We start from the raw sequence: 52,234 nt of genomic DNA on the forward strand, positions 1-52,234 counted from the left end.
CGGGCCGATAGAGGACTTTCACCACCAAGTCGCGATTCAGCCACCATAGCTGAATCGATGGCGCTTACACGCCACGCGCCCTGCCGGGCGCACCAAAAAGAGAGCGGGGTGACCATTCTGGCTCACCCCGCTGCGTTCTCTGCCCTTTTTTGACTACTTTTTGCAGATCAGCTCAAGAATCCGGTTACTGCGCTCCAGAAAAGTCTCCATCCGCTCTTTGCTGAACTCCTGATGGCTGAGCATGGAGAGATCGTAGACCTGGCCAACGAGGAGTTCGGCATCGTCACTGCGTCCTTCTTCCTCGAAACGCGCCAGAGAGCGGACGATCGGGCTGGCGACATTGACCAGCAACGTATGATCGCCGATCCCCTCTTCGCTCTCGCTCTTGCCGCGCCCCATCGAGCGCATCATTTCACGGAACCGCCGCATCTGTTCCGAAATCAGGACCATGCCGGGGAGACTGCTATCCTTGAGACTCTCCACCCGCACTGTCAAGCCCTCGACCGCCAGACGCTTCTCAAAGACCTCACGCACCTTCTGCTCCAGGGTCTTCTGATCGGCCCCTTCCACTAGGTCCGCACTTTTGTCGCTATCGATGAGACTGGAACTGATATCGGCATCGACGCGCTGAAATTTGACCGAACTCTCCTTCATCTCCAGAAATTGAATAAAGTGACTGTCGATCGTCGAATCGAGAAAGACGACTTCGATCCCCTGCCCCTGCAAAAGTTTGATATACGCGGCTTGTGCCGTGGCATCGCTGGCGTAGTAGACCTGATCCTTGTGGGTGGCTTCGGCCCGGCCCAGATACTCGGGGAGGGTGGTGTAGGCGCTGGCATCGCTGCTGCGGAAGATGACGTCATTCTTGACCTTATCGTAGAACTTGTCGTCGCGCATCATGCCGTATTTGACAAAGGTGTGAATATCGCCCCAGATCCGCCCATACTCTTCACGATCATTCTTGGCAAGATCGCTGATCCGCGCCGCCACTCGTCCGGCGAGGACTTCACGGATCTTCCGTACCTGCGGATCGTTCTGCAAGTAACTGCGCGATACATTGAGCGGCAGGTCCGGCGCATCGAGGCAGCCCTGTAATGGCAGGAGGAATTCGGGGATGAGTTCCGGGCAGTTGTCAGAGACAAAGACCTGGTTACAGAAGAGCTTGATGTGGCTGCGGCTGACGTCGAACTCGTTGCTGAGTTTGGGGAAGTAGACGATCCCCTTGAGGTTGAAGGGGAAGTCAACGTTGAGGTGGATCCAGAAAAGGGGATCATCACTAAAGGGGTAAAGCTGGTGATAGAACGCTTTGTACTCCTCGTCGGTAATCTCCTTGGCGCTGCGCGTCCAGAGGGGGTTGCGCTCGTTGATCGTCTCGCCGTCGATGCGAATGGCAACCGGCAGGAAGTTACAGAAGCGTTTGACCAGCTCGCGCAGCCGCGTCGGTTCGAGAAACTCTTTTTCGCTGTCCTCTAAATGGAGGATGATCTCGGCGCCGCGGTCGCTTTTGTCGATTTCATCAAGCTCATAACCGGTCGAGCCGTCACAACGCCAATGGACGCCGACAGCGTCTTTCTGCCAGGACAGGGAGCGGATCTCCACCTCTTTGGCGACCATAAAGGCGGAGTAGAAACCGAGGCCGAAGTGGCCGATGAGCTGATTGCTGTCTTTGAGGGCTTCAAATTTGTGGATGAACTCTTCAGCCGAGGAGAAGGCGATCTGGTTGATATAGCGCCGCACTTCATCGGCGGTGAGACCGAGGCCATTATCGCGGATGGTCAGGGTGCCGGCTTCCTTGTCGACGATGAGATCGACATGAAAATCCTCCGCTAACCCGAGCCCTTCAACGAGATTGATATGTTGCAGTTTACTGATCGCATCGACGCCATTGGCGATCAGTTCACGCAGGAAGATCTCCTTTTCGCTGTAGAGCCATTTCTTGATGATCGGAAAGATATTTTCAGTGTGGATCGAAATGGAACCTTTTTCTGTGGCCATGACCGGTTATTCTCCTTCTTTCTAGTAGATGAATCGAAGTGGCAAGGTAATCATGCGCCGCGCCATTGTCAAGGGGGAGACTAACGTGCGCTGTCTCATTCAGCGTCCACCGGATAACGGTCTGATCAAATCAGTGCTTCAGGATCGCCTATAGGGTTGAAAATTGCTTTGCAAACCTTTGGCCGCAGAATTCCTGTACGGCTTTCACCCCCGCATGGAGCTTCCCGGCATCATTCGCCGCCCATTCGTCGATCGGGAAATACTCACCCTCGAAAGGTTTAAATGAACAGCCAGCCTCCCAAACAGCCGTGCGCAGCGCAATGGCCCCCTTCTCGGCCAAAACCTGACCAAGAGGGAGAACCTTAGCGATGGCGCCACTCTGTAGCTTCTGCTTGTGAAGATTCGGCGGCAGACGCTGGTAAACCATTTGCCAACTGGCGTAGAAGAACAGAACTGGAGTGTCGCGGCCATGGGAGAGCGACCGCCATTCCGCAGGATCGACAATCCGGGTGGCGCCATCCGCCAGCCGGGGGGAATAGTCTAGAAACTCCTCGATGATGCCGCGGGTTGCGGTGGCCGGGAACTGTTCGACCAGCGGCGCCGAGATGTACTCACTGAACAGGACCTTTAACTGGTCATCCGGCCGGAGATTGCCGGGGCCATAGAGAATCAGCCGTTCCGACTGATTCAAATAGGAGACAAGGACCTGCTCGCGCACATGGCCGTCGCCAATGAGTGACGAACACCCCGTCGTACTGACAATCAGCAGCAAACACACTATGGCCCTGCACCACATACACTGCCTCCATCAAGTCCGCATTTGTAAAGTCTTGCCTGCCCCCGCCAACCGTTGCCCCATCTCAAAGGCACGTCGACATTCCAAAGGCAATACATCCTTACGGCGACTGGCTTTATGAATGGGGTCGAAGCTTTCGATCACCACCTTTGAATAATCGTCCACCTGACAGGTGTCAAAAGCGCAGAGCGACTCGGCAGAGCCAAGGAGCAGTTGCATATAGCGCTCATTGGTACTGAAGATCTGTTCGTATCCGTATTCCTTGCTCCGTTCTTCCGGGACATTCATGGTGTAGATAAAACCGGTCTTGATTTTTTTAGGGAACAACGTTCCGTATGGCACTGTATATGTGAGGTAGGGAAAGAGCAGGCGTTCGATAAAACTACGGGTTTCGCCGGTCACGGTACCGAAGTAGATCGGCGAACCGATGACAAGGGCGTCGGCCGCAGCTATCTTTTCCAGCACGGGTGCCAGGTCATCGTTCAGGACGCATTTCCCGTAACTTTTACCGCCGCGTGTTTTGCAAGCGAAGCAGCTTATACAACCCTTAAAGTCCAGATCGTAAAGATGAAACAGTTCCGTTGTCGCCCCGAGCGATGTGGCTCCTTCCAGTGCCTTAGCCACGAGTGTCGCTGTGTTCCATTGCTTTCGTGGACTGCCGTTGATGCCGATGACCTTCATCTGTCTTTCTCCTTTTGTCGTGGTTAGTTTTCGTTTATCTACCAGCAATCTACAACTGTTTGTCAATCAACTTGAACCAGAACTGCATAAGGTGGTCCCGTTTGACACCATCAATCTCACGCCAGGTGAAGCTGGTTTTTACCCCCGTGAGCTGAGCAAAATCGGTACGAGCAAGAAATTTTGTGATGGCGATGTAGTCACGCGGGCGCAAGGGGTGATCATCGGGGCGTTCAACCGTGGCGCAGGTAAGGGTGCGGTAACGGTCGAGAGAACATATGTGGCTTTCCAGTCGGTCAAGCAGCTTCCGACCCAGTCCACAATTGCGGTAGGCCGGACGAAAGAGCAGTTCCCCGACGTAATAGACCTCATCGAGCGGAAATGTTGTCCCGGCAAAAGCGTCAATCATCTGGAGGTTTTCATGGATAAGAGGCATGCCTGCAACCGCTCCGATAACCGCATCTCCATCATAGGCGAGAATGACGCAGGCATCGGGCGCCGCGGCATAGGTGCCCAAGTATTCAAGCTCATCTTCCCTCCTACCTTGATACAGATAAGGATACTCCCGGAAAATTTCGAGCCGGAGCGTCGCCACATCGTCCCGTCCATCTGCAATCGCAGCCCCGGTCAGCACTTGCTCGGTCATTTTCTTATTGCGGTTCATGTCGAGCCTCTCTATGACGCAGCAGACATCTGACGGAGTATCGCAATGTCCCGTAACCGACCTGAAACGCAGCGGTCGCGGCATCAATATTTCGACAAGATCGGTCTACCGGTCGTTGACGTTTCGGGAGTATACATTATTATCATCAATGAGGCCCCAGACAGGAGGAAAGATACCATGCTCAAAGCCAAAGCTTACGCCGCTGCCGGCGCTACTGCTCCCCTCGCCGCCACCATTATCCCACGACGTGATACCACCGAAGACGACGTGCAGATCGAAATCCTTTTCTGCGGCGTTTGTCACTCCGACCTGCACACGGTGCGCGACGAGTGGCACAGCGTCATGCCGACGACCTACCCCTGCGTGCCGGGGCACGAGATCGTCGGCCGCGTCACTGGCATCGGTAGCGCCGTGACCAGGGCCAAGACCGGCGATCTCGTCGGGGTCGGCTGTCTGGTCGACTCCGACCACGACTGCCCGAGCTGCAACCACCACGTCGAACAGTTCTGCCCCTCTGCCACCTTCACCTACAACTCGCCGGACAAACACGGCACCGCCCCGGTCACCTATGGCGGCTACTCCGAGAGGATCGTCGTCGACGAGCGCTTCGTCCTCATCGTCCCGACCAATCTCTCTCTCGCCGGGGTTGCGCCCTTGCTCTGCGCCGGGATCACCACCTGGTCGCCGATGAAGCGCTGGGGGGATCTGAAGGGGAAGAAGGTCGGGGTAGCCGGCCTCGGCGGTCTCGGTCACATGGGGGTCAAGTTCGCCAAGGCCCTCGGCGCGCAGGTCGTCGTCTTCACCACTTCGCCGGGGAAAAGGGAAGATGCCCTGCGCCTCGGCGCTCATGACGTCATCATTTCGAAGAATCAGGAAGAGATGAAGGCGCAGGCCGGCTCCTTCGACTTCATCCTCGATACCATCGCCGCCGACCACGACATCAACGCCTACCTCGGGATGCTCGGCCTTGACGGCGAACTGACCCTGGTCGGCGCGCCGGAGACCCCGCTGCAGGTCTCCGCCTTTGCTCTCCTCTTTGGCCGCAAGCATCTCTCCGGCTCCCTGATCGGCGGGATCAAGGAGACACAGGAGATGCTAGACTTTTGCGGGGCGCACAACATCACCGCCGACGTCGAGATTATCCCAATCCAGAAGGTCAACGAAGCCTACGAGCGGCTGATCAAATCGGATGTGAAGTACCGGTTTTCCATTGATATGGCTTCTCTCAAATCCGAGTAAACCTGACTGGTTCATCACGAAAAAACCGCCCGAACGGCAACAGTCGTCGGGCGGTCCTGATTTCCTGAACTCGTTGACTTACTTCTCGCGTTTCTCCAGAAACATGCTGATCAAATCGATGGGCACCGGGAAGATCGTTGTCGAGTTCTTCTCGGCGGAAATTTCGGTCAAGGTCTGCAGATAGCGCAGTTGCAGGGAGATCGGCTCAACCGCCAGGATCCGGGCAGCTTCGGCGAGCTTGACCGAGGCCTGCAACTCTCCTTCCGCGTGGATAACCTTAGCACGCCGCTCCCGCTCTGCCTCGGCCTGCTTGGCAATGGCCCGCTGCATCTCCTGCGGCAGGTCGATATTCTTCACCTCGACATTGGCAACCTTCACCCCCCACGGCCCGGTATGGCGGTCAAGGATTTCCTGCAGCTGCTGATTAATCTTCTCGCGGTTCGACAGGAGCTCGTCAAGATCGACCTGGCCGAGGACGCTGCGCAGGGTCGTTTGCGAAAGCTGGCTGGTGGCGTAGAGGTAATCTTCCACTTCGATAATCGCTTTATCCGGCGCGATGACCCTGAAGTAGATAACCGCCGAGACCTTCACCGTGACGTTGTCATGGGTAATGACATCCTGCGGCGGCACCTCGAAAGCAACGGTGCGCAGACTGACCCGCACCAGGCGGTCGACGCCGGGGATGATGAAGAAGAGCCCCGGCCCCCGCACCCCGATCATCCGCCCGAGGCGGAAGAGGACGCCGCGCTCATATTCGGGGAGGATGCGCACCGCGCTGGCAACAAACATGATAAAAAGGACAACCGGAAAGATGAGCGGGATATAGTTGATCAGCTCGAACATGATAAGCCTCCATTGCTTAAGTGAACCTGAAAACGGCAGTTGGCCGCAGATAAGTTCGGATAAAATCTGATAATCAAGAAGGTTATTGTGTCTTGCGCACCTTGAGCTGCATCCCTTCCACCACCTCGACTACCACTTTGTCACCGGCGGCAATCGGCGTGTCACTGCGCGCCTCCCAGTATTCGCCGTGGATAAATACCTTCCCCTCCGGATCGATAGAACTCTGCGCCGTCCCCTCTTCGCCGATCAGCCCTTCCCGGCCGGTTGTCTGCGGTCGGCGCTGGGCGGTCAGAGCCTTCCTGACGATCAGGACAAAGAACCCGGCCGCGACCAGCACCGTCATCAGGATCACATTCCAGGAAAGGCGCAGCCAGGGCTCTGGCGAATCGAAGAGGAGCAGGGATCCAAACACCATGGCGATCAAACCGCCGACGGTCAGCATGCCGTAAGAGACGACGTTAATCTCGGCAATAAGGAGAACCAGAGCAAGGAGAATGAGCAATACTCCGGCATAATTGACCGGCAGAGTCTGAAAAGCGAAGAGGGCGAGGAGGAGGGAGATAGTGCCGATCACCCCCGGCAGGATGACGCCGGGATTAGAGAGTTCGAAGAAGATCCCAAGCATGCCGAGCATCATCAACACATAAGCCACGTTCGGGTTGCTGATCGCATTGCGAATCCGCTCCACTTTCGTCATCTCCGCCGCAGTCACTTGCGCACCCTGCAGTTGCAGAACGAGTTCACGCCCCCCCTTGAACAGCGTCCGTCCCTCCAATTGCTGCAGGAGATCAGCTTGATCCCGCGCGACCAGATCGATCACCTTCCCTTCCAGGGCCTTATCCGCGCTGAGGGAGAGGCTGTCTCGCACCATCTTCCCCGCCAAGGTTGCATCCCGGCCGCGCTGACGGGCAATCGACTCGACATAAGCCTCGGCGTCGTTGACCAGCTTCGCCTCCATGGTCGGGTCGGCCTTTTCGCCAAGGGTCACGGGATGAGCCGCGCCGATGTTGGTTCCAGGAGCCATGGCACAAACATCCGCGGCCAGGCAGATGATCGCCCCGGCCGAAGCGGCGCGGGCGCCGGAGGGGGCGACATAAACGACCACCACCGCCGGACTGGCGAAGATCTCCTTGACGATCTCACGCATCGCCGTGTCGAGACCGCCGGGGGTGTCGATTTCAACAAGGACAAGGGGTTCTGCCTGCCGGGCCGCTTCATCGAGGTTGCGCTGAAGAAAACGGGCGGTCACCGGCGTAATCGGATCCTGAATGGAGACCACCCGAATCGTCGCCGGCTCGCCAAATGCGAGGATGCTCCAGAAAAGCAGGAAGAGAATAGTAACAAGACGTAGACGCATTACAATTTTGACCTTTCTTATTGAAGACAAGATCAAGCTTACCGTTTTTCTGCGATGTGGCAATAAGCTAACCGCGATCCTATCGGGATTCGGTCAGCGCTCAATTACCAGCGCAGGAACCAGAAGAGCCGGTGTTCGGTCTCTTCCCCGGTGGTACGGGTGGCGTAGATTCCACCCAGCCAGGCGGTGTACTGTTCACTGGCATCAGCCTGCGTCTCGCGATAATAGAAAGGGTTAAGTTCGAAGAGTGACGTTTCCGCATCCTGTCGGGCGCGGATAAATCGCCACAAAAATCCGGTCTCACTCTTTTGCGGGCTGCTGTCACGATACAGAACTTTCCAGAGGAGCGCATGGCGGGTGCGTTCCTCTTCACGTTTGTAGCTGTAGAGCGGCCATAGAACCCAGCTCCGGACGCTCTCCGGCGTCGTTGTCCGGGTGAAGCTATAGAGCGGGAAGAGGTGCTGGTGACGGGAATTCGGACGCTGCGACAGGTTGAGCAGACTCCAATCGGGATGGCCGAGATGAAGGAGGGCAAAGGTACTTGCGTCCGGGCTGCGCTCCTGCCAGTGGAGCAAGGAAAGATCGCGGGTCGATTCCTTCTTGCGCTGATGGTACCAAAGGGGAAAAAGGCCGAAGCTGCTGCAATCTATGTCTGACGATCCGAAAGCGAGGAAGGCCTGCCAGCTGCGGCGCTCCCCTTCGCTGGCGCGGCCATAGCGCAAAAAGGGCCAAAGGACCGCATCTTCACGGAAGTCACCGTCGAGCTTGCGACCGTAGAAGGGCCAGAGGTGGAACAGTGACTTGCCGGGCTCTTCCTGATGCAGATAAGGCGGGATGAGCGCCAGACTAAAGCTCCGCTCCGGACTTTCATCGTGCCACCAGAAAGGAAGCACCCGGCTGTGACTCGTCTCGCCCCGCTGGCTGCGGCTGATCAACGGCCAAAGGATGTCGAGCTGCTTGCGCAGCTGCGGTGGATCCTCGGTGGCAATAGCGACCGGCCCGAGGAAGAAGCGCTTGCGATAACCGTCGGGCTGGCGCAGGGAGAAGGAGAGGGGCGTGACGTGGTACTCACTCTGCGGGTTGCGCCAGTGGCCGTACAAAGGGAGAAGGAGAGTGTAGTCCCGCTCCGGCGTATGGCCCGACCACCACAGCAGTCCGGCCATATTGTTGCTGGTGTCGGCGGTCCGCTGCGAACGAAAGAGCGGCAGAACCCAGGTATCGCGCGCATCCGGGAGGGTTTCGTGGTGCACCAGCGGCCAGAGGAAGAAGCGGCTGTCATAACCCCGCTGTGGATCCTGCATGTGGGCATAAAGGGGGAAGAGGTAGTAGCGCTGCGTCTCGCTGCCCCGTTCATAACTGCCAAAGAGCGGAAACCAGTAACGCAGGGTGCTGTCGAAGTTGAAGTTATTGTGGCGGAAATAGACAGGGAAAACGACGCGGGTGGCTGAAGTCTCACTGCGGTGATCGCCGTAAAAAGGCAGGAATAACTGCAAGCGGTTCTCCTCGCCAGTGCGCCAGTCGAGATAAAAGGGGAGCAGAATCTTGAAAGCGCTCTCGTCCGTGCTCGCTGCATACCAAAGGGGCACAACCACGCTCCCCTCCCCGCGATTGTTCTCCCAACCGAAATAAAGGGGCACCAGCAAACTAAAACGCGCTTCCGGCGAGCGGTAGCGCCACCACAGCGGAATCAGCAGGTCATGGCGCGTCGCCCCCTTCTCTTGCCAGGCATACAGAAGGAAATAACCGCTCCGTTTTTCCGGCGATTGCTGCCGCCACCAAAGCGGCAGAATGGCACGAGTATGGCTCTCGCCGTGGTCACGCCACAGATAAGGAAACAGAAACCCTTCCGAAAACTGCGGCGTTTCGTGCCGCCACCAAAGGGGGATAAAGCGACTGCTCCGCTCTTCTCCCTGGTGGCGGATTTCCCCGAGTGGCCAAAGGTAGCGCAGGGTCCAGTCGTCCGTCGCCGGGTGGCGGGTGAGGCTGAAGAATGGGTAAAGAGTCGAGATTGTGCGCGCGCCATCCGCGGCTTCGGACTGACCGTAGAGGGGCCAGAGGTGGAACCATTGCTTCTTCCCTTCGCGTCCCTGCCAGTAAACCGGAAAGAGGTGGCGACGGAAATCCTCTCCCCGGTGTTCAACGTGTGCCAGATCAAAGAACAGCGACCATTCTCTGGAATCGCGGTCAGCATCGGTCTCCAGATTAAAGAGCCACGGCCGCACCGCGTAGCGCTCGTAGCTGCCGGCTTCACGGTGGTGGAGGATGCCAAAAGCGAGGTTGGTAGTAGACCCTGTAGCATCAGCGCTGTGGGTGGCGAGCGGCCAGGCAGTGACCGATGGGTAGGTATGATCGGTGGCCGCCAATGCAGAGAAGACCGGCAAGGACGACCAGAGCAGGAGAAGCAACAGAATGATGGGCAGGCGGATTCGGCGCATGGAAATTCCTCCTGATAGCAGGATCTTTCGGCTTGTTCGATTTACATTGAATAAGGCCGGCAAGTGTCCGACATTTTAATAAAAATATAGCCTGCCAGACTTTACTGTCAAGAAAACGATTGTACAGAGCTTGTCCACCAAGCACCGTTAACAGGCGGACGGTAATTTCTTGCCTTCACCGGAACGGCTGAGTATTAATGTGTGGTGCTTGTTGGTAAGAAAGCGATTGTCGTATTGTTGGCCATAACGCGAATCTACTTAACTGAGGCAGACTGAATTTTACCGGAGTTTATTGATGATCCCCCGCTATGTTGAACCCCTCTTCCGCCCGCCGAGCGAGGCGCGCAGCCTGATCTTCCAGATCACCATCGGCTGCTCGCAGAACAACTGCACCTTCTGCGGTATGTACAAAGGGAAACACTTCCAGATCCGTCCGGTGGCGGAGATCATCGCAGAGATCCAGGGGATTCCCGAGATCTACCGGCCGCGCATCGACCGGGTCTTCCTCGCCGATGGCGACGCGATTGTCTACCCCTTTGCCGGACTGGTGGAGATTCTTGACAGCCTGGCGGCCACCTTCCCCAACCTGACCCGCGTCGGCGCTTACGCCTCTCCCGCCAGCCTGACGACCAAGAGCCCGGAAGAGTTGGCGATTTTGCGGGGAAAGCGCCTGCGCATCCTCTATTTTGGCCTCGAATCCGGGGAGGACGCCACCCTCCTCTCGATCAACAAGGGCTTCACTGCCGAGGCTATGGCGCAGCAGGCCCTGAAGGCGCGGGCGGCGGGGATAAAACTTTCGGTGACGGCGATCCTCGGCCTTGCCGGCCTCCAGCGCAGCCTCAGCCATGCCCGCGCCACCGCCGCCTGGGTGAACCAGGTTAATCCCGAATACTTCTCGCTCCTCACCCTCTTTCACCGCCACAACGACGACTTTGTCCGCACCCTGGAGCAATGCACCCGGCGCGAACTCTTGATCGAAGCGCGGGAACTTCTCACCCATCTCCACCCGACTCGCACCATCCTCCGCTCCAACCATGTCTCCAACTTCCTCAACCTCGCCGGCAGCTATCCCAAGGATCGCGAGCGCTTGATCGCGGATGTCGATGCGGCGATGGACGCGGCGCAGTTGCGCCCCGGCTTCCTCGACAGCGTGCCGGCTTATGCGGAAGAGTATTATTGAGAATGTATGCCAGCGCCCGGCTTCCTCTTCCCCGCAGGGAGAGAATATGCTAATCTTCCCGCGCGGATGATCTTATCCCTGTAGCCGGCCCATAGATCTGACATGGAGAAACAACCTTGAATATCAAAAAGTTCTTCGACGCAATCGGCCTGAACGGCACCCAATGGCAATGGCGCCTGATGCTTTGGGAAAAGAAGATCAAGCAATCGTTCCGCACCCCGACCCAGGCCGGCGGCCTCCCTTTTTATAAAGTGCTGATCGCTCTCAACCTCCTCAGCTTTTCCATTATGCTGCTGCAAGGGGGAATTGCAGGGCGCAACGTCTTTGCGATCCTCATCAATCCTGACACCAATCTCCTGATCTATTCCGGGGCGCAGTTCTGGCCCTTCGGTGATTGGTGGCGCACCCTGACCTATGCCTTCATGCATGGCGGAATCCTGCATCTTGTCTTCAATATGATCGTGCTTTACCAGATCGGACCACTGATCGAGACTGAAATCGGTCGTTCGCGCTTCTTGATTCTTTATACCCTCACCGCCCTCACCGCCACCTTTGCCGACCTCCTCTGGCACCCGAATGTGCCGGTCGTCGGCGCCTCGGGGGCGCTCTTCGGATTGATCGGCTTTGCCATTGCCTGGTACCACCGCCTCGGTGGTTTTCAGGCCCTGGAACTGCGTAACTTCATGCTCAAGTGGGCAGCGTTCGCCTTCGTCTTCGGCCTCCTTGTCGGTGCCGACAACGCTGCTCACCTCGGCGGGGGCCTCGGCGGCCTCGCTATCGGCTTCATCCTGCCGAACAACTCCTGGACCCGGCGCAAGACCGACAAACTCTGCACGGTTCTCGCCTGGGGCTGCGCCCTCCTCATCGCTGCCGCCTTTGCTGGACTGGCACTCAGTTGGCTGCGGTAAAGCGACCACCCCCAGCCCCTCCTTAACAAAGGAGGGGAGCTTAAAGCTTATAGTCCCCCTCCTTATTCAAGGAGGGGTTAGGGGTGGTAAATTTCAGATTGAAAGGTTTATATGGCCAAAGAAAAATTTCCCGTCACCGCTGCGATCCGGGCGCTGCGTGAAGGGAAGATCCCCTTCACCGAGCATCTCTACCCTTACGAAGAGAAGGGCGGCACCGCGACCTCTGCCCGTGAACTCGGTGTTGACGAGCACTGCGTAATAAAAACTCTGATCATGGAAGATGACAAAAAAGAGCCATTGATCATCCTTATGCACGGCGATTGTCAGGTCTCGACCAAGGAACTCGCACGCCAGATCGGCGCCCGCAGCGTCATCCCCTCTTCCCCGGAAGCGGCCAACCGCCACACTGGCTACCTGGTCGGCGGCACCTCCCCCTTCGGGACGAGACGACCTCTGTCGGTCTATGTCGAAGCCTCGATTCTCGAACTTGAGCGAATCTACATTAATGGCGGCAAGCGCGGCTTTCTCGTCGCCCTGGCACCACAGGATCTGGTCAATCTGCTCAAGCCGACGCCGGTGACGGTGGCGATTGACGGATAAAGAAAAAGAGGGCACCCACGAGGGGCGCCCCTACCATTCGTCAACTTGATTATCGTGAAGGAAGTGACGATGCCCCTGAGTGCAATCCAGCATGCTGCTGCTGCCGCTATCCGCACCGCTGAAGCGCTGATCATCACCGCCGGCGCCGGGATGGGGGTCGATTCCGGTCTCCCGGATTTCCGCGGCAATGAAGGTTTCTGGAACGCTTATCCTCCCTATCGTCAGCTCGGCCTTTCCTTTATCGAAACCGCCAACCCCGCCCACTTTCAACGCGATCCCGCCTTTGCTTGGGGCTTTTACGGCCACCGCACCAACCTTTATCGTAATACCGTCCCCAATCCCGGCTTCACCATCCTCCGCAACTGGATCAAAGACTTTCATCATGCCCCCTTTGTCGTCACCTCCAATGTCGATGGCCAGTTTCAAAAAGCCGGTTTTGCTGAAGAGGAAATCCTTGAAGTCCACGGCTCCATTCATCACCTGCAATGTCTGCAGCCCTGTTGCAACAAAATCTGGCCTAACGAGGAAGAGATTGACATCGACCTCCTTACTATGCGCGCCCGGCATCTTCCCACCTGCCCGCACTGCCAAGGAGTAGCACGGCCGAATATCCTCATGTTCGGCGACTTCTCCTGGCTCGACCAGCGCAGTCGACAGCAGGAAGAACGCTTCCAAACCTTTCTTCGCCGGCAGCAGGGCAAACGCGTTGTCGTCATCGAGATCGGCGCCGGCACCGCCATCCCGACCATCCGCGCCACCTCGGAGCGAATCGGTCGGACGCAGCAGGCGACTGTCATCCGCATCAACCTGCGCGAAGCCGGGATCGCATCTCCCCATCTCGCCCTCCCCTGCAGCGGTCTGGCCGGTTTGACCGCGCTCGATTCTCTCCTCAGTTCATAAAAAAACAAAAAGGGCCGAACCTGTACCTACAGATTCAGCCCTTTTTGTTCTTAAATCCGCCCCGTCAGGAAGCTGCTTTATTCATAAACAGAGTCTGCGTCGGGTAGGCAAACTCAATCCCATTTTTTTCGAACTCACGGAAGATGGCTAAATTTATCGATTGTTGAATATCCATGTAATGAGAATATTCGGCACTGAGGACATAATAGACCAGCTCAAAATTTAAACTGAAATCTCCAAAACCGGCAAAATGCGCCCGGTCGAAAGTGGCATCTTGCTGCCTTTCGATAATGCCCTTCATCATCAGGGGGAGTTCTTCAAGTTGAGCTGCGGTTGTCTGATAAATGACGCCGACCTGAAAAACGACACGACGGCGTTCCATTCTTTTATAATTATGAATTCTTGAATTAGTCAGATCGGTATTGTGAAAGATCAGGAGTTCTCCACCAAGGGAGCGAATTCTTGTGGTTTTAATGCCGATATGTTCGACTGTCCCCATTTTGTCTTCGATAATTAGAAAGTCACCGACTTCAAAGGGACGATCAAAAAAAATGACAAAATAATTAAACACATCACCTAAAACTGTCTGAGCAGCCAGAGCAATGGCAATCCCCCCGATCCCCAAGCCAGCTATAACCGACGATATTTTAAAACCAAGGTTATCGAGCAAAAACATCAGGCCCAGCACCCAAATGATAACGTTCAACAGAGAAGTTAATCCCTTTATCTGTTTTCCGCGATCATCGCCGTTTTCCTCCATTATATAGTTTCTGGACAGATGGCTTATAAAAGTGATGATTGCTTTGAGAAAGCAATAAGTCAGAATGACAACCGTGGCAACAGACAAACCTTTTTCGACTTTGACCGAGAAATTAAGGTTTTGTACAGAGAGGTAGAATGCAGCGAAATACGCAAGAGGAATAGCAGCTTTCTCTATCCCCTCAATCAAGAGGTCATCTAATCGCGTCACAGTACTTTTGGCCCATATACGCAGCCTGTAAATGATGATCTTTTTAAAGATATAGACACTCAATACCCCAACGACAAAAACTCCGAGGGTCATTATGTACATCTCAACTGTGTTACCAAAAAATGGTTGATCCGTAAAATATCCCATAATTTCAAGTCCTTTCGTAATAAAATAAAAAGCCGCCGGCATCGCCACAAGACAGTAGGCTGGATAAAATAAAGGGTCGAATCTGCAACACTTAGCAGATTCGACCCTTTTCTCTGCAAAAAGTCTTACGGGTTATTGCAACAGCTTGATATGATCGAGCGCCAAGCGTGCTTCTTCCGAATTGGGGGCGATACGGATCACCTCACGGAAGGCCTGCACGGCCTGATTTTTCTTGCCGAGTTTAGCGGAAGTAAGTCCGTACTGAAACTGGACAACAGGATTATCCGGAGCCATTTTGACGACTTCCTGGTATTCCTTCAAGGCGAGATCAGTCTTGCCAAAGGCTTCATAGGCTTCGGCCAGACGCATATGGGCAGTGGCATAGCTGGAATTGATCTCCAAAGATTTCTTATAAAAACTGATCGCTGTGAGGATGTCCCCCTTGTTGAAGTGAGCATAACCGATCCCGGCGTTTGCCACATCCGGATTTAAAAAAAGGAGATTCTTTGACGCCAGTGTGAAGTAGAAGATGGCATCATCCCAACGTTTCATATCAAGATAAAGAGCGCCAAGGTTATTCTGACAGATCGGCGCAAAGCTGGCGTCACTCAAGCGCAACGCCTTCTTGTAGCTCTTTTCGGCATCGTCATAGGAGCGCATCAATTGATAGGTCTGGCCCATGGAGAGGTGAATGTTCGGGTCTCCGGGGTTCGCCTCCGCAGCAAGATAAAACTCTTTCAGTGCCAGCGAATAGTTGGGCTCGCGCAGATAAGAGATGCCGAGGGTGTAATGAACCTTTCCGTCCGTCCGATCTTTGGCCGAAATACAGCCAGAGAGGGGGAGGAGGGTCAACAGAACTAAAAAAAGGGCAAGACAAGATCTCTTCACGAAAGTCCTCACAGTGGAACAGTTCTGGAGTTGACATGATGTCGGACCAGAGGTGTTCCGATTCCAGGCGTCAGCCTTGATTATTACAACTTCTTTCCTACCCGGCGATGAACTCTGTCATCATTTTAAACTCTTTAAAACGCACGTCAATCTCTTCTATCGTCAAACTTTTCAAGCGGTTCAAGCTGAAATCCTCAACGGTAAAGGAGGCCATGACGCTACCATAGACGATCGCCCGGCGAATATTTTCCGGTTCAAGATTCTTTGTCGCTGCCAGGTACCCCATAAAGCCGCCGGCAAAAGTGTCACCGGCGCCGGTCGGATCAAAGACTTCCTCAAGAGGGTAAGCCGGGGCGGCAAAAATTTCGCCGGGGGAGAACATCAACACGCCGTATTCGCCACGCTTAACGATCAAGGTTTTCGGCCCCATGTTCAACACCGCCTTGGCCGCCTTGATGAGATTCGCTTCGCCGGCGAGTTGACGGGTCTCCCCTTCGTTGATCACCAGCAGGTCGACCCCCTTTAAGGTTTCAAGCAGCGCCTCGCGCTTGCCGGTGATCCAGAAGTTCATCGAATCAGCAGCAATCAGTCGCGGCCGCCGGACCTGGCGCAAAACTTCGCTCTGCAACTCCGGGTCGATATTGGCGAGAAAGACAAATTCACTTTCGGCATAACCGGCGGGGAGTTCGGGACGGAAATCGGCAAAGACATTGAGCTGGGTATCGAGGGTCTGGGCTTCGTTCAATTCGAAACCGTAGCGCCCTTTCCAGCGAAAGGTGGCGCCGTCGGCCATCGTCACGCCAGTCAGATCGATATTGCGCTCACGCAGCATTTGAAGATGTTCATCCGGGAAGTCATTTCCGACCACGGCGACGAGACGGACATCGGTAAAGTAGCTGGCTGCGACCGAGAAGAAAGTACCGGAGCCACCGAGGACCTCATCTGCTTTGCCGAAGGGGGTTTCGACCGAATCAAAAGCCATGGAACCGATTACTAAGAGACTCATCTTCTACACCTCAGAAATTTTTCAACGATAACAAAGCATTTCACACGGATAAAATCTGATTTATAAGGATTTACACAGATTTAAGACACGCAACTTTTAGTCGTTAAAACATTAGCGTCAAGCCGTTTATCCCGCTGTTTTATCTGTCTTTTATCCGTATCATCCGTGTTAATCCGTGTACAATTGTTTTTTAGATTAATCGAGATAGCGGCCCATGATCACCGCCAACTTCTCTTTGGTCGCCGCCGGGATCAGTTTCTTATCGGTCATGATCGCAAATTGCAGAGCATCCTTGCAGACACAGTCCCGCTCCACTGCCAACTGAGCAACAGCACCGGCGATAATCCTGCGCGCCATCGCGACATTCTGCTGGATGATAGCAATAATCGCTTCGATCGAGACATCATCATGGGCAGTATGCCAGCAGTCGTAGTCGGTCGCCAGGGCGATCGTGCCGTAACAGATCTCTGCTTCCCGAGCCAGTCGCGCTTCGTTAATATTGGTCATGCCGATGATGTCGACCCCCCAACTCCGGTAAATCTGCGATTCTGCCCGAGTCGAGAATTGCGGCCCCTCCATACACAGATAGGTGCCACCGCGATGGACCGTCGCCCCGACTCCCTGCGCAGCGTTGTAGAGGACGGTGCTGATATCTTTACAGACCGGATCAGCAAACTGCACATGGCCGGCGATCCCTTCACCAAAGAAGGTCATGGGACGCTTGCCAAGAGTGCGGTCGAAGAACTGATCAGGGATGACGATGTGGCCGGGGACGATCTCTTCCCGCATGCTGCCGACCGCCGAGACCGAGATGATCCGCTGCACGCCGAGCTTCTTCAGCGCATAGATATTAGCGGTAAAAGGGACTTCCGACGGCAGGAGACGATGGCCGCGGCCATGACGGGGAAGAAAAACCATCTGCACCCCGTGCAGGTCGCCGGTCACCAGCACATCCGAAGTCGGCCCATAGGGGGTCTCGACCACCACTTCTCGAACATTGTTCAAACCATCGATTTCGTAAAGACCGCTACCGCCGATGACGCCGATCACAGTTTGTGCCATTAGATTTTTCTCCACGCATTTGTGTCCGAAAATGGAATGACTATTCAGGTTTGTTCCGACTTTTCCAGTTTGGCCTTGAGCTGCCCGCAAGCCGCTGAAATATCCTGCCCTTTGCTCGCCCGCCGCACCGCGACGATATCACGGCTGAGGAGATAAAGCTGAAAAGCTTCGATCTGCGCCGGATCCGGGGTGTGAAAGGTTGATCCTTCGTGTTCGTTGTAAGGGATGAGATTGACCTTGGCCTTGACCTCATGCAGCAGTGACACGAGGCGCTTGGCGTCAGCGAGGGAATCGTTGACGTCGCGAATCAGGATATATTCAAAGGTGATGTACTGGCGCGGTTGCAGGGGGTAAGTGCGACAGGCCGCCATCAACTCTTTAAGGGGATAACGACGGTTAACCGGCATCAGCTCATTGCGAACGACATCGGTGGTGGCATTGAGGGAGACAGCAAGATTGACCTTGACGCGGCGACCGAACTCCGCCATCTCCGGCACCAGCCCACTGGTCGAGACCGTAATCTTGCGGGGTCCGAAGGCAAAACCATCGACAGCACCGAGAATCTCGATTGCCTTGACGACATTTTCGAGATTATGCAGCGGTTCCCCCATCCCCATGAAGACGATGTTATGAACAGGGCCGTCCTTGACGGCGGCACAGACTTGATTGACGATCTCGTTGACTGCAAGATTGCGGGTGAGACCGAAGGCGCCGGTGAGGCAGAAGGAGCACTGCATGGCGCAGCCGACCTGGGTAGAAATACAGAGAGTGTTGCGCCCTTCGAGCATGGGGATGCGCACCGTCTCGATCGTTTCGCCATCGCTGAGACGAAAGAGGTACTTACGGGTACCGTCGCTGCTCACCGCCACATGTTCCGGCGTCCAGTCCGAAACAAAGGCCCGCCCTACCAGTTCGCTACGCAACTCCTTGGAGAGGTCAGTCATTGCCGCAAAGTCGCAGACGCCGCGCGGGTAGATCCAGCGCATGATCTGCCCGGCGCGAAAGCGCTCCTTGCCGATGCCGGCAAGAAAAGCGGTGAGGTCAGTCTTGGTCAGATTTTTCAGGTCGATCAGTTCCGGCACCAAAAAAAACACCTTCATTCTTCGCGTATTAAAAGGAAAAAGCCCGTGGATATTATCCCACGGGCTTTTTCCACTCAAGCTTAAACGTACTTCGCAACCGGGAACGGATGAATTAAAGGAGTTCGAGACCCGAGAAGAAGTAAGGGATTTCAAAAGCAGCTGTCTCCGGAGCATCGGAACCGTGCGTGGCGTTCTCGCCGATCGAAGCGCCGAACTCTTTGCGCAAGGTGCCGGCATCGGCCTGGGCCGGGTTGGTGGCGCCCATGAGGTCACGCCACTTCTTGATGGCGCCTTCAGCTTGCAGCACCATGACGACGCAGGGGCCGCTGCTCATGAAGTCGGTGAGTTCGCCAAAGAAAGGGCGGGCGCTGTGCACAGCGTAAAAACCTTCGGCTTCGACCTTGCTCATGTAAAGTTTTTTGAGGCCGACAACGGTAAAACCTTCGGCGTAGATGCGAGCAAGGATACGGCCGGCGTAGCCTTTAGCAAAGGCGTCAGGCTTGATGATAGCAAAAGTTTGTTCCATGATTATTTCTCCTTCAGGATGATTGGCAGCTTAAAGCGCAGGACTCTTTAGCACTTTTGCCCCGTTTGAGTCAAGTTTCACCGGATGATTAGAGACAGACCGGAATGCGGACGCCGACAGAAGTCATCTCTTTTGTCACGACACTGCGATAAGCGAGGACTTCGACACCGGCCGCGGTAACCTCACGCAGGAGTTGCCCGTAACGGGGATCAATGCTGTCAGCCGGAGAAAACAAGGTCGCCTCTTTGCGCTGCACGAGGAAAAAGATTACCGCGCGGTACCCCTCCTCCTGCGCCCGTGCGAGTTCGCGCAGATGTTTCTGACCCCGCTCGGTCACGGCATCGGGAAAAGAAGCGACGCCGGTGGTAGAGCAAAGGGTGACGTTTTTGACCTCAACGAAGGCCTTCTCCCCTCCCCGCTGCAGGAGAAAGTCGATACGGCTGTCATGGTAGGGGACTTCGGCCCGAACATCATAACCAACGAACTCAGCGATGGCCCCGGAGCGCAGCCCCTCTTCAACGACCCGATTCGTCCGATGCGTATGAGTATCGACCCAGCTGCCGTTGACTTCAATCAGTTCGAGGGTCCAGGGGAGTTTACGCAGAGGATTGTCCGCCGCAGAGATCAGGACACGATGACCGGGGATGGCACATTGCAGCATGCTGCCGGTATTCGGGGTATGGGCGATGACGATGCGGCCGTCATCAAGTTCGACATCAGCAAAAAAACGCTGGTAGCGGCGCAGGAGACGACCGGAATACAAGGGTGCGGGGAGATTCATGCCGTTCTTTACCTAAAAAAATCGCCCCCTCTCCACACAGGAAGAGGGGGCGGGATATCTATTCTCTTTACAACTAACCAACAACCTGGGTTTTAGTAAAAACCGCCCGCAAAGCCAGGCCGTTTTCGCCCTCCAGAAATTCCCGTGCCCCTTCTTCACGATCGACGAGAGTGACGATGCCGACGACTTCCAGTCCTTCGGAGCGGGCACGCTCGACCGCTTTCATCGATGAACCGCCGGTGGTGGTGACATCTTCGACAATCACGACGCGACTGCCGGCGGGGAGGTTCTTACGCCCTTCCAGCCACTGGCCGGTGCCGTGCCCTTTTGGCTCCTTGCGGATGATAAAGGCATGGACGCTGGCGCCATCAAGGGCGGCGGCAATACTCGTCGCCGTGGCGATGGGATCGGCACCCAGGGTCAAACCACCGACACCATGAATCGGCCCGGCAAACGCCTTGACCTCCTGCCAGAAAGCCTTGCCGACCAGCAGACCGCCCTGTGCATGCAGACAGGTCTGTTTGCCGTCGAAATAGAAATTGCTTTTACGGCCGGAGGCGAGAGTCACCTCCCGCTCTTCGTAAGAAAGGTCGCGGATAATCTCCATCAAACTGTTGCGTTCCTGGCTGGTCATGAAATTTCTCCTTAAAAGAGTCCCATCTGATCAGATTCGACCAGACGGGGGAATTTAACGGGATATTGGCCACTGAAGCAGGCATCGCAAAAATGCCCGGGCCGGCCTTCCGGCGCTCCGGCGGCGCGCAGCGTCCCTTCGCGCGACAGGTAGCCGAGAGAATCGGAGGTGATGTAACGGTTGATCTCTTCGATCGAATGTGATGACGAAATCAGCTCTTTGCGGGTCGGGGTATCGATACCGTAGTAACAGGGGAAACTGGTCGGCGGACTGGAGATGCGCACATGGACTTCACTGGCACCGGCCGCGCGGATCATCTTGATGATTTTGCGGGCCGTGGTGCCGCGCACGATCGAATCATCGATTACAACAATCCGTTTTCCTTCGATAATCTCCCGCACAGGATTAAGCTTGAGTTTGACCCCGAAGTGGCGAATCGATTGCTGCGGCTCGATAAAGGTGCGACCGACATAATGATTACGAATCAGGCCGGTCTCGAAACGGATCCCCGACTCTTCCGCGTAGCCGATCGCTGCCGGCACCCCGGAGTCCGGGATAGGAATGACGACATCGGCATCGACAGGAAATTCCCGGGCGAGTTGACGCCCGAACTCCTTGCGCACGCCGTAAACCTGCCGGCCGAAGACGATGCTGTCAGGACGGGCAAAGTAGATATGCTCGAAGATACAGGGGGAAGTAGGGATCTTTTCAAAGGGGAAGTAGCTCTTGATACCGTGCTTGTCGATGACGACCATCTCCCCCGGCTCGATCTCGCGGATAAATTCCGCCTCGATCAGATCAAAAGCACAGGTTTCGGAAGCAACGACATAGGCACCATCGAGTTTGCCCAAGGCCAGCGGGCGGAAGCCACTCCCGTCACGCACCGCCACCAGGCGCGTCTCGGTCAGAAACGTCAGGCTGTAAGCGCCGCGGACTTCACGCAGGGCGTCGACAAGGCGATCTTCCAGACTCGCCCCTGCCGAACGGGCGATCAAATGGATGATGACCTCAGTGTCGGAAGTCGTGGAGAAAATAGACCCCTTCTTTTCCAGCTCAGCGCGAATTTCCAGGGCATTGACGAGATTGCCATTATGGGCGACAGAGATGGCGCCATGCACATAATCGACGACAATCGGCTGGCAATTCTTGATATCATTGCCGCCGGCGGTCGAATAACGGACATGGCCGATAGCGCTGCTCCCGGGCAGCTCGGCAAAGATCGAATTACGCTTGAAAACGTCGGCAACCAGGCCCATCCCTTTATGGGTGCGCAGCTGCACACCGTCAGAAGCGACGATCCCGCAGCTCTCCTGCCCGCGATGTTGCAGGGCATAAAGACCGAGATAGGTAAGATTGGCCGCTTCGGGATGACCGAAGATGCCGAATACGCCGCATTCATCGTTGAACTTGTCAAACATGCGATTTTGCCCTCATTGGATCGTCTCGACCCTGAATTCAAAAATTGGGCGAAGCAGCAAAGATCTGCTCCGCCCCGATATGACCTGAAGGAATCTTTAAACCTTAGCGTTCGTACAGTATCCGCAGCATCCGCCGTAGCGGTTCGGCCGCGCCCCAAAGGAGCTGGTCGCCGCAGGTGAAGGCGGAAATATACTGCGGCCCCATCTTCATCTTGCGCACCCGGCCGATCGGCACGGTCAGCGTGCCGGAGACCGCCGCCGGCGTCAACTGCGCCAGGGAGTCGGCTTTGTTATTCGGCACCAGCTTGACCCACTGATTGTCGTTGGCGATCAACGCTTCAATCTCGGAGATCGGCAGATCCTTCTTGAGTTTGATCGTCAGCGCCTGGCTATGGCAGCGCATGGCGCCGACGCGCACACAAAGGCCATCGACCGGTATCGGCTGCGTTGTCCCGAGAATCTTGTTGGTTTCGGCAAAACCTTTCCACTCTTCGCGGCTCTGGCCGTCCTCCACTTCCCGATCGATCCAGGGAAGGAGGTTGCCGGCAAGGGCAAAACCGAATTCCTTCTTCGGCATAGCGTCGTTGCGCAGGGTCTCGGTGACCTTCTGATCGATCTCAAGGATCGCCGAAGAGGGGTCTTTGAGCAAGTCAGCCACAGAACCATGGAGGACACCCATCTGCGAAAGGAGCTCGCGCATATTCGGTGCCCCGGCGCCGGAGGCCGCCTGGTAAGTCATCGACGAGAGCCATTCGATGAGATCTGCGCGGAAAAGCCCGCCCAGCGCCATCAACATCAGACTGACCGTACAGTTACCGCCGATGAAATCTTTCTGACCATTCTTTAGCGCCGCATCGATGACATCGCGATTAACCGGGTCGAGGATGATCACGGCATCCTTCTCCATGCGCAGCGTCGAGGCCGCATCGATCCAGTAGCCCTGCCAACCGGCCTGCCGCAATTGGGGATGGATAGCCTTGGTGTAATCGCCCCCCTGACAGGTGATGATCACATCGAGTTTTTGCAACTCAGTAATATCGTCGGCATTCTTCAGGGTTCCGGCATTCATCGGCGCCGGCTGTCCTGCCTGGGATGTCGAAAAGAAGACCGGCTCCACCCCTTGAAAATCATTCTCTTCCTGCATGCGTTGCATCAGGACTGAACCGACCATACCCCGCCAACCGACCATACCAACTTTCATCATTGTCATCTTCCTTTTCTTAACGAGATGATGTTCCAACGAAAACCTTTAAATTTTAAATCCCGCGGCGGATGAAGTCAACCGCGTTGCGATAGAGCCAGAGCCCCATACCTTCTTGCGGAAGGTTCTCGTCCCGTGTCCAGCGCGGGTGCTGGGTTCGATCGACATACGCTTCCGGATGGGGCATGAGGCCAAAGAGGCGCCCGCTCGGATCGCAGATGCCGGCAATCGCGTCCATGGCGCCATTCGGATTTGCGGGAAAATCCATAACAGCTTCCCGGTAGTCACTATCACTATATTTTACGGCAGCGAGGTGGCCGGCGTCAATCGCTGCCAGCGTTTCGCGATCGGCGACGAACTTTCCTTCGCCGTGCCGTACCGGCAGATAGACGCCATCCTTGATCCCTTGCGTGTAGATACAAGGGGAAGCAGGATCGACCTTGAGATAGGCCCAACGATCCTGGAAGCGCCCGCAATCGTTGAAGGTCAGTGTTGCGCTTTGGGTATGGTGATCCCCCTGCAGCGCCGGCAGCAGCCCCATCTTGACCATGAGCTGAAAACCGTTGCAAACCCCCATGATCAGCTTGCCGGCGGCAATAAAACGATCGATCTGTTCGACCAAATGCTCGTTGCTACCACGGATCGCCGCATGCTTGAGTCGATTGGCGCCGGCCTTGGCACTGCCGAGGTCGTCGCCATCGAGGAAGCCGCCGGCGAGATTAAGAAACTGGTAATCATCAAGACGGACCCGGCCGGCCAAAAGTTCAGCAATATGAACGATATCGGCTCGATCCGCGCCGGCGAGAGTGCAGGCCGCGGCGACCTCCCGTTCACAGTTGGTTCCGTTACCGGTGATGACGATTGCGTTCACCTTGGTCATCTTACATCTCCCGCAGCGGCGCTTGCCAGGCCGCTTTCAGTTCATCGAGTGACGCTGCGATCAATGAACAGTTATTGGCATCAACGACTTGCAGCTGTGCTGTGGTGATCACCTCGCCGAGCAAAGAGCAGCTCTGCCGGGCAAAGAGTGAAGTGAAGCGTCCCTGATTCTCCGGATGGACCGTCACCAGCAAGCGGCTCGCCGATTCCGAGAAGAGGATCTGCGGCACGGTCAATTCGCCGCGCGTCTCCACCTTGCTCAGATCGATGCGCATGCCGAGGCCACCGCTGAAGGCGGTCTCGGCAAGTGCGACAGCCAGGCCGCCGTCAGAGAGGTCGTGACAGGAAGCGATAAGCCCGGCGGTCTGGGCGGCATTGAGGGTGCGATAACGGGCCAGCGCCGAGGGCGCATCGACCTGCGGGACATTAGCGCCGAGTTCGCCAAGCTGTGCGTAAAGTTCGGAAGCGCCGAGCTCATTGGCGGTGACACCGAGGAGATAGACGAGATCACCGGGGCGTTTGGCATCCATGGTTGTCGCCAGCCGGACATCGTCGATCTTGCCGATCACCGAGAAGAGGACGGTCGGCGGGATCGAAATCTTCGTGTCGCCGATCTGATAATCATTCTTCATCGAATCCTTGCCGGAGATCAGCGGCACGCCGAAGGCAACGCAGTAATCGTAAAGGGCCTGATTCGCCCGCACCAACTGAGCAGCCTTGTACTCGCCGTCCGGAGTCTTGTCGCTCTTCACCGGATCGCACCAGCAGAAGTTATCGAGCCCAGCAACATGATCGATCTTGCCGCCGACCGCCACATAGTTGCGCAGCCCTTCGTCGATGGCGTTTGCCATCATCTGGTAGGTGTCGATATCGGAATAGCGCGGGCAGATGCCGTGCGCCACCACGGTGCCGACGTAACTGTCATCGAGAGGACGGACGACCGCGGCATCAGAGGGACCATCATTGACGACGCCGGTGAGGGGTTTGACGATCGTCCCGGCCTGTACTTCGTGATCGTAGCGCCGCACCACACTCTCTTTCGAACAGATATTCAGGCTGCCAAGGAGATTGAGGAGGGCCGTCTGCACGTTGAAGTCCGCGGGAAGCTGCGGTTCGCTGCAGGTCGGGGGCGTCCAGGTGGCGGGAATGAGCATCTGCGGCACACCTTCATGGAGAAACTCCATCGAGAGCCAGGTGACGGTCTTCCCTTGGTACAGGCAATGATAGTAACCGGAGGCAGTGAACTGGCCGAGATCGGTCGATTCCACCTCCATCTCCGCAGAGAGGCTGAGAAAAGCGGCGAGTTTATCGGGCGGAACCGCGACGGTCATGCGCTCCTGCGCTTCGGAGATGAGAATCTCCCAAGGCTGCAAGCCGGGGTATTTCAGCGGTGCGCGATCAAGATGGAGCTCGAAGCCGCCGGTATCCTGTGCCATCTCACCGATGGAAGAGGAAAGTCCACCGGCACCGTTGTCGGTAATCGAGCTGTAAAGACCGCGGTCGCGGGCGATGATGAGGAAGTCAAGCATGCGCCGCTGCGTGATCGGATCACCGATCTGCACCGCCGTGACGGGTGAACCTTCATGCAGCTCTTCGGAGGAGAAGGTGGCGCCGTGGATGCCGTCCTTGCCGATGCGGCCGCCGACCATGACGATGCGATCGCCGACCCGGGCCGCCTTTTCGTGGCAGGGCTTGCCATGCAGAGTGGCGGGCATGATCGAACCGGTACCGCAGTAAACAAGGGGCTTACCGACGAAACGGTCATCAAAGACCAGCGAGCCGTTGACGGTCGGAATGCCGCTCTTGTTGCCGCCGTGCTCGACCCCTTCGACGACGCCTTCAAAAATCCGGCGCGGCGGCAGCAGACGCGGCGGCAGCGGTTGGTCGTAAAAGGGCGAAGCAAAGCAGAAGACATCAGTATTAAAGAGGAGACGCGCCCCCATGCCGGTGGCAAAGGCATCGCGGTTAACGCCGACGATGCCAGTCAAGGCTCCCCCGTAGGGATCAAGAGCCGACGGGGAGTTGTGGGTCTCCACCTTGAAGACCAGGCTCCAGTCGTCAGTAAAGCGGATGACGCCAGCGTTATCCTTGAAGACCGAAAGGCAGATATCATCCTTGCCCTGTGCCGCGCGGATATCTTTAGTGGCGCGGACGATGTAGCTCTTGAAGAGAGAGTTGATCTCCTCCCTCTTGCCGGTGGTGGTATCGAGATAATCGATACGCGCGGCGAAGATCTTGTGTTTGCAGTGTTCGCTCCAGGTCTGGGCGAGGGCTTCGATCTCGCAATCGGTAAGGAGAGCGCCGAGGCCGACCGCTGCCCGCACCGCCAGCACCTGCGGATCACGGATATAGGCCTGAATCGTCTGCATCTCTTCAAGATTGAGGGCGAGCATACCCGCCTTGCTCAGCGCCAACAGTTCAGCATCACTGACATCCAGATTCACTTCGTGAACCTCGGATGCTGCCGTGACCTGTACCTTCGGCACGGTTGCGGGGAGACCCTTGACCCGGTCGAAGCGATCGGAGGAAACAATCGTCCAGCGCTGAATCAGGCCATTGGCGAGGAATCCGGCGGTAATTTTTTCAGCCAGAGCCGCATCGACCGGGCCGGAAAGGAGGTACTGCACCGAAGTATAAACCCCTTCGCCGGCAGCCAGGGGACGACCGATCTGGTACTGGATCGCCTCTTTGGCGGTACGTCCGACATTGTCGGTGACACCGGGACGGTAGCCTACCTCGATAAGGATATCGAACTCCGTGGCGAGGGGGGCATTGATCGCTACTTCCTGGATGACCGGATCGCAAAACGGTCCGTGCGCCGCCGCGGCGACTTCCTGCTGTGTCAGGTCGGCATCGATCGTATAGACGTCGAGGGTCTGGACGGCCGCCAGGTCAATCCCGAGGTGTTCGCGCAACTCCCGCTGCACCCGGGCAGCGCGGGCATCCCGCACTCCCTTTTTCAAAGCTACTTCTATGCGCCAGGGCATGATGTCTGACTCCTGCATGGTGTTACGATTAATACGAACAATCCGCCTCGAAGACCCGGTTAATAATCGTGTCGACATGTTTGAAACTTTGTTCGCACTCCTTCTTGGCGATTATTTTCAGACGGAAAAACAGATAGTAGCAGTTTCCTGTCGTCCAAGGATTAACTCGGGGGCGCAGCAACTCTGGCGATCGACAGTCCTTCGGGCCGCGGATAGAGCATGTTGCGGGGTATTATTGGTTTCGCTTAAATGTCCGAGAAAAACCGCCTCAAGTCCCTCCCACAGGAGAGTATCAAGAAGCTTGGCGCCGGCTTCGTTCGAAAGGTGGCCGTGCTGGCTGCGTATCCGCTGCTTGAGGTACCAGGGATAGGGGCCGTCACGCAGCAAGGTTTCATCGTGATTAAATTCAAGCACCAGAGCGCGGCAGCGTTGCAAACGCTGCACTACCAATCGCGTCGCGATGCCGAGATCGGTTGCCACACCGATGCGCCCTTCCCGGCTCTCAATGACAAAACCGGCGGTCGCTACGGCATCATGGGTCAACGGAATCGTTTCGATGCGCAGGTCACGAAAGTCAACAACCTCCCCGGCGGAAAACTCCCGCACCACCGGCAGCGCCCCGGTCTTGTTGCCGAGGGCTGTCAGGGACGTAGGGTCGATACAGACCGGCAGCTTCAAGCCGCGCGCAATCGGACCGAGGCCGCGACAGTGGTCGCTGTGTTCATGAGAGACCAGGATCGCATCTAGCTGTGCAGGATCGACATCAATCATCGCAAGCCGCTCTTTGAGACCGCGCAGAGAAAGTCCGGCGTCGAGCAGCAGGCGGGTTTCGCCGCTTTCGATGTAGAGAGCATTTCCTTTGCTGCCGCTGGCTAACAGACAGATCCGCACTTGATAAAATACTCCTTATTGCGGCTGCGTTATAACAGGAATCGGCCTTTGCCGGCAAGGAAAGATTTGGCGGGAAAGATCAGATTATCTCAGTTGGGTCAACCGGGGGGAGAAGAGGAATAAGGACGAAAAAAGCGCTCCCGCAGAATTTTTCCGAATGATGGCCTTCACTCTCGACCCAGATAGCGCCGCCGTGACGGTCAACAATCCCCTTGACAATCGTCAGTCCCAAGCCGGTACCACGCCCCCTGAAAGCCATCTTGCCGGTAAAGTGTTCTTCAATTTTTCCGATCTCGTAAAACTTTTCAAAAACTTGTAACTGCTCTTCCACATCGATACCGATACCGCTATCACGCACCACCATCTCGACATAGGTGTGCTGATGCGTATCGATAGTTTCGACTTCATCAATTCCTGCCGATTTATCCGGCGCGCGCATGATCCTTACCAAACGCGTCGTCAGCGTAATGGTGCCGTTGTCCGGAGTGAATTTGACCGCATTTCCAACCAGGTTGGTAACAACCTGAAACATACGATCCGGATCACAGAAGACTTGCGGCAGGTCAGAATCGAGATCGAGCTGTAAGGTTTGATGACGGACATGGAGAAAGTATTCGAGTTCGTTGGTAGCGGTACGGATTAATTCATTGAAGTCGACAAGACGGACACGCAACGGCATCTGGCGACGATCAAGGAGTGTGACATCAACAATATCACGGACAATAGCCGTCAAACGGTCAGATGCATCGGAGATATAACGAACCATGGAGAGGACAGATTCATCCGCCCGGCCGGCAACGCCACTGAGGATCAGTTCGGAGTATCCGGAGACAACCGTCAAAGGCGTCTTCAATTCATGCGATACCATGCCAAGAAAAGAATTCTTCATAGTATTCAAATTCTGCAAGTCAGAAGCGACCTGCTCGAGATGCTCTTTGATCTCCTTGTCGCGGGTGATATCACGAATCGTCATCTGCGTCATCCTCTTTCCACCCGGGTCAACCATAGCCGAACTGCGAAGCGAACCGACGACCCGTTCACCGCTTTGCGGGCGGACAAAGTTCAGTTCAAATTCGTTGATCCGGCCCTCCCGCAAGTCACACAGCATGGATTCCTCCCTTTCAATCCGGCCACCATGGACTCTGGCAAGGAGGGTGAGGAAATCTTCGTTAACGGCTACAGCGCGCGTGACGCCAAAGAAGTTTTCGGCAGCCCGATTGATCAAGAGGATACGATCAACATCATCCACAACCAGAATTGCATCGCTGGCATGTTCAAGGAGGGTGCGGTACATCTCGCGGTTGGCGGCAAGCTCGTCGGTGATCCGCTCCTGCTGTTCGTACGACGACTGCAATTCACGATTGGAGAGTTCAAGTTCTGTGTAGCTGTCCTGAATCTTGAGATCACGATCACGCAAAGACTTCGCCATGGATTCCAAAGCATTGGCGAGGGAGGCAAATTCCAGAGTCGACATTTTTGGCAGTGGGGCATTAAAATCGCCGCCAGCAACTCTTCTGGCAACACGACAAAGTTGCTCAATCGGCACTGTCAAATTGATACGAACGAAGAAGAATAAAACCAATAAGACGATGAGGGATGCTACCACCAGCACAATCAAGGTATAACGCAACAATTTTAATGGCATCGCCGAAAGGGCCGACTCAGGGAAACCGAGACTGACCCAGCCGACCGTTGTCCCGTCAGGGGCGAGGATGCGCGTCGTGGTATCGTAAACATGACCAAAACGGGGGTTAAAAAGGTGGGAGGTTGCCGTATTTCCTGCTTGTACCTCGCTGAGCGTGACAGGTGAAGGTGAGAGCGGGTCATGAGAATAAAGGGGGTTGCGATTGGCATCAACAATGACACAGTAGACAATCTCGGGATCACTCGCGACAACTTGCCGACAGCGATTGCTCATCCCTTCGATCTCGTTGAGATTGATCCCGAGAGAAAGGACTTTTTCAATTCCCGAGCTTAGCTCCTTGCCAAGGAGGCGGCTACGAACGGCAAGACTCTCCCTATAGTCGCGACTTACCTGCCGAATCGTCAGCACATTGTCGACGGCAAGGGTCACAAGCAACACAGCAAAAACAAAGAGAAGAATCCGTTTACCAAGAGTAGGGATCATGAACGGCAGTCTACCTGAAATTTCAAAAAATTTTAGAATAACATGGCATTTTGATACTGGCAATGAATTGCCAATAAAATATTCTAACCTTTTCCCCGGGGAGATCCTTTAGTGTTGACGGCAACAATCAGTTTGGATTACATTTTTGGGCGCTGCGTTATCAAAGTTTCGGTGAGTTATAGACAACCGCCTCGCAAGCGCTATACTTTTTTTAATTTAAACAGGTTCATTTTATTCACCAGATTCATTTCATTCAGGAGCCTTCCATGTCTGTAAAAATTGCTATCAATGGTTTTGGTCGTATCGGAAGAAGCGTACTCAGGGCTGCAAGCGGTAACCCGACAATCGAAATTGTTGCCGTCAACGATCTGACGGATCCCGCTACTCTGGCCCACCTGCTCAAATACGATTCAGTCCATGGTATCTATGCGGGTGACGTTCAGTCGACGTCCGACGCCCTGATTGTCGACGGTCGTGAGATCAAGGTTTTTGCCGAAAAGGATCCGGCCGCCCTCCCCTGGGGGAAATTGGGGGTTGAGATCGCCATCGAATCGACCGGACGCTTCACCTCCCGCGAGAATGCTGCCAAACATCTGGCGGCCGGAGCCAAAAAAGTCATCATCAGCGCCCCCGGCAAAGGGGAGGATTTGACCATCGTCCTGGGGGTCAACGATTCTGCTTACGATCCGGCTAATCACCATGTTATCTCCAACGCCTCGTGCACGACCAACTGCCTCGCGCCCGTCGCCAAGGTCCTCCTTGAAAACTTCGGTATCAGCAAGGGTTTGATGACGACCATTCACTCTTACACCAATGACCAGCAGATACTTGACCTGCCGCACAGCGATCTGCGTCGCGCCCGCGCCGCTGCTCTCTCGATGATTCCGACTACGACCGGGGCAGCCAAGGCTGTCGCCCTCGTCCTGCCGCAACTCAAGGGGAAACTCGACGGCATGGCGGTGCGGGTCCCGACCCCGAATGTCTCCCTCATCGACCTGGTGGTCAACACTGAAAAAGAAACGAATGTTGCGGAGGTCAATGCCGCCCTCGCCGCAGCCGCCGCCGGGCCCTTGCAAGGCTACCTTGAATATTGCACCGCCCCCCTCGTCTCTATCGATTTTAATGGCAACCGCTCTTCCTCAATTGTCGATTCTCTGATGACCACCGTCATTGCCGGAAACATGGTCAAAGTCATGGCCTGGTATGACAACGAGTCCGGTTACTCCAATCGCATCATCGACCTCGTCCTCTTTCTCCGCCGCCAACAAGCCTGAATTCAAGTTTTAAAAATAAAATTAACGGGAGGAAAGCGTTGGCTTCCTCCCGATTTATTTCTGGCAATGGGGAGAACACGAAATGTTCAATAAAAAAACGATCAAAGACTTCGATTTCAAAGGGAAAAAAGTTCTTTGCCGGGTCGATTTCAACGTTCCGATCGACGATGCGGGGCAAGTCAGTGATGACACCAGAATTGTCGCTTCGCTGCCAACCATTCGCTACATCCTGGAGCACGGTGGTCGACTCATCCTCGCTTCACACCTCGGACGCCCCAAGGCCAAACCGGAAATGAAGTACAGTCTCGCACCGGTAGCTCCCTACCTGGCCAAACTGCTGGGACGCCCGGTGACCATGTCACCCGACTGTATCGGTCCCGAGGTGCAGACGTTGATTTCTGCCATGCAGGATGGTGATCTTCTCCTCCTCGAAAACGTCCGTTTTCACGCCGGCGAAGAGAAAAATGACCCCGCTTTTTGCGCTGAACTTGCTGCCCTGGCGGAGTGCTACGTCAATGACGCCTTCGGCACGGCGCACCGCGCCCACGCCTCCACCGAAGGGGTGGCGCATCTCCTGCAGCCGGCCCTTGCCGGCTTCTTGATGGGGAAAGAGCTCGACTACCTCGGCACAGCTCTCGCCGCGCCGAAACGCCCATTTGTCGCCATCCTCGGCGGTGCGAAAGTCAGTGACAAGATCCCGGTTATCGAAAATCTCCTCGCCAAGGTCGATACACTAATCATCGGCGGCGGCATGGCCTACACCTTCCTCCAGGCCCAGGGGATCGAGGTCGGCAAGTCCCTGGTCGAAAGTGACCGGATCAACCTTTCCGCTGATTTACTGGCAAAAGCACAGGAGCGCGGAGTCAAAATCCTCCTGCCGGTCGACCATGTCGTCGCAAAGGAATTCAAAGCCGAGGCCGAGCACCGTATCTGTAGTAATAGCGATTTTCCGCCAGAATGGATGGGGCTCGACATCGGTCCGCAAACTGCAAAAATTTATGCCGATGAGGTCAGCAAGGCCGGAACCGTCATCTGGAACGGGCCGATGGGGGTCTTCGAATTCGATGCCTTCGCCGCCGGAACATTTGCCGTTGCCAGGGCCCTTGCCGACTCATCCGCCCTCTCGATCATTGGCGGCGGTGATTCGGTGGCCGCTGTCAATAAAGCCGGACTCGAAGCGCAGATGACGCATATCTCCACCGGCGGCGGAGCCAGTCTTGAATTCCTGGAAGGGAAAGAACTCCCCGGGGTCACTGCCCTCAATGATAAGTAACGGTATCGAACCGACATAAAGGACAGACCTCATGCGTACACCGATTATCGCCGGCAACTGGAAGCTGCACAAAACGATTTCCGAAGGACGGGAACTGGTAAAAAAACTCAAGGAAGACCTTGCCGATATCAGTGATCGAGAGATCATTATCGCCCCGGTCTTTACTTCTCTCGCACCGTTGGCTGTTGAATTAGCAGGGAGCAACATTCAACTGGCAGCGCAAAACTGCCATCCGGCCGAGAGCGGGGCCTTTACCGGTGAAGTCTCAACCCTGTTCCTCAAAGATGCCGGCTGCACCTCCGTCATTGTCGGACACTCCGAACGGCGGCAGCTCTTCGGCGAAACAGATGCCTTTATCAATGCCAAGATCAAAGCTGTTCTTGCTGCCGGCATGCAGGCGATCTTCTGCATCGGCGAGACTCTGGCAGAACGGGAGTCCGGCGAGATGTTCGATGTTCTCACCCGCCAGGTACGCGAGGGGTTGAGTGGTCTCGACAGTACTGCCATGAGCAACGTCATTATCGCCTACGAACCGGTTTGGGCGATCGGCACCGGCAAAGTGGCGAGTGTCGATGAGGCTCAGGATGCTCATGTTTTCATACGCGGTCTGATCTCCGGCCTCTTTGTCGGTAAAATTGAAGAGCAGATGCGGATTCTTTATGGTGGCAGCGTCAAACCGGAGAATATCGACGGCTTGATGGCACAGGAAGACATAGATGGCGTACTGGTCGGTGGCGCCAGCCTCAAGGCGGATGATTTCATCCGCATCGTGCGTTTTACGCGCCTGTAAATCTTTTTTGCTTTTCTTCATTCTCTAAAATGTGTTATTAAACTGCACTTCAATGATTAAACGAACCGAGGAGTAACATTTTAATGGAAACCTTGTTGCTTACGCTCCACGTTCTGGTCTGTATTTCTCTGATTATAATCGTCCTGCTGCAGGCCGGAAAAGGGGCTGAAGTCGGTGCAACTTTTGGGGCCGGCTCCAGCCAGACGGTCTTTGGCGCCAGTGGCGGCCGTGATTTCATGACCAAATTAACGACCGCAGCCGCAATCATCTTTATGTTGACCAGCCTGACCCTGGCCTACTTCATGGACCAGCCGGCGACCGGAAGTATCATGCCGTCAACAGTCACCGCCCCGGCAACCGCCCCGACCCTGCCGACGCTACCACCAGCCCAGGGGGATGCAAAATAGTCATAAGTTTCTTATTGACACTCAGCGTTCCTTCCATTATAAGTAGCGAACTTTTTGCCGAAGTGGTGGAATTGGTAGACACACCATCTTGAGGGGGTGGCGGGCAATTGCTCGTGCGAGTTCGAGTCTCGCCTTCGGCACCATTAGTTTTACCTCCTGTTTTTTCAGGGAGATATGAATCCAACTTTTCAAGTGTGATACCAGCGGAAATAACTGCTGGTCAACCTTGAGGAGTTGGATTTATGCTTTTCCCCCTCTAAAAACGACCCATCACTTACTACTGCCACATCACAATCCCTGCGGAACTCTCTGATCCATTCCCCGTTCATCACCTTCACATTTCTCTTAAGACCGAAATTTTTAACCTCTTTTCCAACGTTAACCAAACCTTGCTGGTCATCAGCGAGACGAAAAAACTGCCATCCAGTCAGCGGCGAAACCTAGAAATAATTGACTGTCAGTAACGGTGCAAGAATGCTTCGATTTACCCCTGTGGTATCGTTGAGTTCAATCAACCCGAGAGGAACATCCCCAAAGTCTTCCATGATGCGAACCTGGAAATCTGAAAGTTTTAAGTTTTGGGCCGCGATCATCAGCGGTGTCACATCAATCGTGACGTAGTCACCTGAATCTGCCAAGAACATAGGGAATGTAACCGGGGGAACATCCAACCGTGACAGGAAATCGAAATCCGACTCAATCAGGACAGGCGGTTGAAAGGAAACCAGATCGATGCGCACCGGTATCGTGTCATTCGGAAATTCAATATCGACATTGTTGATGAATATTTCGAGGAAAGCCGATTCAATGATGGCGTTTAAGGGGACACTGACCAGAGAAAAATGCAGAAATGCACGGTATTCATTGCCGCTGACTGGGTCTACTCCAGCGCGCACCCTCTGAGTATTTCCTTGGTCTATGAACAACACATCCGTGAAGGAGTCCAGTTCAATATCGCCGTCAATGGTCGATTCACTGAGGATTTCAGTGACAAACAGAGGCGGTGAATTATTGTTGTCGCCCCCACACCCAGTCAGAGTCAGAATCAAAAAAGCCGATATCGCTGCCAAAAATGTCACTTTCATGCCTGCCTCCTGTTTAGCAATTTAGTGCCCCTGAGCGGCCGGTCCTAGATTTTTGACCTTTTGCCAGCTCTCGTCGGGATTGTAGACCGAAATAGCTTCGGCAAGGCTTCGGGTGTTTTCACCAAAATCCTTCTCGAAGATGATCCCGTCCTGATTAACCACAAAGGTCATAACGCCGGAATTTCCGTATTCTGCGGGGTACGCCACCAAGGCAAAACCGAGGATCATTCTCCCCTTGACCACATAGCTGTAGGAACCCCCTTTAGCGTCTTTGCCCTGTTCCTTGAGAATCTTGAAATAATACCCATGGAACGGTGACAGATTGTTTTCCGCTCCATACCCTTCCTGTGCCGCCCGCGCCAGCAGTGGCCCGAGCGGACTCTGCTCCTCATCCTCTCCGGCCTGCCAGTAGAGGCCGTCGTGACTGCCCGGCGAGCTGATAAAATACTGGGCAAATTCGACTTTGCCCCCTCCACGGCAATCCTTGCTTGCGTATTCGTGTTGGGCGGCGACATAGGCATCGATCACATCGATGACATGAAGTTCATTGCGACCAATCCTCCGGTTCAAGATCTCCTGCTTGCCTTGGCTGATGTCAAAACTCCAACTCTCTCCCTGCTTGACGATCGGAATCGGCATAGTCCAGTCATCGACGCCGACATGCAGGATCATGGTATCGACGGTCCTGGCCTCCAGAGAGTGCTTCTCCTCATAGGAGGCAACGAATTTATCCCGACTCGCATTATCTGCGACCCTGTCGCCCGAAGAGATCAATTCCTCGCTGCCTGGCCCGAGGATAGCCTGAATAGTTTGCAGATCATCCGCCTTCGTTGCCGCAACCAGCGCCTGTACCGCCGCAACGGGCGAAGGAAAAATGGTCTGCAGATCTGCCGTTTCCCCGGCATCCGCCGAAGCTGAAATGAATATGACTACGGTCACGATGCAGGTGAGCAGGACCGTCCAAATCATTCTGTTGATTGTGTTCAACACTGAAATATTCATGGTTTCTCCCCTGACTGAGGCATGGATCCGACCATTTACTAACGTTCTCTGCGCGAATCGCCACCACGCACGTCACCGCGGGGATCTCCACCCGGGCGCTGTTTCAACTGTCCACCCAGGGACCCGTCTGTCTGCTGGCGCATGACATTACTGCGGTTGCTTATCGCGCCGCGCTCACCTGCCCGGCGCTCGAAACTTCCTTCGCCAACCCCTCGGAAGGGGTTATCCCGTTGCACCGGACGTTGCAGAATATCAGACCCGGACTGCACCCGAGGCGGAGTTACGCCTTCCCGACGGATGACGGAAGCTGGCGGCCTGGTTGCAGGAATCTGTCGTATCTGTGGTGCCTGCGACGGAACCTGTCTCTCTCCTCGCTGCGAACGGGGCTGGAGCGATCTTACCTTCGGTTGTTCAATACGTCCTCCCGGATAACCGCGCCTTTCCAGGTCCGAAGGGGATGATACCCGTGGAGTCCGCACGCTGAAACGTTCGCTCGTTCTCAGGTCCCGGTACGCTACCCCTTTTCGATGTTGAGGATTATGCCTCCAGACATACCGGATTTCATCTCGTCTGTCGTAGTGCCGGTGAAAGCTTCTGGTCCGGTTGGTGTCGATATAAACTCGATAATACGGCCAGTCGAACCAGGTCCATGAGAAGGTATTAAACCCGAAGTATATGCCGGAACTGAAACCGATAGAGACTCCACCGTAAAACCCGGATGGATAGTACCAGTAGTAAGGGGGATAAGCGGGATACCACCATGGACCGTAGACATAGAAGGGATCGTAGACCGGCACATAGATGAACTGCGGATTGGCAGGTTCGATCTTGACAATTTCGTCCTCAACGATCACCTTCTGTTCAGTGGTCGTGCTGAGATTGCCCTGCTCTATGGCCTTACCGCGCAACTCCTGAACAGTGGCCAAGACCTCTTCTTCCTGACCCAGAAAGGCATCGCCCAGTTTCCTGGTTTGATCAAGCTTGTCGCTCATGGATTTCAGGATGTCGGGAAAATGACAGAGCGATTTGACACTGGGATCCCAGTTCATGTCGAGCAGGGCATCATCCAAATCTTTCCCTTCCAGATGCAAGTTCTGGCCTCGCCAGCGCTCCGCCTCCACCACTTCCAACGGATAGGTTGACGCCATCAGGATCTGAGCAGTCAATGCATCCGGGTAGAGCGCAATCGGCGCAAGCATCTGCGTCAACTCTTCCTTGCTGAATTTGTACTCCTGATCAAAATCACCTGCGACCTGAGCCATGATTCCGGCAGGCAGGACCAATAAAGTGATGACGATCCATATCATCCTGCACAAGGTTGGCGCTAAAACTCTCATAAAGTCTCCTTTGCCGCATTTACTGGTGCCTGTAGATTATACCTTATTTCCAATTATACAGGATGCGCGCCGAAAAATTCGCTGCTTCCTGCGTTAATAAGACAAGGAGCGTGGACTGGGACGTAATAATTCACCAAAGATAGACGCAACTCTTTTTTGTCGTTGTTACAGATTATTATCCCGGACCATTGACAGAGCTGCACTGCTTTCTGTATTTTATCCTCATGAACTCTGTGTTGCGTACCGTAACCTTCATACTTCTCCTGCTGGCTCTCTCCACCCTGACCGGCGTTGCTCAGACAGCATCGGCCTTTGTGGCCCAAGAGGCATCGTTGCATTGTTGCCCGCATGAAAAGAGCAGCGACGAGACACCTTCTGAGCTCCCCGGCTGCTCCCTGGATTGCCATTGCTCTGCCTGCCAGGGGGTTGACGTTTTGTACCGTCTTCTGCTGCTGAATACCTCCCTTGAAACCGTGCTCCGTCACCCTTCCCCGCTCTCTTTCTTCCCGGCCGGACATCAGCAATCCATCGAATACCCACCCGAAACGACCTGATCAAAACTTTTCCTCTTATCATTGCATTGTCCGCATCCAGCGTTGAGCGGACAGACTTCGTCTGTCCGGGCTGTGCCGACGGTTCCGCCTAATCCACTTAATATGAAAAGGATTATTTTGTGAAAAAAACGATATTAATAGTTTTGACCCTTTTAGTCGGTGTTGCTTTGGCGGTTGTGATCACCACCAAGGGAGACGGTAATGCTCTCCAGGTTAATCAGGTCGGCGCCGACCCCTTAGCGTACAGCGGCACTATTACTGTGACCGGAATCATGGCCGGCGTTTCCACCAGTGACCCAAGTATCTTCGGCATCTACGATATCAAAGAACTCCAGTGCACAACCGCTAACTGCAACAAACTCTATATACCGGTCCGTCATCAGGGGACGATGCCGAAAATCGGGGATGAAGTCCGGGTCACCGGCAGCTTTATGAAGGTCATTCAAGGAGTTGTCTTTACCGCCGAGAAGGTCAAGGTGGTGCGCAACCATCAGATCGGGGGATAAATGACCCTCACTAAACTTGTTTACAAAAATATTACCCGTCGCCGGGGCCGCTTCGTCTTTACCCTCCTCGGCATCACCATAGGCATCGCTTCATTTGTCACCTTCATGTCGATGGGGGGGAGCCTGAAGAACGAGATCTACCGGGAAACTGCTGCTCTCGGTGCCAATCTCGTTGTCATCCCCAAGGGCTCCTGCGGCTATGAGCAGCTGTCAATCCTCACCGGCGACCAGATGCCGACCAACATCTCCGCAGCAGAGATCGCCAGTATCCGTGCCATCCAGGGGCTGACGGTCGTCCCCTTCCTCGCTCAGCAAAGCGCCATCAATAACAAACCGGTCACCGTCAGCGGTATTGAACCGGCGGCCACCCTGGCCTTCAAGCGCTGGCAGATCAACCAGGGAAATTATTTTAGTTCTCCGGATGAAAACGGTGTTGTGCTCGGAGCCGCCGCCGCCCGGCAGTTTGAGCTCAAACCGGGGGGGAGCGTCACCATCCGCGGTGAGCTGCTGCCGATTCTCGGCATCCTCGGCGAAACCGGCGGACGTGATGATGCCACCATTTTCCTCCCTCTGCCGTTGGCACAGCGACTCTTCAACGCGGCCGACAACGTCTCTTACGCCGCCATTCGCGTTGAGCACCTGGCCGAGACCGAACGCTATATCGAAGAGATCCGGGTCGCGACCGGTCTGGGAGTCGTCTCTGATAAACAGATGCTCCAATCAGTCCTCGGTATTGTCGGAACCGTCAACATCACCCTGCAGCTGATTGCCGCGGTGGCGGTCATCGCTGCCGCCTTCGGTATCGTCAATACGATGATGGCCGCCACCTACGAGCGGAAGCGTGAAATCGGCATCCTCCAGGCCCTCGGTGCCAGACGGCGGACGATCTTCACGCTCTTCATGCTCGAATCTGGATTTTACGGTCTCATCGGCGGCATCACCGGCGTCATATTTGGCCTGGCAACCGCCACCCTTGCCACCCCTTACATCAGTCAGAATGCCTTTACGACACTGGTCAAAGGCTCGGGAAGCGGCGCCCTGCTCGATATAAACATCATCATCGGCTCCATCTTCTTCTCAGCCGTTGTCGCCATCGTCGCCGGCATCTACCCGGCCTGGAAAGCGGCGCGACTCACTCCGGTAGAGGCGATCAGCTATGAATAACATCATCCGCACAGAACATGCCGCTAAGACCTATACGGTCGGTGAAATCACCACCTCCGCCCTCAAGGATGTCTCCCTGAATATCCCCCAGGGATCTTTCACCTGCATTGTCGGCCCCTCCGGTCATGGCAAAAGTACCCTCATGCACCTTATCGGCGGACTCGACCGGCCAAGCAGCGGCAAAATCTACATCGGCGACATGGAGATCAGTACCATTGCCAATACTGATCTGGCGAGACTGCGCGGCCAGCGGATCGGTTTTGTCTTTCAGTTCTTCAACCTGCTGCAGGGTTTGACTGCTATCGAGAATGTCGAAATTGCCATGATGCTGACCGGGGTGGCTGAACCGGAGCAACGGAACCGTGCCGAGAAGTTACTGGCACTGGTCGGTCTGGCAGAAAAAGCCGGGTCGAAACCGGGGCAACTCTCTGGCGGCCAGCAGCAACGGGTGGCTATTGCACGGGCGCTGGCGAATGATCCCGACATCCTGCTGCTCGATGAACCGACCGGCAACCTCGACTCCGTCGCCGAAGCAGAAGTTCTGGACCTCCTGCAGGACCTGCATCGTCAGGGGAAAACAGTGATCATTGTCACCCACAGTGACGAAGTTGCCAAACGGGCCGAACGGATTATCCGCGTCAAAGACGGGCTGATTGCCGCCTGATTGATGCATCCCATCACAAAAAAATGCCCGACAATCTAAAATTGTCGGGCATTTTTACTGATCACTGCATCGGCACTACGCTTTTCTACAGACAAATCAAGCGCGAAGGGTGAACATAACGGCTGTGATCTTGACGAAAAAGGAGCAAAACCCTATAGTGCCGGCCATGAAAGACCTTTTTCTTGCCGATGCGCACCTTCTGAATCCGGAAGATGACAACTACCGCCGCCTCCTGGCGCTATTGCAGCGCGAAGAGGGGCAGGTTCGCACCCTCTATCTCCTCGGCGACATCTTTGAGTTCTGGGTCGGATACAAGCATGTCGTCTTTACCCCTTATGTGCCGATCCTCGAAGCACTGCGCCGCCTGCACGAAAGCGGCACCAGTATTGTCTGGATCGAAGGGAATCATGATTTTCATCTCGGCCCCTTCGTGCGCGACACTTTGCAGGCAACGATCTTTCCGGAAGAGGCAACCATCACCCTGGACGGCAACAAGATCTTTCTCTGCCACGGCGACTTGATCGACGCTGGAGATAAAGGTTACCGCCTTTACCGCACCTTCCTGCGTAGTCATTTTGTCGGTAAACTGGTCGACCTCTTTGTCTCACCCGACCGCCTCTGGCGCTTCTCCCGTTTTCTGAGTGCCCGGAGCAAAGCGAAACGGTGCGATCATCCCCGCCGAGATCCGCGTCCCCTGCTCATTGACCACGCCCGGCAACGTTTCAGCGAGGGCTACCAGGTCGTTATCACCGGTCACTTCCACACCCCCATCATTGAAGCCATACCAGAGGGGCTGGTGATTGCTCTCGGCGACGCTATGGAGCAGCCCTCTTACGTTATTTATGAAGATGGCAATTTTCACCTGGCAACGTTCTAAAACAGAAAAGACCAGTTTTGCGATCCTCTCTCCCCGTTTAAACTACTTCCCCTTCTGTCCCTCCGCAGCATCATCGCCTTCCATCTTTTCAACTAATTCCCGCAGAGTAACCCCGTCAAGAGTGCTATTCTGGGCAGCAAGGAGGCGGCTGTATAATTCCTCGACAACACGACCGGCCGATCCCATCCGCACCAGCTTGACGTCATCCCCCTCACTCCGCATCCGCTCCAGCAGTTCGTGCAGCGACAGGCTACCAACATCAATGGCCGGCTGATAAGCGTTTAAACTATCCTTCCCCTGAGCCACTTCACTTAAAAAACCACATTGGATCAAAAAGGAAAGACTCTGCTGGGTAAAGCGATGAGAAAGGTTCAAACGCAAGGAAAAATCTTCAGCGGTGAGGGGTTTTTCTCCCTTAATAAAAGTGGCGGCGGCAGAGAGAAAAATTGCGAGAGCAACAGACTCACGGCCATCAGCGCTCAACGTGTCACCGCGAAACTCCTGGCGGATCGTACGAAAATTTTGAATGGCAAAGGTGACCTCAAGGCCCAAAAGGACGATCACCCAGGAGATGTAAATCCAGAGCATAAAGACCGGCAACGCCGCCATCGTTCCGTAAATGGCATTGTTGCGAGTGACTCCGACCTGAAAAGTAACATATCCCCACTGCAACAACTGCCAAAGGATACCCCCAAAAGCACCGCCGAGAAGAGCCGCACGGAGTGAGATGCGGGTGTTCGGCATAAAAAGATACAACCCGGTAAAGACCGCCCACATGGCGAGGTAAGGAAAAATTTTAAAGAGGGTCAGAATAATAATGCCGATGACATCCATCCCGACGAGATACTGGACCAAGGCCTGACTTTCCAGTGTCGTGGTCATCGAAATCGCCGCCAGAATTAAAACCGGGCCAAAGATGGTAATGGAAAGGTAGTCCGAAAAGAGTCGTGCCAGCGAGCGCGTCTCATTGACCCGCCAGATATAGTTAAAGCTCTTTTCGATACTGTTAAGGAGGCTCAAGACCGTCAGCAACAAAAATATGACACCAAAAGTCCCGAGTTTTGTCATGCTGGTATTGCTGATATAGGTAAAGACGGCATCGACGACCTCTTCGGAACCGAGAGCGAGATGGTTAAGGACGAGAATCTCCAGATCGACTTCAGCACCAAAGCCTTTTAACAGAGAAAACATGACGGCGAGAAAGGGGACAAAGGAGAGAATCGTTGTAAAAGCCAAAGCGGAAGCATGGAGAAGGCAGTTATCAGCAAAAAATTCGCGGACGACCGCCGTGACAAACTGCAGCATCTTGCGAAGAAGACGTTTACCGGCACGCAGTTCGACAGGATCAGCTTCCCACAGCCCGCGCAGGAGAAAATCCCGGACTTGCTGGAGACGACTCTTCATTGTCATTTTTCTCTCCACATCATCACAAAGAAGTTGAAAAGCAAGGGAAAGCCCACTTAGTCAGTGGGCTTTCCCTTGTAAAACAATGTTGTCAAACGTTTTCTACTTAAACGTGCTTGGCTTTCTCTGCGGCCATGGCTTCTCGGCCGGCTTCTACCGCCGCCTTGACCATGTCGCGCTTCTCGGCGACCGTGTTTTTTCCTTCTTGCAACACCTCTGCAATCCGCTCTTCTGCCTCTTCGGCAATTCTGCGGATCCGCTCACTGGTTTCTCCGGCGAGTCCACGCAGCTTTTCGCGGGTTTCACGCCCGGAACGAGGTGCGGTCAAGAGGGCAACCCCTCCGCCGACCGCGGCGCCGATTAAAAGAGCGACCAATACGTTGCTTCCGCTACACTTTTCTTCAAACATAGCTATTCTCCTTTCAATTCGTGTGATCTTTTAAAGTAGTTACGAAATGCTTGAAACCCTGACCAAAGGACCATCCCCTGATTCAGATATTGCCTGGTACCGCTGCGCAGAAAATCATTGATGCTATGAAGAGCATCCCCTGCCTCGCCGATCGCTTCCAATAGTCCCCCCGCACGTATAGCTCCTTTTTCTAAATGGACGACGGAGCTGCGGATGCGTTCTGACGACTCACGCAGGTTGGCGAGAAGCGGTGTCAACTCCCGCTCGGTATTAACGATCATTTCATCGAGGCGTTGCAGGGTCCGTCGCATTTGCAGCATTGCCCAAACCATATAACCGACGAGTACAACAAAAGCAATGACGGCAATTAATAACAGAGAAATATACGACATTCAGCGACACTCCTTAAGAAGTTGAAGAACTATGGTATATTAACAGTAAAACACAAAACGGCGACGATGCAACACTTATAGTTGATTATTGTGTGTTCTTTTAGGGCGTCGCGAGCCTTACCAGCGGAAATCCCAGTGTCGTCAGCGATGCCTCAAATCCCTGTTCATTGCCGATCAAGACTATGGACAATTGCTCCGGCTGCAGGTGATCGCGAGCGGCCTGCTGAATATCGGTAAGACTTAACGCCTCGACCTTGTCGCGATAGCTCTCAAGATAATCATCCGGATAATCATAGAAATCGAGACGCATCGCCTGGGTGACAACCTCATGTGGGTTGGCAAATGAAAAGACAAAAGAATTATTCAAACTCTCTTTCGCGATGTGCAGTTCTTCGGCACGCACCGGTTGCTCCCGAATTGTCTCCATGGCAGCCAGCATCAGCTTCAGGGCTTCGATGGTCGTACTGCTCTTGGTCTCGCACTGAGCAATAAAGGGTCCGGGGAGGAATCTGCCGACCTGAAAATAAGAGTAAACGGAATAAGCCAGTCCGCGCTCTTCACGAATCTCCTTCATCATCCGCGAGTTAAACCCCCCGCCACCGAGGATAAAGTTCATCACCCTCACCGCGTGCTGATCAGGAGCCCCTTTGTCAATACCAACCTGACCAAGCATCACGACGCTCTGCGGCAGATCTTTCTGACCATGAATAACAACCCCGGCGTTACCGTCAACCAGGGGGGGAAGGATCTGCGGGACAGGTTGTTGCGCAGGCCAGGAAGCAAAACGGGCTTCCAACCCGGCAAGGAGCTGCTCCCGATCAAAATCACCGGAAACAGCGATCCAGAGTTTTTCCGGAGAAAAGCTTCCCTGGTAGGCGGCAAGCAGATCCTCCCGGCTGATCGCTGTTACGGTGGCTTCGGTTGGAGTCCGTCCCAAAGGATGATCGCCATAAATCGCCTGCAGCAGCGTGCGGCTGGCAATCGCCTGCGGGTGGTCGTTCTGCCGGCGAATCGCTTCGAGCGTCTGTTTGCGGGCCAATTCCAGGCGCTCGACCTCAAAGGCGGGGGTGCGCAGGACTTCCTGCAACAGATCAAGACCACCCACAAGATCACTGGCTAAAAGAGAGAGGTCGAAAGTTAAAGCATAGGTATCGGCAGAGACACTAAAATCTGCCGCCAACTGTTCGAGATCAATATCCATCTCCTCGGCCGAACGACTCCCGGTCCCGGCGGTTCGTAAACTTTTCGCCAGAAGGCTGGCCAGACCGGCTTTCTCTGCCGGATCATTAATCGCCCCGCCGGGCGCCATCACCGTCAGCTGAATCAAGGGAAGTTCATGATCTTCCTTGAGGTAGACACGGATGCCGTTGGTTAAAATAATCGGTTCGATCTGCGGCACCGCGAAATGCAGCGGCGGAGTCGAAATCTGATCCGGGCGGAAAGGGGGGGCGCTACAGCCGACCAACAGAACAGAAAGAACGCAAACGAGATACGATATTTTTTTCATTCACCACCTCCGGCGCGGGCAAGAGTGATGACGGTACGATTCTCCGGGGTAAAATAACGGCGCGCCGCAGCCTGAATCTCCGCCGGCGTAATGCTCGCCAGTTCCTCATCATAACGAAGGAGATAACGCCAATCCCCTGTCACAGTCTGGTAATATGTGAGCATCTGCGCAAGTGCACTATTCTTCTGCAGATTTCTCAAAAAGTCGACGCGCAAGCGGTTGCGCACGCGTTCGAGTTCTTCAGCACCGATTTCCTCATCCTCCAGCCGCTTTAATTCGTGATAAATGGCTGTTTCCACTTCAACGGAGGTATGAGGCGCACGCGGCGTGGCGCTAATGGCAAAGAGATTGTCATAACGGGAACCGGGAGCGGTAAAGGTCGATATATTCGCGGCGAGTTGATCTCTGACGACCAGCCCTTGGTAAAGACGGGAGGTCCGACCTTCGCCGAGAAGTCCAATGATCAGATCAAAGATATAATCATCTCGGCTCGGCAGGGTCGGTTTGTGAAACGCGATCATCACACGCGGCTCAGCATCGAAACTGATCGCAGTCCGTTTCTCCCCGCGCTGCTCCGGTTCGCCGGCCACGATCGGCGGGGTCGGTATGCCGGCCGGAATCTTACCAAAGTAGCGCTCTACCATCTCCCTGGCAGCGACAAAATCGATATCGCCGACCAAGGCGATCACGGTGTTGGCCGGGACATAATAGCGCTCATGAAAGGCCCGGGTCTTCTCCAGACTCAAATGGTCGATGTCAGACATCCAGCCGATGATCGGATGCCGGTAGGGATGAAGGGTAAAAGCTGTGGCCAGCAAATTTTCGTAAAGAAGGCCATCAGGATTACTGTCATAGGAACGCCGCCGCTCTTCCATGACCACCTGCCGCTCAGTGTAAAAATCACGGAAAATGGAGTGACGCATACGGTCCGATTCGATGCCCGCCCAGAGTTCAAGTTTGTTGGCGGGGAGTTCGATAACGTAACTGGTCAGATCCTTACTGGTAAAAGCATTGTAGCCAACCCCGCCATTTTTGGCGTAAAGCTCGGCCACCTCCTGGGGGACGTCATATTGGCGGCGTTGTTCCTGCAATGACTTCAGCTGTGCCTCAAGCTCGGCGATGCGCCGGGCGTTAAGCTGCGGCGCCAGGCGCAGTCGGTCATATTCGGCTCCAGCAGCCTCGATCGCATCAAGGAGCGGCTTTTCGCGCCGATAATCTTTGGTGCCAAGGGTCTTGGTCCCCTTGAAGAGCATATGTTCCAGCAGATGGGCAACACCCCGGTTTTCACTCGTTTCATCAACAGAGCCGACCCGCAGGGTGATGTAAGCCGCTAAAGTCGGCGAATCGTGACGCTCGACAACGAGCAGAGTCAAACCGTTGGCAAAGCGATGTTCCTGAACCCGCTCAGCAAGGCCAGCTGTGGCCAAACCCGGCAGGCAAAAAAATAAAAACAGCAGGAGTCTCAAACCGTTAACATTCATCCTTCATCCCTTCGTTCCTCAAAAAATCCACTTTATTCTTTATCTTTACTGTCCCCTGCCCGTTTAAGCGTTTCAAACATTTGCCGCAACCGGCTGTCCACCCTGGCATTGATACTCTCGGCTGTCCAGCTGCCATCCTCCTGACGCACCCCGGCGCTGACGCCAGTAAGGATCTCCATCCCCTCATCGATGCTGGCCACAGCCCAGATCGTAAAGAGTTGATCACGAACGGCGGCCACGACCTCTTCCTTGAGCATGAGATTTTGTACGTTCTGGATCGGGATGATCACCCCTTGCGTGCCGTCAAGACCGCGATTTTTGCAGACAGCAAAGAATCCCTCGATCTTTTCATTGGCGCCGCCGATCGGCTGAATCTGGCCGCGCTGATTGACCGAACCGGTAACCGCAATCCCTTGCCGGATCGGCACGTTGGCCAAGGAGGAAAGGAGGGCGTAAAGCTCTGTAGAAGAAGCACTGTCCCCTTCGACGCCACTGTAGGATTGCTCGAAACAGATCGTCGCGGCCAGCGACAGGGGCTTATCCTGGGCAAAGCGGTCCCCGAGAAATCCGGTCAGAATCAAGACCCCTTTATCGTGAATCGGTCCGGAAAGCTTGACTTCCCGCTCGATATTTATCACGCCGCTACGCCCGAGATAAGTACGGACCGTCACCCGTGAAGGACGGCCAAAAGAGTAATCAGCGAGTTGATAAATCGACAAACCATTTACCTGCCCGACCACCGCCTCGGTGGTATCGATAAGCAGAGTGCCTTCGTCGATCAATTCCTGAATGCGCTGCTCCATCTGGTTGGAGCGGTAAATTCGCGCCTCACCGGCAAGGTCGACATGTTTGCGGGCAACACTTACGGCGGTGTCGCGACCGGCAAAGAAGGAGGCTTCCCGAATCAGGTCGGCAATATCCAGAAAGCGGGAGGAGAGCCGCTTTTTATCGGCGATCAACCGCACAGAATATTCGACAATGCGCGCCACGCCATCGGCAGCAAAGGGGAGGAGCGTTTCCTCTGAACATTTTGCCGCGACAAAGGAGGCATACTGCCGGGCATTCTCCTGACTATTGTCCATCCGCCCGTCAAATTCCGCTTTGGTCTTGAAAAACTTACGGAAATCAGGATCGTAGTGATGGAGAAGATAGTAAAGCTCCGGCGTACCGATAATGATGATTTTGCAATTCAGCGGAATTGCTTCCGGTTTCAGTGACACGGTGGCAATAAAACGATATTGCTCGGTAACATCTTCAATCTTGATCTCACGATTGCGAATCGCCCGCTTCAGGGCATCGTAGGAGAAGGGAGAAAGGAGAAGTTCCCGGCAGTCCAGGATGAGATAACCACCATTTGCGCGATGCAGGGCACCAGCCTTGATCATGGTGAAATTAGTAACGGCATTGCCCATTTCAATCAGGTGATCGATCCGGCCGAAGAGATTGAAATAGGTTGGATTCGCTTCATAGATAACCGGCGCCCCCTGCTGCTCATGATTGTCGAGGAGGAGATTGATCTTGTAACGCTCAAAAGTCGGGCGTTCATTGCTGCCGAACTTGAAGCCGGGCAGTTTGATGGCGGGTTCTTCGTTCGGACGAAACTCGTCGATCCGCTCCAGAATATCCTTTTTACAGTTATCAAAATAATCGATCACTTTCGGGTACGCGGCGTAGCGCTCGCACAGTTCTTCAAAAAGGTGGCCAACCGAAGCAAGGAGCACTGCTTTCTCCATGGTAGACATGGCGAGCCGCAGCTCTTTTTCAAGATCGCGCGCCTGCCGATGCACTTCGTTGAGACGGCCCTGCAGTACTGTCCCGCGGGCATCAAGATCACTGCGCTCCTCGGCGGTGAGATTTTCAAAATCCTGCTGCGTCAGGGGATTGCCATCCCTCACCGGCACAAGAACCAGGCCGTTGACCGAGCGTTGCAGAATAAATCCCTGCTCACTGGCCGATTCATCCATCTCCTGAAAAAGCCGCCGGTTCTTTTCCTGAAATTCTCCGGTTATTTCATTCTTGAGCTTTTCGTATTCTTTACTTTCAAAGACCTTGGGAATCTCTTCCGCCAATCGCACGACGAGATTTTCCATATCGCGGTGAATTTTACGGCCATTCCCTGCTAAGAGATTGATTTGCAGCGGCCGGGTGTTGTCCTGAAAATTATTAACGTAGCACCAGTCATCAGGGACAGGTTGAGAGACAGCACGCCGGCCAAGAATCTTACGGATGGCTGAAGAACGCCCCGTCCCGGGTTCACCGAGGATAAAGATGTTGTAGCCGCTGTCCTCCATTCCCAGACCGAAGTCGATGGCAGCCAGCGCCCGTTCCTGACCCAGGGTCTCTTCAAGACAAGGAAGGTTGGCCGTCGTCTCAAAGTCAAAGCGGGCCGGATCGCACTGCCAGGATAAATCCTCAATCGCTACTCTCCAACTGTCCACTGGGATTGTCATCATCACTCCTTGAAGCTCGATTATTAGGCCCGGAAAGTTTACCAAGAAGTCCCCGCACTGGCAAGAATCGAAAAAACCTTGATTTTACGAACTTTTACCTTGTAATCCTGAGTATTTTCAATTATAAAAGAGGACTTTGCCGTATCCGCAAGCTCTCACGAAGGAATGATCATGTCCGAGAATATCCGCAACATTGCAATTATCGCCCACGTTGACCATGGCAAAACGACCCTTGTTGACGCCATGTTACGCCAGTCCGGAGTCTATCGCGAAAACCAGGTCATCACTGAACGGGTCATGGACAGCAACGATCTGGAGAAGGAACGCGGCATCACCATCCTCTCCAAGAATCTTTCCATTCACATCGATGAAATGAAGATCAATATCGTTGACACCCCGGGGCATGCCGACTTTGGCGGCGAAGTCGAACGCGTCCTGAAGATGGTCGACTCGGTTCTGCTGCTGGTCGATGCTTTTGACGGACCGATGCCACAGACCCGTTTCGTCCTGAAAAAATCCCTTGATCTTGGTATCAGACCGATCGTCGTTATCAACAAGATCGATCGTCCCGGCGCCCGTCCCGAATGGTCCGTCGATCAGGTCTTTGACCTTTTCTGCGAACTCAATGCCGATGAAAATCAACTCGACTTTCCTGTCGTCTTTGCCAGCGCCAAGCAGGGTTATGCCAAACGGACCCTCGAAGAACCGGCCGTCGGCATGCAACCCCTCTTTGACATGATCCGCGAGCGCGTCGCACCGCCGGTCGCCGATCCTGCCGCCCCCTTCCAGATGCTGGTCTCGAGCATTGCCTACAACGAATATATCGGCCGCGTTGCCACCGGCAAGATCTTTGCCGGCACAGTGAAGACCGGAGAGACCATCGCTCTTGTCCACCGCGACGGAACCATCAGCAAGGGGCGCATCAGCAAACTGCTCGGCTATGAAGGGCTTAAACAGATCGATATTCCGGAAGCCATTGCCGGGGACATCGTCTCCATCGCCGGTTTTGATGAAATCGGCATCGGCGAGACCCTCGCATCGGCCGCCAATCCGGTCGGCATCCCGTATGTCTGCATCGACGAGCCGACCCTGTCGATGAACTTCATGGTCAACACCTCCCCCTTTGCCGGCAAAGAGGGAAAACTCGTCACCTCCCGCAATATCCGCGACCGCCTGTTCCGCGAACTCCGTACCAACGTCTCCCTGCGGGTCGAAGATACCGACAGCACCGACACCTTCAAAGTCTCCGGACGCGGTGAACTCCACCTCTCGATCCTCATTGAAAATATGCGGCGTGAAGGTTTTGAGCTCGCCGTCTCCAAACCGGAAGTTATCTTCCGTGAGATCGATGGCGTCAAATGCGAACCGATGGAATATCTGGTGGTTGATGTTCCGGAAGAATACCAGGGAACAGTCATCGAAAAGCTTGGACCCCGCAAGGCGGAGATGGTTTCGCTGCAACCGATGGACGGCATCAATCGTCTCGAATTCATCATCCCGGCGCGTGGCCTCATCGGTTTCCGTACGGAGTTCTTGACTGATACCCGCGGCACCGGCGTACTGACCCATACGTTCCACGAATACGCTCCTTACAAAGGACCGATTGCCGGTCGCAAGAACGGTACCCTCGTCTCGATCGAAGCCGGTGTCTCGGTTGCCTACTCCCTCTGGAGCCTACAAGAGCGCGGATTGCTCTTTATTTCCCCCGGCACAGAACTTTACGAAGGGATGATTATCGGGCAGAACGCCAAAGATAGTGATCTGGTTGTCAATGCCTGTCGTGAAAAGAAGCTGTCGAACGTTCGCTCTTCCGGCGCCGACGAAGCTATTCGCCTCATTCCGCCCCGCCTCCTGACTCTCGAACAAGCTCTTGAGTTTATCGATGACGATGAGTTGGTGGAGGTCACTCCGAAGAATGTCCGTCTGCGTAAAAAGTATCTGACTGAGAACGAACGGAAAAAATTTTCCAAAAAATCTTAAGGTAAAGATATAAGTTAATAGTTAACACTGAAATGGCCGTACCGACTTCCCGGTACGGCCATTTCAGTGTTGAGAACTCTTTACCAAGACTTCGTTGTTGTTTTTTCCGCTACTGGCAGATATTCTTTGATCATGCGCAGCAAAAGATTGAAAGGACCATTACGCATGCCGACAGGGCAGCGCCACGGCAAAAAAAATAAACCAAATCCGTTAATAAGTGACGAAGTTGCATTGGTCATCTACGCGGCGTTGCTGGCGACCTGGATCGGATGCCTTTTGTGGTCATCGCTGGCATCACACCTTCCCACCGTCCCGCGAATCTTTGCCTGGGATAAACTCCAGCACTTTTCAGCTTATGCAATCCTCATGTTCTTCTCCGGTCATTTCTTCAAATCGTTATTCAGACATCAGCGCATTGGCTGGATCAGCGGCTTCATCTTCACTGTCGGATTTGGACTCCTGATGGAAATAGGACAAGAGACTCTCTCCACCTCTCGTCAGGCAGACTGGAAAGACCTCATTGCAAATACCCTGGGTGCAGGTCTGGTTTTTGCCCTCGCCCTGTTAAAGAAAAGAAAAAAATTGTAATCTTATCGAGGTGCCCTTGATGCTGCACGAACTCAATACTTTTGGCCCATCCTCTCTCACCATTATCATCAAACTGCTCCTTGCTGCCCTCGCTGGCGCATTGGTCGGCATGGAAAGAGAAAAACACGGCCGGCCGGCCGGATTACGCACGCATCTACTCGTTGCTCTTGCCAGTTGTTTGATGATGATTATCTCCGAGAGCGTCTATCTCAAATATGGGCAGATCCCCGGAACCAGTATTTTACGAATTGATCCCTCGCGGATTGCCGCACAAATCATCGCAGGAATCGGCTTCATCGGCGCCGGCGTCATTCTCAAGGACGGACTAAGTGTCCGGGGACTGACCACTGCGGCCTGTTTATGGCTCGCGGCAGCGATCGGCATGGGCTTTGGCCTCGGGCTTTATCTTCCGACGATTGTCAGTACGATCATCGCGATCAGTGCCCTGATCTTCCTGAAGAGACTCGAGCCCTACATTCACAAAGATCGCTATCTCACGTTTCGCGTCGAGACCGACGAATGGATTGATATCTATCCACAATTAGAAGAAATTTTTGTTCGCTACCAGATGATCGTCACAGATGTGTCATGCAGCCTGCAACCGCGCAATGGAGAGACACATTATAAATTTGTCCTGACCCAGCATCGCAAGCGCATGGGGAGAGAGTTAGCTTTGACGGTTGCAGAACTGAAAGGTGTCAAAAAAATCGAATACCTGTAATCCATGGTTTTACGCAAAAAGGGCGCTGACCTTTATATGGTCACCGCCCTTTTTGCTTTATACTTATCCCCTTGTCAGAGGGTGTAAAAAACTTTGTGTAAATGGTCATCGTCGGTTACAACCCGTAACCACTGGAGGAACCGATGGCCATACCGAAAGACGTGCTCGACTGCC

General features: G+C 54.7%; 47 protein-coding genes and 1 tRNA gene. 17 read left to right on the top strand and 31 right to left on the bottom strand.

The window, feature by feature from the left end:
* Positions 1-153: 153 nt before the first annotated feature.
* The 4 genes from CVU69_11970 to CVU69_11985 all read right to left on the bottom strand — a co-directional run bounded on the left by CVU69_11970 (position 154) and on the right by CVU69_11985 (position 4,217).
* Positions 154-1,995, bottom strand: a complete 1,842-nt coding sequence (locus CVU69_11970; protein PKN11491.1) for a molecular chaperone HtpG — start codon at positions 1,993-1,995, stop codon at positions 154-156.
* 148 nt (positions 1,996-2,143) lie between these two features.
* On the bottom strand, positions 2,144-2,791 hold the full coding sequence (locus CVU69_11975; protein ID PKN11492.1) for a hypothetical protein: 648 nt from the start codon (positions 2,789-2,791) through the stop codon (positions 2,144-2,146).
* 12 nt (positions 2,792-2,803) lie between these two features.
* A complete protein-coding gene (locus CVU69_11980) occupies positions 2,804-3,472 on the bottom strand; it encodes a flavodoxin (protein PKN11493.1) in 669 nt (222 codons plus the stop codon).
* A 49-nt stretch (positions 3,473-3,521) separates the two neighbouring features.
* Positions 3,522-4,217 (bottom strand): N-acetyltransferase, encoded by a 696-nt coding sequence (locus CVU69_11985; protein ID PKN11494.1) that lies wholly within the window; start codon positions 4,215-4,217, stop codon positions 3,522-3,524.
* A 93-nt stretch (positions 4,218-4,310) separates the two neighbouring features.
* Between CVU69_11985 and CVU69_11990 the strand changes: the two genes are divergently transcribed.
* Complete coding sequence (locus CVU69_11990) at positions 4,311-5,372, top strand: hydroxyacid dehydrogenase (protein ID PKN11495.1); 1,062 nt, start codon at positions 4,311-4,313, stop codon at positions 5,370-5,372.
* A 78-nt stretch (positions 5,373-5,450) separates the two neighbouring features.
* On the opposite strand, the gene CVU69_11995 is transcribed toward CVU69_11990, so the two are convergent.
* From CVU69_11995 to CVU69_12005, 3 genes are all read right to left on the bottom strand, one after another.
* Positions 5,451-6,215 carry a hypothetical protein gene (locus CVU69_11995; GenBank protein ID PKN11496.1) on the bottom strand — a complete coding sequence of 255 codons (765 nt, stop codon included), beginning with the start codon at positions 6,213-6,215 and terminating at the stop codon, positions 5,451-5,453.
* Positions 6,216-6,297: 82 nt separating this feature from the next.
* Positions 6,298-7,572 (bottom strand): serine protease, encoded by a 1,275-nt coding sequence (locus tag CVU69_12000; GenBank protein PKN11497.1) that lies wholly within the window; start codon positions 7,570-7,572, stop codon positions 6,298-6,300.
* A gap of 104 nt (positions 7,573-7,676) precedes the next feature.
* Entirely contained in the window at positions 7,677-10,007 is a 2,331-nt protein-coding gene (locus tag CVU69_12005) for a hypothetical protein (GenBank protein PKN11498.1), read from the bottom strand.
* A 298-nt stretch (positions 10,008-10,305) separates the two neighbouring features.
* Here CVU69_12005 and CVU69_12010 point away from each other — a divergent pair, with 298 nt between their 5' ends.
* The 4 genes from CVU69_12010 to CVU69_12025 all read left to right on the top strand — a co-directional run bounded on the left by CVU69_12010 (position 10,306) and on the right by CVU69_12025 (position 13,595).
* Positions 10,306-11,187: a radical SAM protein gene (locus CVU69_12010; GenBank protein PKN11536.1), complete on the top strand. Its 882-nt coding sequence runs from the start codon at positions 10,306-10,308 to the stop codon at positions 11,185-11,187.
* 116 nt (positions 11,188-11,303) lie between these two features.
* Entirely contained in the window at positions 11,304-12,095 is a 792-nt protein-coding gene (locus CVU69_12015) for a rhomboid family intramembrane serine protease (protein ID PKN11499.1), read from the top strand.
* Positions 12,096-12,206: 111 nt separating this feature from the next.
* On the top strand, positions 12,207-12,695 hold the full coding sequence (locus CVU69_12020; GenBank protein PKN11500.1) for a Cys-tRNA(Pro) deacylase: 489 nt from the start codon (positions 12,207-12,209) through the stop codon (positions 12,693-12,695).
* A gap of 69 nt (positions 12,696-12,764) precedes the next feature.
* Positions 12,765-13,595: an NAD-dependent deacetylase gene (locus tag CVU69_12025; protein PKN11501.1), complete on the top strand. Its 831-nt coding sequence runs from the start codon at positions 12,765-12,767 to the stop codon at positions 13,593-13,595.
* Positions 13,596-13,659: 64 nt separating this feature from the next.
* Here the strand turns inward: CVU69_12025 and CVU69_12030 are convergent, their stop codons facing one another.
* The 14 genes from CVU69_12030 to CVU69_12095 form a co-directional block, all read right to left on the bottom strand.
* Entirely contained in the window at positions 13,660-14,712 is a 1,053-nt protein-coding gene (locus tag CVU69_12030; GenBank protein PKN11502.1) for a mechanosensitive ion channel protein MscS, read from the bottom strand.
* Positions 14,713-14,844: 132 nt separating this feature from the next.
* Positions 14,845-15,564 (bottom strand): hypothetical protein, encoded by a 720-nt coding sequence (locus tag CVU69_12035; GenBank protein PKN11503.1) that lies wholly within the window; start codon positions 15,562-15,564, stop codon positions 14,845-14,847.
* Positions 15,565-15,697: 133 nt separating this feature from the next.
* Complete coding sequence (locus tag CVU69_12040) at positions 15,698-16,606, bottom strand: sugar kinase (GenBank protein PKN11504.1); 909 nt, start codon at positions 16,604-16,606, stop codon at positions 15,698-15,700.
* 195 nt (positions 16,607-16,801) lie between these two features.
* A complete protein-coding gene (mtnP, locus tag CVU69_12045; protein PKN11505.1) occupies positions 16,802-17,668 on the bottom strand; it encodes an S-methyl-5'-thioadenosine phosphorylase in 867 nt (288 codons plus the stop codon).
* Positions 17,669-17,712: 44 nt separating this feature from the next.
* Complete coding sequence (locus CVU69_12050) at positions 17,713-18,753, bottom strand: 23S rRNA (adenine(2503)-C(2))-methyltransferase RlmN (protein ID PKN11506.1); 1,041 nt, start codon at positions 18,751-18,753, stop codon at positions 17,713-17,715.
* Positions 18,754-18,862: 109 nt separating this feature from the next.
* Complete coding sequence (locus CVU69_12055) at positions 18,863-19,276, bottom strand: nucleoside-diphosphate kinase (protein ID PKN11507.1); 414 nt, start codon at positions 19,274-19,276, stop codon at positions 18,863-18,865.
* 88 nt (positions 19,277-19,364) lie between these two features.
* Positions 19,365-20,057, bottom strand: coding sequence for a DNA/RNA nuclease SfsA (gene sfsA / locus CVU69_12060; protein PKN11508.1), 693 nt, complete (start codon positions 20,055-20,057; stop codon positions 19,365-19,367).
* 73 nt (positions 20,058-20,130) lie between these two features.
* Positions 20,131-20,691 (bottom strand): orotate phosphoribosyltransferase, encoded by a 561-nt coding sequence (gene pyrE, locus CVU69_12065; protein PKN11509.1) that lies wholly within the window; start codon positions 20,689-20,691, stop codon positions 20,131-20,133.
* An 11-nt stretch (positions 20,692-20,702) separates the two neighbouring features.
* On the bottom strand, positions 20,703-22,109 hold the full coding sequence (locus CVU69_12070) for an amidophosphoribosyltransferase (protein PKN11510.1): 1,407 nt from the start codon (positions 22,107-22,109) through the stop codon (positions 20,703-20,705).
* 103 nt (positions 22,110-22,212) lie between these two features.
* Positions 22,213-23,310, bottom strand: a complete 1,098-nt coding sequence (asd, locus tag CVU69_12075; protein ID PKN11537.1) for an aspartate-semialdehyde dehydrogenase — start codon at positions 23,308-23,310, stop codon at positions 22,213-22,215.
* A 55-nt stretch (positions 23,311-23,365) separates the two neighbouring features.
* The gene (locus tag CVU69_12080) at positions 23,366-24,190 is read right to left on the bottom strand and encodes a phosphoribosylformylglycinamidine synthase (GenBank protein ID PKN11511.1); all 825 of its coding nucleotides are present in this window, start codon (positions 24,188-24,190) and stop codon (positions 23,366-23,368) included.
* 1 nt (position 24,191) lies between these two features.
* Entirely contained in the window at positions 24,192-27,176 is a 2,985-nt protein-coding gene (locus CVU69_12085) for a phosphoribosylformylglycinamidine synthase (GenBank protein PKN11512.1), read from the bottom strand.
* A gap of 117 nt (positions 27,177-27,293) precedes the next feature.
* A complete protein-coding gene (locus CVU69_12090) occupies positions 27,294-28,067 on the bottom strand; it encodes an MBL fold metallo-hydrolase (GenBank protein ID PKN11513.1) in 774 nt (257 codons plus the stop codon).
* Between the two features lie 79 nt (positions 28,068-28,146).
* Complete coding sequence (locus CVU69_12095) at positions 28,147-30,195, bottom strand: PAS domain-containing sensor histidine kinase (GenBank protein ID PKN11514.1); 2,049 nt, start codon at positions 30,193-30,195, stop codon at positions 28,147-28,149.
* Between the two features lie 266 nt (positions 30,196-30,461).
* Between CVU69_12095 and gap the strand changes: the two genes are divergently transcribed.
* The 5 genes from gap (at position 30,462) to CVU69_12120 (ending at position 34,082) form a co-directional block, all read left to right on the top strand.
* A complete protein-coding gene (gene gap, locus CVU69_12100; protein ID PKN11515.1) occupies positions 30,462-31,469 on the top strand; it encodes a type I glyceraldehyde-3-phosphate dehydrogenase in 1,008 nt (335 codons plus the stop codon).
* A gap of 82 nt (positions 31,470-31,551) precedes the next feature.
* Positions 31,552-32,742 carry a phosphoglycerate kinase gene (pgk, locus tag CVU69_12105; protein ID PKN11516.1) on the top strand — a complete coding sequence of 397 codons (1,191 nt, stop codon included), beginning with the start codon at positions 31,552-31,554 and terminating at the stop codon, positions 32,740-32,742.
* Positions 32,743-32,773: 31 nt separating this feature from the next.
* Positions 32,774-33,532 carry a triose-phosphate isomerase gene (locus CVU69_12110; protein ID PKN11517.1) on the top strand — a complete coding sequence of 253 codons (759 nt, stop codon included), beginning with the start codon at positions 32,774-32,776 and terminating at the stop codon, positions 33,530-33,532.
* An 83-nt stretch (positions 33,533-33,615) separates the two neighbouring features.
* Positions 33,616-33,939, top strand: coding sequence for a preprotein translocase subunit SecG (locus tag CVU69_12115; protein PKN11518.1), 324 nt, complete (start codon positions 33,616-33,618; stop codon positions 33,937-33,939).
* 56 nt (positions 33,940-33,995) lie between these two features.
* Positions 33,996-34,082, top strand: a tRNA-Leu gene (locus CVU69_12120).
* A 297-nt stretch (positions 34,083-34,379) separates the two neighbouring features.
* Here CVU69_12120 and CVU69_12125 read toward each other — a convergent pair.
* From CVU69_12125 to CVU69_12140, 4 genes are read right to left on the bottom strand one after another with little or no spacing between them, the layout of a single operon-like run.
* Complete coding sequence (locus CVU69_12125; protein ID PKN11519.1) at positions 34,380-35,024, bottom strand: hypothetical protein; 645 nt, start codon at positions 35,022-35,024, stop codon at positions 34,380-34,382.
* A 21-nt stretch (positions 35,025-35,045) separates the two neighbouring features.
* Positions 35,046-36,026 (bottom strand): DUF2950 domain-containing protein, encoded by a 981-nt coding sequence (locus tag CVU69_12130; GenBank protein ID PKN11520.1) that lies wholly within the window; start codon positions 36,024-36,026, stop codon positions 35,046-35,048.
* Positions 36,027-36,064: 38 nt separating this feature from the next.
* The gene (locus CVU69_12135; GenBank protein PKN11521.1) at positions 36,065-37,363 is read right to left on the bottom strand and encodes a DUF3300 domain-containing protein; all 1,299 of its coding nucleotides are present in this window, start codon (positions 37,361-37,363) and stop codon (positions 36,065-36,067) included.
* Positions 37,364-37,416: 53 nt separating this feature from the next.
* The gene (locus tag CVU69_12140) at positions 37,417-37,881 is read right to left on the bottom strand and encodes a hypothetical protein (GenBank protein PKN11522.1); all 465 of its coding nucleotides are present in this window, start codon (positions 37,879-37,881) and stop codon (positions 37,417-37,419) included.
* 155 nt (positions 37,882-38,036) lie between these two features.
* Between CVU69_12140 and CVU69_12145 the strand changes: the two genes are divergently transcribed.
* The 4 genes from CVU69_12145 to CVU69_12160 all read left to right on the top strand — a co-directional run bounded on the left by CVU69_12145 (position 38,037) and on the right by CVU69_12160 (position 41,128).
* Positions 38,037-38,423 carry a hypothetical protein gene (locus CVU69_12145; GenBank protein PKN11523.1) on the top strand — a complete coding sequence of 129 codons (387 nt, stop codon included), beginning with the start codon at positions 38,037-38,039 and terminating at the stop codon, positions 38,421-38,423.
* A complete protein-coding gene (locus CVU69_12150) occupies positions 38,424-39,587 on the top strand; it encodes an ABC transporter permease (protein ID PKN11524.1) in 1,164 nt (387 codons plus the stop codon). It abuts the gene before it with no gap.
* A complete protein-coding gene (locus CVU69_12155) occupies positions 39,580-40,251 on the top strand; it encodes a lipoprotein-releasing system ATP-binding protein LolD (protein PKN11525.1) in 672 nt (223 codons plus the stop codon). Before CVU69_12150 ends, CVU69_12155 begins: the two co-directional genes overlap by 8 nt.
* Positions 40,252-40,417: 166 nt before the next feature.
* Positions 40,418-41,128, top strand: a complete 711-nt coding sequence (locus CVU69_12160; GenBank protein PKN11526.1) for a UDP-2,3-diacylglucosamine diphosphatase — start codon at positions 40,418-40,420, stop codon at positions 41,126-41,128.
* Between the two features lie 42 nt (positions 41,129-41,170).
* Here CVU69_12160 and CVU69_12165 read toward each other — a convergent pair whose 3' ends face one another.
* The 6 genes from CVU69_12165 to CVU69_12190 form a co-directional block, all read right to left on the bottom strand.
* Complete coding sequence (locus CVU69_12165) at positions 41,171-42,538, bottom strand: ribonuclease BN-like protein (protein PKN11527.1); 1,368 nt, start codon at positions 42,536-42,538, stop codon at positions 41,171-41,173.
* A 100-nt stretch (positions 42,539-42,638) separates the two neighbouring features.
* A complete protein-coding gene (locus CVU69_12170; GenBank protein PKN11528.1) occupies positions 42,639-42,941 on the bottom strand; it encodes a hypothetical protein in 303 nt (100 codons plus the stop codon).
* Positions 42,942-42,943: 2 nt separating this feature from the next.
* The gene (locus tag CVU69_12175) at positions 42,944-43,333 is read right to left on the bottom strand and encodes a hypothetical protein (protein PKN11529.1); all 390 of its coding nucleotides are present in this window, start codon (positions 43,331-43,333) and stop codon (positions 42,944-42,946) included.
* Between the two features lie 100 nt (positions 43,334-43,433).
* Positions 43,434-44,840 (bottom strand): insulinase family protein, encoded by a 1,407-nt coding sequence (locus tag CVU69_12180; protein ID PKN11530.1) that lies wholly within the window; start codon positions 44,838-44,840, stop codon positions 43,434-43,436.
* Entirely contained in the window at positions 44,837-46,321 is a 1,485-nt protein-coding gene (locus CVU69_12185) for an insulinase family protein (protein ID PKN11531.1), read from the bottom strand. The genes CVU69_12180 and CVU69_12185 overlap by 4 nt, the downstream gene beginning before the upstream one ends.
* Before the next feature lie 32 nt (positions 46,322-46,353).
* Complete coding sequence (locus CVU69_12190) at positions 46,354-48,771, bottom strand: ATP-dependent protease (GenBank protein PKN11532.1); 2,418 nt, start codon at positions 48,769-48,771, stop codon at positions 46,354-46,356.
* Between the two features lie 171 nt (positions 48,772-48,942).
* Here CVU69_12190 and typA point away from each other — a divergent pair, with 171 nt between their 5' ends.
* The 3 genes from typA to CVU69_12205 all read left to right on the top strand — a co-directional run bounded on the left by typA (position 48,943) and on the right by CVU69_12205 (position 52,060).
* Positions 48,943-50,751, top strand: a complete 1,809-nt coding sequence (gene typA, locus CVU69_12195; protein ID PKN11533.1) for a translational GTPase TypA — start codon at positions 48,943-48,945, stop codon at positions 50,749-50,751.
* Between the two features lie 165 nt (positions 50,752-50,916).
* The gene (locus CVU69_12200; GenBank protein PKN11534.1) at positions 50,917-51,339 is read left to right on the top strand and encodes a hypothetical protein; all 423 of its coding nucleotides are present in this window, start codon (positions 50,917-50,919) and stop codon (positions 51,337-51,339) included.
* A 19-nt stretch (positions 51,340-51,358) separates the two neighbouring features.
* Positions 51,359-52,060 (top strand): magnesium transporter MgtC, encoded by a 702-nt coding sequence (locus CVU69_12205; GenBank protein PKN11535.1) that lies wholly within the window; start codon positions 51,359-51,361, stop codon positions 52,058-52,060.
* Positions 52,061-52,234: the final 174 nt, after the last annotated feature.

Source organism: Deltaproteobacteria bacterium HGW-Deltaproteobacteria-4, from assembly GCA_002841765.1.
Classification (GTDB): domain Bacteria; phylum Desulfobacterota; class Desulfuromonadia; order Desulfuromonadales; family UBA2197; genus UBA2197.

Coding starts and splice junctions, on each gene's coding strand:
- CVU69_11970 (PKN11491.1), bottom strand. CDS start 1,995: ATGGCCACAGAAAAAGGTTCCATTTCGATCCACACTGAAAATATCTTT.
- CVU69_11975 (PKN11492.1), bottom strand. CDS start 2,791: ATGTGGTGCAGGGCCATAGTGTGTTTGCTGCTGATTGTCAGTACGACG.
- CVU69_11980 (PKN11493.1), bottom strand. CDS start 3,472: ATGAAGGTCATCGGCATCAACGGCAGTCCACGAAAGCAATGGAACACA.
- CVU69_11985 (PKN11494.1), bottom strand. CDS start 4,217: ATGCCGCGACCGCTGCGTTTCAGGTCGGTTACGGGACATTGCGATACT.
- CVU69_11990 (PKN11495.1), top strand. CDS start 4,311: ATGCTCAAAGCCAAAGCTTACGCCGCTGCCGGCGCTACTGCTCCCCTC.
- CVU69_11995 (PKN11496.1), bottom strand. CDS start 6,215: ATGTTCGAGCTGATCAACTATATCCCGCTCATCTTTCCGGTTGTCCTT.
- CVU69_12000 (PKN11497.1), bottom strand. CDS start 7,572: ATGCGTCTACGTCTTGTTACTATTCTCTTCCTGCTTTTCTGGAGCATC.
- CVU69_12005 (PKN11498.1), bottom strand. CDS start 10,007: ATGCGCCGAATCCGCCTGCCCATCATTCTGTTGCTTCTCCTGCTCTGG.
- CVU69_12020 (PKN11500.1), top strand. CDS start 12,207: ATGGCCAAAGAAAAATTTCCCGTCACCGCTGCGATCCGGGCGCTGCGT.
- CVU69_12025 (PKN11501.1), top strand. CDS start 12,765: ATGCCCCTGAGTGCAATCCAGCATGCTGCTGCTGCCGCTATCCGCACC.
- CVU69_12030 (PKN11502.1), bottom strand. CDS start 14,712: ATGGGATATTTTACGGATCAACCATTTTTTGGTAACACAGTTGAGATG.
- CVU69_12040 (PKN11504.1), bottom strand. CDS start 16,606: ATGAGTCTCTTAGTAATCGGTTCCATGGCTTTTGATTCGGTCGAAACC.
- mtnP (PKN11505.1), bottom strand. CDS start 17,668: ATGGCACAAACTGTGATCGGCGTCATCGGCGGTAGCGGTCTTTACGAA.
- CVU69_12055 (PKN11507.1), bottom strand. CDS start 19,276: ATGGAACAAACTTTTGCTATCATCAAGCCTGACGCCTTTGCTAAAGGC.
- sfsA (PKN11508.1), bottom strand. CDS start 20,057: ATGAATCTCCCCGCACCCTTGTATTCCGGTCGTCTCCTGCGCCGCTAC.
- pyrE (PKN11509.1), bottom strand. CDS start 20,691: ATGACCAGCCAGGAACGCAACAGTTTGATGGAGATTATCCGCGACCTT.
- CVU69_12070 (PKN11510.1), bottom strand. CDS start 22,109: ATGTTTGACAAGTTCAACGATGAATGCGGCGTATTCGGCATCTTCGGT.
- asd (PKN11537.1), bottom strand. CDS start 23,310: ATGAAAGTTGGTATGGTCGGTTGGCGGGGTATGGTCGGTTCAGTCCTG.
- CVU69_12080 (PKN11511.1), bottom strand. CDS start 24,190: ATGACCAAGGTGAACGCAATCGTCATCACCGGTAACGGAACCAACTGT.
- CVU69_12085 (PKN11512.1), bottom strand. CDS start 27,176: ATGCCCTGGCGCATAGAAGTAGCTTTGAAAAAGGGAGTGCGGGATGCC.
- CVU69_12095 (PKN11514.1), bottom strand. CDS start 30,195: ATGATCCCTACTCTTGGTAAACGGATTCTTCTCTTTGTTTTTGCTGTG.
- gap (PKN11515.1), top strand. CDS start 30,462: ATGTCTGTAAAAATTGCTATCAATGGTTTTGGTCGTATCGGAAGAAGC.
- pgk (PKN11516.1), top strand. CDS start 31,552: ATGTTCAATAAAAAAACGATCAAAGACTTCGATTTCAAAGGGAAAAAA.
- CVU69_12110 (PKN11517.1), top strand. CDS start 32,774: ATGCGTACACCGATTATCGCCGGCAACTGGAAGCTGCACAAAACGATT.
- CVU69_12115 (PKN11518.1), top strand. CDS start 33,616: ATGGAAACCTTGTTGCTTACGCTCCACGTTCTGGTCTGTATTTCTCTG.
- CVU69_12125 (PKN11519.1), bottom strand. CDS start 35,024: ATGAAAGTGACATTTTTGGCAGCGATATCGGCTTTTTTGATTCTGACT.
- CVU69_12130 (PKN11520.1), bottom strand. CDS start 36,026: ATGAATATTTCAGTGTTGAACACAATCAACAGAATGATTTGGACGGTC.
- CVU69_12135 (PKN11521.1), bottom strand. CDS start 37,363: ATGAGAGTTTTAGCGCCAACCTTGTGCAGGATGATATGGATCGTCATC.
- CVU69_12140 (PKN11522.1), bottom strand. CDS start 37,881: ATGTCCGGCCGGGAAGAAAGAGAGCGGGGAAGGGTGACGGAGCACGGT.
- CVU69_12150 (PKN11524.1), top strand. CDS start 38,424: ATGACCCTCACTAAACTTGTTTACAAAAATATTACCCGTCGCCGGGGC.
- CVU69_12155 (PKN11525.1), top strand. CDS start 39,580: ATGAATAACATCATCCGCACAGAACATGCCGCTAAGACCTATACGGTC.
- CVU69_12160 (PKN11526.1), top strand. CDS start 40,418: ATGAAAGACCTTTTTCTTGCCGATGCGCACCTTCTGAATCCGGAAGAT.
- CVU69_12165 (PKN11527.1), bottom strand. CDS start 42,538: ATGACAATGAAGAGTCGTCTCCAGCAAGTCCGGGATTTTCTCCTGCGC.
- CVU69_12170 (PKN11528.1), bottom strand. CDS start 42,941: ATGTTTGAAGAAAAGTGTAGCGGAAGCAACGTATTGGTCGCTCTTTTA.
- CVU69_12175 (PKN11529.1), bottom strand. CDS start 43,333: ATGTCGTATATTTCTCTGTTATTAATTGCCGTCATTGCTTTTGTTGTA.
- CVU69_12180 (PKN11530.1), bottom strand. CDS start 44,840: ATGAAAAAAATATCGTATCTCGTTTGCGTTCTTTCTGTTCTGTTGGTC.
- CVU69_12185 (PKN11531.1), bottom strand. CDS start 46,321: ATGAATGTTAACGGTTTGAGACTCCTGCTGTTTTTATTTTTTTGCCTG.
- CVU69_12190 (PKN11532.1), bottom strand. CDS start 48,771: ATGACAATCCCAGTGGACAGTTGGAGAGTAGCGATTGAGGATTTATCC.
- typA (PKN11533.1), top strand. CDS start 48,943: ATGTCCGAGAATATCCGCAACATTGCAATTATCGCCCACGTTGACCAT.
- CVU69_12200 (PKN11534.1), top strand. CDS start 50,917: ATGCCGACAGGGCAGCGCCACGGCAAAAAAAATAAACCAAATCCGTTA.
- CVU69_12205 (PKN11535.1), top strand. CDS start 51,359: ATGCTGCACGAACTCAATACTTTTGGCCCATCCTCTCTCACCATTATC.